The following is a 57,671-nucleotide window of genomic DNA, read 5'->3' as shown; positions in this document are numbered from 1 at the left end:
GGCCAGCAAGCTGCGTATCGTCTGGGACGTGCTGATCCCCGAAGCGCTGCCGGGCATTCTGGCCGGTTTTGTGGTGACGCTGGTGGCGCTGATTGGCGCGTCGGCAATGGCGGGCGCAATTGGTGCCGGCGGGCTGGGTGACCTGGCAATTCGCTACGGCTATCAGCGCTTCGACACCGCGGTGATGGTGGCGGTGATTGCGGTGCTGATCGTGCTGGTGTGTGGCATTCAGTGGCTGGGCGACCGGCTGGTGGCGCGTATCGATAAACGGCACTAGCGCGCTTGTGCTTTTTCCCGCAATGGATAGCACTATTTCTTTTTAAACATCAGCGCGCTACCGGCATAAAGTACCGGCAAATCCCTGTTTAACCTCTCAAGGAGTGCGCTATGCATCTCGCCCGTTTTCCCCGTCTTTCGCTGGGCCATTTTCCCACGCCGCTGGAGCCGCTGCACAATCTGACGACGCTGCTGGGCGGCCCGCAGCTCTGGATCAAGCGTGACGACAGCACCGGTCTCGCCACGGGTGGCAACAAAACGCGCAAGCTGGAGTTTCTGCTGGCGCAGGCGCTGGCAGAAAAGGCGGACATCGTGATTACCCAGGGGGCGACCCAGTCTAACCACGTGCGCCAGACCATCGCCGGCGCGGCGCGTCTCGGTCTGAAAGCCCACGTCTTTCTCGAACAGCGCGTCAGCGACTACGGCGAAGCCTACCAGCGCTCCGGCAACGTCCTGCTCGACAAGCTGCTGGGCGGCGAGATCATTGCCCATCTGCCCAACGGCGCAGATATGCAGCAGGCGATGGAGCAGCACGCCGCGCAGCTGCGCGAACAGGGGCATCGCCCCTTTGTGATCCCCGGCGGCGGCTCGAACCCGGTCGGCGCGCTGGGCTACGTCGCCTGCGCGCAGGAGCTGCTGTGGCAGTCGGCGGAGCAGCGTCTGCGCATCGATCATGTGGTGCACGCCACCGGCAGCAGCGGCACCCAGGCGGGCCTGGTGGCGGGCCTGTTCGCCAGCAACAGCGGCATTCCGGTGCTGGGCATCAGCGTGCGCGCACCGAAGGAGAAGCAGGAGCAGAACGTCTGGAACCTGGCGTCGCAAACGCTTGAGCTGCTGGGCGTGACGCAGCCGCTGCCGCGCGAAGCGGTGGTCGCCAACAGCGACTACGTCGGCGACGGCTACGGCCTTCCTGCGGCAGGCACGCTGGAGGCGCTGACGCTGCTGGCGCAGCATGAAGGCATCCTGCTCGATCCGGTTTACTCCGCCAAAGGCTTCGCCGGACTAATCGATCTGATCCGTCAGGGCCGCTTCCAAAAGAATGAGAACCTGGTGTTTATTCACACCGGCGGCGCGGCGGGACTGTTTGGCTATCAGCAGCCGCTTGAGGCGAGTTTCGCTCATGGCTGAGCCGTTTCTGCTCGGCGTGCTCGGCGGCATGGGGCCGCTCGCCGCCGTCGATTTTCAGCATCAGCTGCTGCGCGCGGTGAACAGTGCCAGCGACCAGCAGCAGATACCGATGGTGGTCTGGAACGTGCCGCAGATCCCCGATCGGCAAAAGGCGCTGGCGGGCCAGGGGCCATCGCCGCTGCCGCAGCTAATTGACGGTATTGCGCGGCTGAACCGCGTCGGCGCCAGCCATATCGTGATTGCCTGTAATACGGCGCACCACTGGTTTGACGCGCTACAGGCCGCCAGCCGTGCGCCGCTGCTGCATATCGCCGACGCGACGGCGGAGGCGGCCGCCGCGCTGGCACCCGCCTCGGTGGGGCTGATTGCGACGCAGGGCACGCTGGATGCGGGCTGGTTTCAGCGGCGCTTTGCGCAGCGCGGCATCGAAACACTGCTGCCCACGGCGGCGGAGACAGCGCACTATTTTGTGCCGGGCTGCTATGCGGTGAAGCGCGGCGATATTGCGGCGGGCGGGGCGCTGCTGGCGCGTCAGGCGCAGACGCTGCTGGATCGCGGCGCGGAGCGGCTGGTGCTGGCCTGTACCGAAGTGCCGCTGGCGCTGCGCGCCATCGGCTGGCAGCCGCCGCGCGCGGCGATCGATCCGGCAGAGGCGATGGCGGCGGTGTGCGCTCGCCTGTGGCAGCAGTAACAACGCGCTATTTAATTACAACATACTTTAATCGGTTACGCGTTCTGCGCGTGCGGCGGCACGCTTTTGCCTGTCGTCAGGACTTCCACAAGGATAATGCTATGAAAAAGCAGTTGGGATTTTTACTCGCTGCCAGCCTGGTCAGCGCTTTCAGCTACGGTGCCACGCCGGATGAAGTGCGTATCGCCTACAGCGGCGGCTCGCAGGTCATCATGCTGGCGAAAGCGGACGGCTCGCTGGATAAAGCCTTCGGCACCAAAGTGAACTGGGTGCAGTTCGCTTCGGGTGCGGATGCGCTGAATTACTTCGCCAGCAACGCTATCGATATCGCCAACTTCGGCTCCAGCCCGGCAACGGCGGGTCTGGTGCGCAAGCTGCCGATTGAGATCGTCGGCGTTTCTGGCGTAATCGCCAGCTACGAGCGGCTAATTGGCAAAGAGGGCATTAAGGATCTGCGCGATCTGGAAGGCAAGCGCGTTGGCTATCCGCCGAACTCCACCTCGCAGTACGCACTGGACGCGGCGATCAAAGTGCATCACCTGGACCGCAGCAAAATTACGCTACTGCCGCTGCGCCCGGCAGAGATGGTCGCCGCGTGGAAGCGCGGCGATATTGACGCGGGCTACGTCTGGGCGCCATTCGCCCAGCAGCTGGAGGCGGCGGGCGGCCATCAGGTGTTCGCCACCAAAGATCTGCAGAAAGATGGCTACCTGATCTACAACAACTATGCGGTGCGTAAAGCCTTCGCCGAGCAGTATCCGCAAATCGTCAGCGCCTTCCTGCGCGTGCATCAGCAAAAGGTGGAGGCGTTCCGTCAACACCCTGAGCAAGCCGCGGCGACGGTAGCGAAAGAGGTTGGCGCGCCGGTGACGACCGCCACCAATACCCTTTCCGGGCTGGAGTATCCGTCGATTCAGGACCAGGCGACGGCGGCCTGGCTGGGCGACGGCAACCATGCGGACGCCAGCGGGATTGGCCAGGCGCTGAGCAAGACCGCCAGCTTCCTCGCTGAAACCGGTGAAGTGCGCAAGCGGGATATTCCGGCGCACTGGGATGCGGCTATCAATCCGCGCTTTCTGCAGCAAGCTGCACACGCCGCGCCATGAAGCTGCGTACAAAAATCAGCATCAGCGTCATCTCGGTGACGCTGTTTTTTCTGCTGTGGCAAACGGCGGCTGAGCGACAGTGGGTCGATCCGCTGCTGCTGCCGTCGCTGACCGATATTGGCCTGACGGCGCAGGAGCTGGTCAGCGACGGCTATCGTCAGGTGCCACTGTGGCAGAACATCGTCGTCAGCCTGGCGCGTTCGCTCGGCGCGTTCGCCTGCGCGATTGTTATCGGCGTGCCGCTGGGTTTGCTGATGGGCATGTCGGAGCCGCTGGCGGCAGCGCTTAACCCCTTTGTGCAGTTCCTGCGTCCGCTGCCGAAAATCGCCCTAATCCCGCTGGCAGTGGTATGGCTCGGCATCGGCGAGGCCTCTAAATTCTTTCTGATCTTTATCGCTACCTTTCTCAGCGTGGTGGTTGGCGCACAGGCGGCGGTAGAGCGGCTGGCGCGCGCGCGCATACGCGTGGCGCAGACGCTGGGCGCATCCCCGCGCCAGATCTTTCTGCGCGTGGTATTGCCGGATACGCTGCCCGATCTTTTCACTACCGTCCGGCTGTCGGTGGGCATTGGCTGGACCTCGCTGATAGCCGCCGAAATGGTGGCGGCCAACTCCGGCCTCGGCTGGATGGTGATGAATGCCAGCGCTTATCTACGCACCGATATCGTAATGCTTGGCATATTGCTGCTCGGCGGCATCGGCTATCTGCTCGACCTGCTGCTGCTGGGCCTGCAGCGCTGGCTGGTGCCCTGGGCCGGGAGAGACGCATGAGCGACCCTGTTTCACTGCAGCAGGTCACGCTGCGCTTCGGCGCGCTGACGGTGCTGGAAGATATCGATCTCAGCCTGAAAAAAGGGGAATTTGTGGTGCTGCTCGGCCCCTCTGGCTGCGGCAAGTCCACGATTCTCAACCTGCTGGCGGGCTTTGCCCGGCCGCAGCAGGGGCGCGTGCTGTGCGGCGGCGAGCCGGTGCGGCAGCCGCATCCGTCACGCGGCATGATCTTTCAGCAGCCGAATCTCTTTCCCTGGCTTAGCGTGCTGGAGAACGTCACCTTTGGGCCGCGCCTGCGCAAGCACAACCGGGCAGAAGTCGAGGCGCGCGCGCGCGAATGGCTGAAGCGCGTCGGGCTGGCGGGCTTTGAGGATCATGCGCCCTGGCAGCTTTCCGGCGGCATGAAGCAGCGCGTGGCGCTGGCGCGCGCCTGGCTGCCTGGTCCTGAGGTGCTGTTGCTGGACGAGCCGTTTGGCGCGCTCGACGCGCAGACCCGCCTGATGATGCAGGAGCTGCTGCGCGAGTCCTGGCTCGCTACCCAGACTACGCTGCTGTTTGTCACCCACGACGTCGAGGAGGCGCTGTTTCTCGCCGACCGCATTCTGGTGATGTCGGCGCGGCCGGGCCGCATCGTTGAAGAAATTAGGTTGCCGTTCGGCCGCCAGCGCAATATCGAGACCCTGGCGAGCGAGCCGCACTACGGCGACATCAAACACCATGTATTACAGCGCGTGCGTCAGGAGGCGAAACGCCATCTGACGCCCTTCACTAAGGAGGAAAAATGACCCTGAACAGGCTCCAACAGCGGCTGGAAAACAGCCTTGAACAGTATGGTGCGCGCTATGTCGAGGTGTCGAAAGCGATCTTCAGCCAGCCAGAAACCGGCAACAATGAATACTTTGCCAGCCAGCAGCTCACGCAGCTGCTGGAGGCGCAGGGCTTTAGGGTGACGCGCAACGTGGCCGGACACGAGACCGCCTTCTACGCCGTGAAAGATAGCGATAAACCCGGCGCGACGGTGGCCTTTATCGCCGAGTATGACGCGCTGATCGGCATCGGTCACGCCTGCGGCCATAACCTGATCGGCGTGACCAGCGTCGCGGCGGCGATTGCGCTGGGCGAGACGCTGCCGCAGACCGGTGGTCGCGTGGTGGTGCTGGGCACCCCTGCGGAAGAGGGCGGCCTCGCCGGGCCGGGCGGCCCCAGAGGCAACGTCAAAAAACGTTTTGTCGAGGCGGGACTGCTTGACGGCGTCGATGCGGCGCTGATGGCGCATCCAGCGGGAAAAACGCGCCTTACCGAAGCGACGCTGGCGAATAATCACCTCTATTTTCACTTTTACGGCAGGCCGTCGCACGCCGCGGGCGCGCCGCACAAAGGCATTAACGCGCTCGACGCGCTGGTGCTGCTCTACAACGGCATCAGCGTGCTGCGCCAGCAGCTGCCGGACGGCGTGCGCGTGCACGGCATTATTACCAACGGTGGTCAGGCGCCGAACGTCATTCCTGAGTATGCCGCGGCGCACTACTATATTCGTGCCGACAGCCGCGAACAGGTTGAAGCACTTGAGCCGCGCCTGCGCGCCATCGCGGAGGGCGTGGCGCTGGCGACCGGCGCGCGAGTCGAGATTGACCACCAGGTCGGCCCGCGCGACTTCAGGCTTAATCCGGCGCTGGATGCGCTGCTGCTGGAGGAGCTAACGGCGGCGGGCGAGCAGGTCGATCGCTCGCCGCAGACCAGCAAAGTCTCGACCGACGCGGGCGACATCAGCCACGCGGTGCCGACAGCGCACCCCTGGCTGAAAATCGGCCCTGACGATCTGATTTTTCACACCGTGCCTTTCCGCGAGGCGGCCAATTCCGAACGGGGCTATCAGGCGCTGATCGTCGGCGCGCGGGTGCTGGCGCGCACCGGGCTGCGTCTGCTGACCGATGCCGACGCGCTTGAGCGCATCAAATCTGATTTTACGACGCAACAGAGGAGAGGATCGTGACGCAACCCTATCGCAGAAAACTTAAAACGCTGGTCGGCGCGGCCAGCGTGATCGCGGCGGGCAACGACAGCGCGCCAGATACCGGCATCAGGCGCGCTATCTCGCTGGCGAAGATAGCCGAACGCGAGAAAATAACCGGCCTGTTCACCGCTGACCTGTTACAGGCCGATCCCGCCGGGCTGGCGGGGACGACCGGCAGTCAGGATCCGCTGATCGCGCTGGCGGCGCTGAGCCAGGCGACGTCGCATATCGGCCTGATCGCTACCGTCAGCACCAGCTGGCTGCATCCCTATCACCTGGCGCGTCAAATCGGCACGCTCGACCACCTCAGCGGCGGACGCGCGGGCTGGAACGCGGTGACCTCGTCCGTGGGCGAAGAGAACTTCGGCGAAGGTGCGCTGCCGCCGCCGGAAGTGCGCTATGCCCGCGCCAGCGAATTCATCGAGGTCATTAATGCGCTGTTCGACGCCAACCAGCCCGATGCGGTGCAGCGTACCGCCAGCGGCGGAATCAGCATCGATCCCGCAAAGCTGCACGCAATTAACTATCGCGGCGACTATTTTCAGGTTGCCGGGCCGCTCAATGTGCCGCCGCCGCCGCAGCGTCGCCCGGTGCAGTTTCAGGCCGGGCAGTCAGAAGCGGGCGTCTCGCTCGGCGCGCGCTTTGCCGAGGTGATTTACACCTCGCAGCCGACCTTCGAGGCGGCGCAGGCGTTTGTTGCCGATGTGCAGCAGCGCGCGCGGCGCGTTGGTCGCGAACAGAACCTGCCGCTGATCATGAACTCCTTCCACGCCATCATCGGCGAAAGCGACGCTGACGTGGCGCGCCGCCTGCGCGAGAAGCACGAGCGTATTAATTATGAACAGGGCAGGCTGCGCGTGGCCGATATGCTCGGCGGCGAGATCGATCTGCGCGATCTGCCACTCGATCGGCCGTTGCCTGCTGCGCTGATCCCGGCGCTGGCGCAGGTGCACCGACGCCAGGGGCGTGCCGCGATCTTCCGCAGCTTTGCGCTGGAAGGTCTGACGCTGCGTGAACTGATTATTAAGGCGGAAGAGACCGGTCACTGGTTTACCGCAGGCATCCCAAAGGTTCTGGCCGATGCGATTGAGCAGCGTTATCGCGCGGGCGTGCTGGATGTGATTTCTCTGCACGGGCTTGGGCAGCCGGATCAACAGGATTTGCTGCTGAACGGGCTGCTGCCGGAGCTGCGCAGACGCAATTTGCTGGACAGTGACTATGTGGGGGATGATTTCCGATCCAGTCTGGAACTGGCACCGCTATCGCAGGGATGAATTTATTGCTGCACATATTCCCGTTGTTCATCTGGACAGCGGGATATTTTCTTTTAACTACCTGATTCTGCGGCACGGATCAAAAAGCCGTGGTGCGTTGCAGCCCCTAAGCCGAAACCTTGCACGCCTTCTCTGCGTTTCCCTTTCAGGCAGGTGACCCTGCCATCACGCCGCTACATACTCCTGTTTATCGCTTTACATCTATATAGGTCTAAGACTATATTATCAGGAGGAAATGTGTGGGCTATAAAAACCACGGACAGATTCGATCGCTGGTTTACACAGCTGTGCGATAGCGACCGGGCCAGCGTACTGGCTGCGATGATCGCCCTTCAGGAGAGAGGCCGGGGTTGCCCAGACCCTATGCTGATACGCTTAAAGGTTCGCGCTACATCAATATGAAAGAGTTGCGCATTCAGTGTCGAGGTCATCCCATTCGGGCATTTTTTGCCTTTGACCCCGACCGTACGGGAGTTTTGCTTTGTGCCGGTCACAAAGCTGGCAATAAAAAACGATTTTACGCTGAAATGATCCCAGCAGCCGACCGGGAGTTTACCGGGTGGCTTAAGGGGTTAAGAGAAAAGGAGTAACGCGATGGGCAGAACGCTTGAACAGCTTATTGCAGATGAAAAACCCGAGGTGGCTGCTGAAGCAGAGCGCTCGGCCGCTGAGATTCTGCTGAATATTCATCTGGCTGAACTGCGCGAAAAGGTGCAGAAAACCCAGGTTGAGATGGCGCAGACGCTGGGCATCAGGCAGCCCACCGTGGCAGGCATGGAAAAACCGGGACGCGATCTGCGCCTCTCTACGCTGAAGCGCTATGTGGAGGCGGCAGGCGGCAAACTGCATCTCGATATTGAGCTGCCGGATGGCACGCACTATGGGTTTCAGGTATAGGCTAGGCGAGGGATGACCGGCGCGCAGTGTGTTATAGCGGCTGCGCACCTCAGCGACCAGGCGGTAAACCGCAGGCTCTGTTTCTCGCCTGACGGCTGGGTCAGCGCGGCACGATTTTTTTTCGTCGGCCGATCTCTTCGATAATAAAAACGAAGCGGGCCTCATTCAGCTTATAAAAGAGACCCATAGTGAGCGCGGCGATAAGGACCAGCGCGCAGGGCCAGAGAAATATCAGCTGGCGTAACCCCAGCAGCGTGGTTTCACTTTGCGCCATATTGGGCATATAGCCAATTTGCGTCAGCATAATACCCGGCAGAAAGCCCGCCAGCGCGGCGGAGATTTTGCGGGAAAAGGTATAGCCGGTATAGACAGAACCTTCGGCGCGGATACCCGTTTTCCATTCTGCGTAATCCACCGTATCCGGCACCAGCGCCCAGTTCAGGCTGTTAACAAAGGCGGTGCCGAAAAACGCCATGCAGGAGAAGGCGACAAATAACAGTGACGAGAGGCCCCAGAAAAAGTTCAGCACATCGCCAGCTGCCCATATTATCAGCCCACCAAGATAGACCTGCTTTTTACCCAAGCGCTTCACCGCGGTCGGTACCAGCAGTACGCCCACCAGAATCGCGCCCATGCTGAAAAAGCCCATCCACGACAGCAGCTGGATATCGTTGAGCACGTACTGAGCGTAATAGACCTGAAGGGCCAGCTTGATGTTAAACGCGGCCAGCGTACACAGGTTGGCCAGGCATAACACCCGCAGCGGAGGGTTATGAAAAAGGGCGCAAAACGACTTCATCATGCTGGGCTGGTGATGATCGGGCGTGATGTCGATATAGCGCTCTTTCACGCCGTGAACGCAGCACCCCATGCAGATAAGCCCGCAAACTGAGAAGATCAGCGCGGGCATAGCATATCCCAGCGAAGGCGAGTCGTTAAAAGCTCTCTGAATCGGCATAAAACCCACGCTACACAGCAGCAGACCGAGGGTGGCTCCGCCCTGGCGCCAGGCGGCAAGCTGGGCGCGCTCAAGGGGGTTTTTGGTAATGGCAGGCACCATTGCCCCATATGCGCAGTTCATCAGGCTGTAAAACAGACCAAACAGCATGAACAGCAGGGTAGCCAGCGCGGTTTTCACCGTTAGCGTAAAATCGGTGGCGAAAAACTGCGCCGTGGCGGTCAGCGCAACAGGAAAGGAGGCGTAGAAAATAAAGGGCTTGAATTTGCCTTTTGCGCCAATATGGCGGCGCGCGTCGAGCAGCACGCCGGTCAGCATATCGGTCAGGGCGGTGAAGAACTTTGCCACCAGAAAGATAATCCCGCCATAGTAGGCCGGCATCGCCAGCTCATCGGTATAGAACTTCAGCAGATAGAGCGTGCCGATGCAGAGCATCAAATTGGAGCCTAAGTCGCCCAAACCCCAGGCGCATTTTTCCCGCAGGCTGAGCTTTAGCGTTAGCGGATCAGGTTCAGACATCATCGCTCCTTTACGCCTCGCCGGGCGCTATTTATTAAGCCGTTTGCTTACGGGTTTCTATCTCTTCAACGATGCGCACATACATCTTCTCGTTGAGGTTGTAGAAGCAGCCCATGGCGACGATGGTGATCACCGCCAGCGCGCAGGGATAGAGAAAGATCAGCTGGCGCAGGCCCTCGACGGTTCCCGCTGACTGCACCACGTTAGGCAGATAACCAATTTGCGTCAGCATCCAGCCGGGGAAGAAACCGGCCAGCGCCTGCGACACTTTGCGGAAAAAGGTAAAGCCGGTATAGACCGTGCCTTCAGAGCGCACGCCGGTGCGCCATTCGCCATATTCCACCGTGTCAGATACCAGCGCCCAGTTCAGGCTGTTAACAAACGCTGAGCCAAAAAAGGCCAGACAGGAGAAGAGCACAAAGCTGACCGAGCCGCCGTCAGAGAAGTAGTTGAGCAGGTCGCCCGCCACCCAAATCATCAGGCCGCTGAGATAGACCGTTTTCTTGCCAAAGCGCCTCACCATGCCGGGCATTAAAAAGACGCCGATAAATATACAGCCCATGCTGAAAAAGCCCATCCAGGAGAGAAGCGCAGGGTCGTTCAGCACGTACTGGGTGTAATAAACCTGAATCGCCAGCTTGATATTGAATGCGCCGAGCGTGCAGAGGTTGGCGATGCAGAGAATAAACAGCGGGCGGTTTCCGGCGATGGCGCGGAAGGATTGCAGCAATCCGGGTTTTTGCCCGCCGTCGAGCGGTTTTACCTCGACATAGCGTTCTTTCACCCCGGCATAGCACCACCACATAAACAGCAGACCGAACAGGGAGAAGAGGGTAGCGGCGAAGATATAACCCAGCGGTGGATTTCCGTCGATCAGGTTCATTACCGGCACAAAACCCACGGTGCAGAGCAGCAATCCCAGCGTCGCTCCGCCCTGGCGCCAGGCGGCAAGCGCCGCGCGCTCGTCCGGGTTTTTGGTCATGGCGGGCACAATCGCGCCGTAAGAGCAGTTCATCATGCTAAAGAACAGCCCGTAAAGCATGAACAGAACCGTGGCCACCACCGTTTTGCCGGCGATCTCAAAGGGAGTGCCGACAAAATTAGCAATCGCCAGCAGGGTAACGGGGAAGGCCGCATAGAGGATAAAGGGGCGAAATTTCCCTTTTGCGCCAGTGTTGCGCCGGGCGTCGAGCATAATCCCGGTGCCCATATCGGTAAAAGCGGTAAAAAACTTGGCGATAAGGAAAATAATCCCGCCATAGGTGCCGGGCAAACCCAGCACGTCGGTGTAGAACTTGAGCAGGTAGAGCGTACCGATGTCCAGCAGAATATTGGAGCCTAAATCGCCCATGCCATAGGCCAGTTTTTCTTTGAACGGCAAGCGCAGGGTTGCCGGATTGGCTGTCTGTTGCATTTTTCTTCTCCCTCAGCCCGGCGATCCTCTCGCCGGGCAAGCCGCATCAGATGTGGCGCAACGTGGCAAACAGTGACGCCCACTCGCTCTCCGCGCGATAAAAGACCGGAGGCTGGCCGAGCGGTGCCTCAAGGGTAATTTCACCGCCCTGATAACGCTCTCCGCTCCAGAGATGGATCCAGCTATCCTGCGGCAGATAGAGCGTCCAGTCGTGCCGACCCTGTTCATGTACCGGGGCAACCAGCAGATCCGCGCCCAGCAGATACTGATATTTCAGGGTGTAGGTTGTTGCGTCATCGTCGTAGTGCAGGAAAAGGGGGCGCATCACCGGTAGCCCGGTCGCAGCGTTCTGCGCCACCGCCTGCTTGAGATAGGGTTTCAGGGTGGTGAAAACGGTAGTCATCCGGGCGAAGTGAGCGATGGTTTCGTCATCGCTATCAAACTGCCAGTTATCGCTGGGGCGGTTGCCTTCATGGGTACGCATCATCGGCGTAAAGGCACTAAAGTCGCACCAGCGGAGCAGCAGCTCTTTGCTGCGCTTCATCTCAAACAGGGTGGTGTAGCCGCCAATATCGCTGTGGTGCAGACCGTGGCCGCTCATCGCCAGCGACAGCGCGGCCGGAACCACGGAGGCGAGCCCGTCATCAAGGCTCCAGTCTACGTTTTGATCGCCCGCCCACATCATGGTGCAGTACCTCTGGCTACCGGTATAGCCCGCCCGCATGAAGAACAGGATCTCGCCGAGCTTGCCGCTCTCCTGCAGCGCCTCGTAGTTACACTTCGCCCACAGCGCGGGCCAGGCGTTATGCATGATTTCGGCGCTGACGCCGTTGTGCAGGCGGGCATCGGTCGGCAGATATTCGCCAAAATCAGCCATCCAGCCGCCGCAGCCCAGCGCGATCATGTTCTGCCGGATCACCCCTTTGAACCAGTCGTACGCCTCGGGGTCGGTGAGATCGATTACGCCGCCGTAAAACTCACCAAACTCAACCAGATAATCCTCGCCCGCCGCGTCTTTTGCCAGGAAGCCACGCGCGGCGGCCTCGGCGCAGAGCGCTTTATCGCTGGCAACGTAGGGATTGATATAGGAGAGGAACTGCACGCCTTGCTCTTTCCACTGCCTGATACGGCTATCGAGCTGTGGGTAGTGGTCGCTGTTCCACTGCCAGTTCCACATTACGCGCTTGCCAAAGGAGGTCATGCGGATCCCCGACCAGTCCTGCGCCCAGATACCGTTTACCTTTACGCCCGCCTCGCGCATCCGATCCAGTTTCTGCTGACAAACCTCGGTTCCGCCCTGAATACCGAGTATCACGCCGTCGTAGATCCAGTCCGGCAGGGCGGGCTGACGGCCCAGCAGGGCGGTGAGTTTTTCCAGCAGGGCGATCCAGCTGGTGGCGCACTCAATACGCAGGGTGGCGTTGCCTTCCCACAGGGCGAGTTCGTGATAGGTCGGTGCGCTGAAGTCAAAGTTCATATAGCAGCTGTTTTCAACGTGGCAGTAATACTTCTGCGTGCTGACAAAGGTTGGCTGCGGAAAAAAGGTCCAGTAATAGTCGCCACCGGCATTTTCCAGGCAGTCCGCCTGCCAGGTGACATAGCTTTTCTTGTTGCGGCCGACGCCCTGTTCACTGCTCCACAGCGGGAACGGCTTACCGCGCAGATCGAAACAGGAGAATTGCTCTCCGCAGCCATAGATATGATCGTCCGGGCTGGCGGCCAGCCGCAGCCAGATACGGTTGTGGCTGGGATCGCCGTTCTGCAGATCCAGCTTCAGTCGCCCCTGTTCATCGATAGCGATATGTAGCGTGGCGGTAAGGGTCGATCCCCGGCTGAAGTGCAGCCGCCAGCCGTCGGCGGTGTTGCTGACCGCAACATCGGGCAGGGCTATTTTCTCGTGTAGCTTATCTTTGATGCTGAAATTACCGCGGAACATAGCAATATCAGCAACGCCAGCCCCCATCCACAGGCAGGGACGATCGCTGCTGTGGCGTAAAATCAGGCGCTGCTGCCAGGTTAAGGTAAAGCCCTCCGGCGAGGTGTCGAGTGCCAGGGCGTCTGACCGCTCTGCTAATTGAGTCATGTTGGTCTCCGTAGAGGTAGGGTAGTCGCGCCATGCTGGCCTGATCCCGTCCGGCCAGGCGTATCGGCTTTTCCACCGTGCGGCATAGCTGCTGTCGCTGAGCCTACTTTGCGTTGATGTCCAGCAGGCCCGCCGCTACCGCCGGTGCCAGTCCTGGCGCCAGCGGCAGGCGCGGAATGACCAGGCAGTGCAGCAGGTGATAGATGTCCTGCTTGCCTTCCCAGACTTTGCTGGTGACCTGGTTATTGCAGTCCAGCTCCTGCCACCATGAACCGCCCTCGTAGTCCATCAGAAAAGTGATGCAGTAATCCCACCACCTCCTGTACCAGGCTTCATACTGGCTGTCGCCGGTAAGGGTGTAGAGGGCATAGGCGGTGCCCATCGCTTCGACGACGGGCCAGCGCACTCTTTCGCGCACCACAGGCTGGCCGTCCCAGTCCACCGAGTAGACAAACCCGTCCGCGCCATCCACCGCCCAGGCGTCGCGGATGGTGGCGTGGAACAGGCCTTTAGCATCCTCCAGTAGCCAGGCGGGAGGCGTCTCAAAGCGGGCCTCCAGCGCCGCGTGCAGATGCAGCATCAGTCGGCCCCACTCAATCCAGTGGCCTGGCGTGCCGCCGTAGGCGCGGAAGCGATGTGCCGGATTATCCCGGTTGTAATTGCGCAGCGGGTTCCACGCTGCATCGAAGTGCTCATTGACGCGATACGCTCCCGGCCGGGCAACATCGTGAATAATCACCGACGCAATGCGCAGCGCGCGGTCAAGCCATTTACGCTCGTGGGTGACGTCATACACGATCAGAAAGGCTTCCACCGCGTGCATGTTGGCGTTACCCCCGCGGTAATCCTCGGTCTGGCTGAAGGCTTCGTCCCAGGATTCCAGGCACATCTGCTCGCTGTCGCTCCAGAAATAGCGTTCGATAACCTGAATCGCTTCCTCCAGCAGCGGGCGCGCCTGCGGATGACCGGTAGTGACGGCGCTGGCCGCGCCAAGCAGCACAAAGAAATGCTGATAGCCCTGCTTGGAGGCGTCCAGCACGCCCTCGCTATTGACGCAGGCGTACCAGCCGCCGTAGCGCCTGTCGCGCAGGGCGCCGTTTAGCGCCTTAATGCCGTGATCAACAAGGCGATACGCGCCCGGACGGCCCATCGCGGCGGCAACGGCATAGACGTGCAGCATCCGCGCGGTGATCCACAGATGGGTTCCCATCTCCGTTCTGACCTGCCCCTCATTTCCCAGCCAGCCAAATCCGGTGGGAACCACCGCCTTCTCGCCAAAGCGAAAGATGCGATCGGTTTCCTGCTCCAGCCAGCGGTTGTGGCTCAGGGTGTTAAACCATTTCATACGTGGCTCCTTGTGTTAGCGGCGACGGGCCATGTTTTCATCAACGATCTCGGCCAGACGCTGCAACTTCGGCGCTGCGATGTCGCGCAGCATCTGCGCGGTATCCGGCAGGCCGATAACCGAAGACCAGACCGCTCGTCCGGCCAGAAAGCCTGATGCGCCAGCCGTCATGGCAATGTTGACGGCGCGAGGGAAAAGCCTTTCATCCACGCCGGAGGAGAGAATGACCCAGGGCACAGAGATATGTTCATTCAGGCGCTGCGAGGCGGTGAGCAGCGCCTGCCGGGAGCCTTTGCCATAGAGGGGCATTTCCACCTTGTAGAGATCGGCACCGCAATCCCCCAGCTCTTTTGCGGCATCAAGAATCGCCTGTTCGCGATCGAATTTGTCGCCGCGACGCGGAGGGCGAACCACCGGTTCGATAATGCTGAGCAGGCCATTGCTGTGACACAGCTGGTTAAATTCGTTCACCTTGTTAAGGCGCTGCTGCGCATCCTCATCGCTGCGCCACAGCACCAGCAGCTTGAGCGCCCTGGCCCCCTCCCGCCTGACGGCCTGCGGATCGATATTTTTGTCGATCTCCACGTTATCCACGGGAATGCCGTTGCCTGGAATGAACTCATCGGCGGCAACGATGGTGGCGCAGCCGTCTGCCACGGCCTGCTGTTCCACCACCTGGCGGTAGCAAAACTGCCGATCCAGCAGAATGGCGGAGGCATAGGGAGAGAGGATCTTTGCGGCATTGACTTTAAAATCTGTGAGCACGCTGTCGGCCACCGGAGATGCCGCGCCCGCAGCCGCAAACATCAGCCGCATGGCTTCACGCTGATCCACCGCCAGCATGGCAAAACCGCCGGAGGCGCGCGTCAGCTCTTTGAGGGTGTGGTTGTCCATATCACTTTCCTTTATCCAGGGGGAGGTTTTTACCTGAGTGGGGCGTCCGGCGCTGGCACGTACCTGCTCCAGCAGGGCGCTCCAGTCTTCCCGCCCGCGACCGGCGGCGCGCGCCTGGCTGTAAACCTCACGGGAAGCGGCGCCGAGCGGCATCGGAACCTGCAGCTGGCTGGCGACATCCAGCGCAATGCCGAGATCTTTGTGAGCTAAATCGATCATAAAGGAGGGGGTGAGATCGCCTTTCAGCACCTTGTTCGACCAGGATGTGGTGAAGTGGCCTTTTCCGGCGGGCGTCCCGCTCATCACCCTGAGCGCCACCTCAAACGGGAGGCCGAGCGCTTCGCACAGCACTGCGGCTTCGGCGGAGAGAGCATTAAGCGCAATGCTCATATAGTTATTGATAAGCTTGACGCGGATACCCATGCCGGGCCCGCCGGCGTTAACCAGCTCATTACCCATCGCCATAAGTATTGGCGTTGCCCGCGCGACCTGTTCCCTGCTTCCGCCCGCCAGCAGCAGCAGCGTGCCTGCTACCGCGTGATCGGAGGTGCGTCCCACCGGCACGTCCATCAGCTCGAAGCCTCTGGCGCGCATGTCGGCAATCAGCCTGTCGGTTTGCAGGGGGTGAATGGTGGACATATCGATAACCAGCGCCTGCGGTGAGAGCGTCTCACACACACCTTGTTCCCCGAACAGCACGCTGCGAACGCTATCGCCGTTTGGCAGCATGGTGATAACAAACTCTGCGCCCTCTGCCGCCTGCGCCGCACTGACGGCAGGCTGTGCGCCTTGCTCTGCAAGACGCTGAACCGCCGCCGGGTTGACATCAAATACGCTGAGCCGATGGCCCTGCCTGAGCAGGTTGCCCGCCATAGGCAACCCCATCTGACCCAGCCCGATAAATGCAATCACTGCCATAGCCTTCTCCTGAACCGTGAATGTCATCTTTGCCATTCGTTAATGTCTGTTTGTGATTTTTTCTGATCTTATTTGTAATCTATGGTCAAAAAATTGACAGTGGTCACTTTTTAAACATTTGCCGCAACTAAAATAAGCGCATCCAGAAATGCCTGAGGAGTGGCCATGATTCGTATTGCTTGTGTAGGGATTAGCGTGATGGATCGCCTCTATTTCGTGGACGCTCTGCCGACGGAAGGCGGTAAGTATGTGGCGCAGCGCTATACGGAAGCGGGCGGCGGGCCAGCGGCGACGGCGGCCGTGGCGGCGGCGAAGCTGGGGGCGCAGGTGGACTTTATTGGCCGCGTGGGTGATGACGACACCGGCACCCGCCTGCTGGCGGAGCTGGCTTTTTTTGGGGTAGATACCCGCTATACCCGACGCTGTAAGGGGGCAAATTCGTCGCAATCGGCGATTATGGTGGACAGCAGAGGCGAACGAATAATCGTAAATTATCCCAGCTCCGATTTACGGCCAGACGCTGAGTGGCTTGAAGAGATCGATTTTTCTCAGTGGGACGTGGTGCTGGCGGACGTTCGCTGGCATCAGGGCGCAATGCAGGCGTTTACCCTGGCGCGTCAGGCGGGGGTGATGACCGTGCTGGATGGCGACGTAACGCCGCAAAGTATCACCGGGCTGGTGGCGCTGAGCGATCATGCGGTCTTCTCCGAGCCGGGCCTGGCGCGGTTAACCGGGCAAAAAAGGGCTGAGGCGGGGTTAAAAGCGGCGCAGCTGCTCACAAAGGGTCAGGTTTACGTGACGCGAGGAGAGAAGGGCTGCGACTGGCTTGAACAGGGAGCGCTGCACCACCAGCCCGGCTTTTCCGTGGCGGTGGTTGATACCACCGGGGCCGGGGATGTTTTTCACGGCGCGCTGGCCTTTGCGCTGGCTGCCGGCGACAGCCCGGCCGAAGCCGTCAGGTTTGCCAGCGGTGTTGCTGCCCTGAAATGCACGCGCGCAGGAGGACGGGCCGGTATCCCGGACGGTGATCAAATCCGCTCTTTTTTGTCACTTTGTGTATAAAATGTCAGCTCAAGGGATTTTCTGAGGAGATATCATGAGCTTTACCGAACTGACCGGTAATCCGCGGCACGATCGGTTGCTGATGCTGATAGGCGAGCGGGGCTATATGAATATCGACGAGCTGGCCACGCTGCTTGATGTCTCAACGCAGACCGTGCGCCGCGATATTCGCAAACTCAGTGAGCAGGGATTGATTACCCGTCACCACGGCGGGGCGGGCAGAGCCTCCAGCGTGGTGAATACGGCCTTTGAGCAGCGTGAAATCTCCTGGACGGAGGAGAAAAAAGCCATTGCGGAAACGGTAGCGGATTATATCCCGGACGGTTCAACACTGTTTATCACCATCGGCACCACCGTTGAGCAGGTTGCCCGTGCGCTGCTCAACCATAACCATTTGCGCATTATCACGAACAGTTTGCGCGTGGCGCAGATTCTCTATACCAATGCGCGCTTTGAAGTCATGGTACCCGGCGGCGTGCTGCGTCCCCACAACAGCGGCATTATTGGCCCGGCCGCAACTGCCTTTGTGGCGGATTTTCGCGCCGATTATCTGATCACCAGCGTCGGGGCAATTGACAGCGACGGAACGCTGCTGGAATTTGATGTTAACGAAGCCAGCGTGGTGAAAACGATGATGGCGCACGCCCGCCATATTCTTCTGGCTGCCGACCACACCAAATACACCGCCTCCGCCGCCGTAACGATCGGTAACATTGCGCAGGTTGCGGCGCTGTTCACCGATGCGCCTCCATCAGGGGAGCTGAAATCCTGGCTTGATGAGCATCAGACAGAGCTGATTGTGGCGCAGGAGGAGGTGTAGCGCTAAAGCGTCTTCACCACCATGCCAAACGCCGCCAGCAGCATGATGACGCCGGCCGAGCGAAAAAGGCGTCGCTGCGCCTTTGCGCTGGTGAGCAGATGGCGAATTTTAAGCGCTGCGAGAATAAAAACCGCGCCAAAGCTCAGCAGCACGAAAATGGTAAGGGGCACCAGCATTCCGCCCCAAATCTGTAATGAGACATTATCCAGCGAGATAACAAGAGGCAGTATCGCCAGATAAAAGGCGATGGTTTTGGGATTGCCGAGCGTGATCGTTAACCCTGAAAGCCAGGCTGATGCCAGCTCCTGCGTTGTCGCTTTCTGGTCAATGCTAATCGCCTTAGGCTGATAGCGCCAGAACTGCCATGCCAGCACGCACAGATAGAGTGAGGCGGCCCAGTTAATCAGCGTGAATACGGATGAGTAACTATGGGCGACCACCGCCAGACCAAATACCGCGGTAGTTAAGTAGATCAAATCACCGAGGATCAGGCCGGCAAGCATCGTAAAGCCGGTTCGGGCACCCCCGCTAACGCTGCGAGCGACCAGGGCGGTCATTCCCGGCCCCGGGATTGCCGCCGCTAAACCGAGCGCAGCGATATAAGAAAGTATTTGAGCCATTCCTGACATAATTGTTCCTGTCAAAATGAGATGCGGAAATTAAAGAGTGAGGTTGCTGGAAAGCGGATATTGCCTCCATCAAAATCACAATGCTGATAACAGACCTCTTTTGCCGGTTCGATTATTCTTTGAAATAACATACATATTCTTATCCTCAGGCAGAGTAAATCGTCCTGCATGCAGCAAAATAACCAGCACTATATTGCTGTTGATAAAATCGTTACCGGCGGGAGATTATTTATAGAGCGGGAGGTTTCCGGTCAGCCGGGTTATTTTCTTTTTAGGGCCAATGATACCAATGGCGACCAGCGCAATATCTTCACTTTTAACCGAGGAGATTTTGTCGCCATATTCGTCATAGGTTTTGCACGACTGTGCCAGGGCGCTAAAGGGCATCACGTAAATCTCACTATCCCTTTCCGCGCTCACCTGTATTTCACGCAGAGAGTGGCCTGACGCCAGCAAAACCGGAAGCGGCGCGTAAATCACGCCGGGATAATTAACAGCATCCAGGCTTTCCATATCGGGGCCGACAAGATTTTCAACGGTACGGCCAAAACTAATGCCTGTGACGCTTGCAGCATTCATAGCAAGGCCTGCGGGGAGATCTTTATCAATAATAATCGTACAGCGGTGCTGGCTTGGGTCAAATTTCATTTTTGTTCCTCAGGGCCATATGACAAGTTGCATGAACACAGGGTTGGTGCTGCTGTTATCACTCATCAGAAAAGTAAACATATTATGCAGTAGCAAAAGAGGAAATTGTTGCCTGTATCATTTACTCAACGCCTGTTGTCAGGTAAAAATCCCCCTTTATTGCTTTTAATGAGAAAGGAATTTCCCTCTATGGCACTCAGCCTGACAGATATGAAGATCCTGAAAATTTTACAGGACGATGCGCGCGTCACGAATCAGGAACTGGCGGAGAAGATAAACCTTTCAGCGTCTCCCTGCTGGCGTAAAGTGCGCAAGCTAGAGGAAGATGAGGTGATTCAGGGCTACCGCGCCGTTCTTGACCGTAAAAAAATCGGGCTGGGCGTGATGGTTTTCGTTCGGGTTGCTATCGACAGCCATAGCGAAGCGGAGGCGAGAAAGTTTGAAGAAGAGGTCACCGCGCTGGAGGATGTTGTGGCCTGCTATAGCATCGGGGGGGACGCCGACTTCCTGCTGCAGGTTGTGGCATCGGATCTCGACTCCTATGCCGATTTCGCCATGTCAGTGGTACGCAGACTGCCGGGAATCAAAGAGATGCAGAGTATGTTTGTGCTTAAAGAGATCAAGCCTCTCGTGACGTATCCCATAAAGAAGACAGCGGAATAGGCGGTAAGCTGCCGGGGTAAGGCAGGGACGTAACGCATATCAGGCATGCCAGACGAACAAAAGCCCGCTCAGGTTTCCCTGAGCGGGCTTTTTGAATTTGGCTCCTCTGACTGGACTCGAACCAGTGACATACGGATTAACAGTCCGCCGTTCTACCGACTGAACTACAGAGGAATCGTTGGAACGGGGCGAATATTAGCGACGCCGTTCTGGCTTGTCAAAGCACGATTTCACTTTTTCTAACTGAACGCTCGTTAAAGCAGCGGTTTGCCGCTTTTTCAGCAGATCCGGCGAGATTTCAAACTGCCGACAGGATCTCACTTTAAACGCATTTCCCCGCAGATGTTAGATGCGTGTCAAAGTTTTGTTATTTGCCGATGTTAAAACAACTGTTTCAGTGCTTTTATGATAAAAATTTCAAAAAAGAAATTAATGGAACAAATAAACTGCTTATTATCACCCGCGTAATCAGTCCGTAAAACTGGAACGAGATTTTAAAAATATCTGCTGTAGAAACAAGTGATTGTAAAAAGGAGGGGTTGGTCACAAAAAAGCGCGAAGGCCCAGCACTCACCTCTGTAATCAGACCTGGAACCGCCAGCAACGTTGAGTGAATGTAAAAGATATTTTTCATTCGCGGTCTCAGCGGCGTCGGCAAGTTAACGACAATAAGGGTTACTCATGAACATCAAAAAAACACTCGCTGTCACACTGTTAGCCTGCATGTTGCCCGCCGCCGCAATGGCGAAAGATCTCTCCGTCGGCGTCTCGATGGCGCTGTTTGATGACAACTTCCTCACCATCCTGCGCACCGCGATGCAAAAAGAGATGCAGAAAGAAGGGGTCAAAGGGCAGATGGAAGATGCCAAAGGCGACGTGTCGCAGCAGCTGCAGCAGGTTCAGAACTTTATCGGGCAGGGCGTTGACGCCATTATCGTTAACCCGGTAGATACCAACGCCGTTAAACCCATCATGGATCAGGCCACCAAAGCGGGCATTCCACTCATCTTCGTCAACCGCCGTCCTCAGGCGGAGCTGACCGACAAAATGGCCTATGTAGGATCGGACTCGGAGCTGGCGGGTCGGCTGCAAATGGAAGCGCTGGCAAAAGCGATGAACGGCAAAGGTAACGTTGCCATTCTGATGGGCGATCTCGCGAACGAATCGACGCGCGACCGCACCAAAGGGGTTGAGGCCGTCGTGGCCAAATATCCCGGCATCAAAGTGGTACAGAAGCAGACCGCGAAATTTACGCGTAACGACGCGGTCGATGTGGTGAGCAACTGGCTGACCGCCGGCGACGATATCCAGGCCATCGCCTCTAATAACGATGAAATGGCGATCGGCGCGCTGCAGGCGCTGGGCAAAAACCCCAACCATATCCTTATCGCCGGCGTGGACGGCACCCCGGACGCCTTGCAGATGCTGAAAAACGGCAAGATGGTCGCCACGGTATTCCAGGACGCTCGTGGCCAGGGCGAAGGGGCGGTTCAGGCGGCCGTTAAGCTGACGAAGGGCGAAAAAGTGCAGAAAATCATCGATATCCCTTATCAGCTGATCACCAAAGACAATATGCAGCAGTTCGTTAACCGTAACCAGAAATAACCGATCCCGACTCAGCCGTACGGAGGTGATGTATGACCGCTTTTGCGCTTGAAGCCGAAGGCATCAGCAAGTTCTTTCCCGGTGTGAAGGCACTCGATAACGTGTCGCTGCGCGTGCGTCCGGGATCGGTTCATGCCTTGATGGGCGAAAATGGCGCGGGCAAATCCACTTTAATGAAGTGCCTGATCGGGATGTACCGTCCCGATCGGGGCACCATCCGCATTAAAGGGGAGCCGGTGCAGTTTCAGGACACCATGGACGCCTTGCGTTCCGGCATTTCCATGATCCACCAGGAGCTGAATCTGGTGCCCTACATGACTGTCGCTGAGAACATCTGGCTGGGACGCGAGCCGATAAAGTACGGCTTTGTCGATCACGGCAAGCTCAACCAGCAGACGCAGGTGCTGCTTGACCAGCTTAATATCCGCCTCAAGGCAGACCGGCTGGTAGGCGAGTTAAGCATCGCCGCGCAGCAGATGGTGGAGATCGCCAAAGCGGTCTCCTGGAACGCCGATATCGTGATTATGGATGAGCCGACTTCCGCGCTGACCGAAAGCGAAGTGGCGCATCTTTTCACCATCATTCGTGACCTGCGCGCGCAGGGCAAAGCCATCATCTATATCAGTCATAAAATGGACGAGATTTTCGCCATTACCGATGAGATCAGTATCTTCCGTGACGGCAGCTGGGTCGGCAGCAACCACACCGCGCAGTTTACCCGTCAGTCGCTGATCACCCAGATGGTCGGGCGCGAACTGACCCAGCTCTTTCCCAAGTTTAATAACGCCATTGGCGAAGAGGTGCTGACGGTGCGCGGCCTCACCAGCAAAGATCGTTTTCATGACGTCAGCTTCAGCGTGCGGCGCGGCGAAATCCTTGGCGTTGCCGGCCTGGTCGGCGCGGGACGCAGCGAAGTGATGGAGAGCCTATTTGGCATGGAGAGCGTCGACAGCGGCGAGGTGCTGATCGACGGCGTGCCGGTCGCTATCGATTCGCCTTCGACGGCGATTGAGAAGGGCATGGCGTTTTTAACCGAGGATCGCAAAAAGTCGGGGCTGTTTCTCGTGCTGTCGGTGATGGAGAACATGAGCATCGTCAATATGCCCGAGTACAGCGGCAAGAGCGGCTTCGTCAGCCACGTCAAAATGGCGCAGGACTGCATGGAGCAGATCCGGCGGCTGAATATCAAAACGCCGACCATGGATCAGATCATCAACAACCTGAGCGGCGGCAACCAGCAGAAGGTGCTGATTGCCCGCTGGCTGCTGGCGCAGCCCAAAATCCTTATCCTCGACGAGCCGACGCGCGGTATCGACGTCGGTGCGAAAGCGGAAATCTACCGTTTGATCTCTGAGCTGGCCAACCGCGGCGTGGCCATCATTATGGTGTCGTCGGAACTGCCGGAAATTCTCGGCATGAGCGACCGCGTGATGGTGATGCATCAGGGACGCATTACCGGCATCCTCGATAAAGAAGAGGCCGACCAGGAAACCATTTTGTCGCTGGCATCCGAGTGAGGCGCGAGACACCTATGAGCAATATCAAAGCAACAGCTACTCCAGCAGCTGAACATTCGTCGTTCTTCGGCAATCTGCGGCATAAGCTGCCTAAAGATACCGGGATCTTTATCGTGATGGTTGGCATTGCGCTGATCTTCGAAATAGCCGGCTGGTATGTGCGCGATCAGTCGTTTCTGATGAACACCAACCGGCTGATCCTGATCCTGCTGCAGGTGGCGATTATCGGCGTGATCGCGGTCGGGGTGACGCAGGTGATCATCACCACCGGCATCGACCTCTCATCAGGGTCGGTGATCGCGCTGACCGCCGTGGTGGCGGCCAGCCTGGCGCAAACCTCCGACAGCCTGTCGCCGATGTTTCCGGCGCTGGTGGATATGCCCGCCGTGGTGCCCATTGGCGCGGGGATCGGCGTCGGCCTGCTCTGTGGCCTGGTCAACGGCGTGCTGATTACCCGCACCGGCATTCCGCCTTTTATCGCCACGCTGGGCATGATGGTGTCGGCCCGCGGTCTGGCGCAGTACTACACGCAGGGCAATCCGATTAGCTTTCTCTCCGACGGCTTTACCGCTATCGGCCAGGGCGCGATGCCGGTCATTATCTTCCTGGTGGTGGCGCTGGTGTTTCATATCGCTCTGAAGCACACCCGCTACGGCAAATACGTTTACGCCATCGGCGGCAATATGACGTCGGCCAAAGTCTCCGGCATCAACGTTAATAAATATCTGGTGATTGTCTATACCATCGCCGGCGCGCTCTCCGGCCTGGCGGGCGTGGTGCTGGCGGCGCGCGTCAGCAGCGGCCAGTCGAGCATGGGGATGTCCTATGAGCTGGACGCCATCGCCGCGGCGGTTATCGGCGGCAGCAGCCTGATGGGCGGCGTCGGGCGCATTACCGGCACCCTGATTGGTGCAGTGATTCTGGGCCTGATCAAAAGCGGCTTTACCTTTGTCGGCGTCGACGCCTACGTCCAGGACATTATCAAGGGGATTATTATTGTGGCCGCGGTCGCTATTGATATGCATCGCAACCGTAAAAAACGCTGATCTTTCCATTGCCTGGCCTGCCCGCGCCCGAACAGCCGGGCAGGCCTGTTTCTCGCGCTGAATAAGTTTTCCTGCTGGATACCCCGCTTTTTCCTGCTTCCCGACGCGTTATCGCCCCTGTTCCGCGTCAGGTCATCACTTTTATGCACGTCTGGCTCGCACGGGCTGCACCAGCAGAGTGCAGTCGCGGTCACGCGCTGCGCTGACGCGCCATTCCCGCTTCTTATTAACTCTTAATGGGTAATCAGAAAGGCTTATTTTTCGGGTTGTTAGGATTTTTCTGCAGCGCAGAGCGCGGGCCTTCAGGAAAAGTGGCCTGCTAATTGCAATTTGTTTATTACCAGGCCAGCAGGCCACAAGAACAGATGTTATTGGCATTCGGGGAATGTGACGGAGGCAAGATGAACTTAAGACGACTGAAGTACTTTGTGAAAATCGTCGATATTGGCAGTTTGACGCAGGCGGCTGAAGTGCTGCACATCGCGCAACCTGCGCTCAGTCAACAGGTCGCCACGCTGGAGAACGAGCTGGATCAGCAGCTGCTGATTCGCACCAAGCGCGGCGTGACGCCGACCGAAGCCGGTAAGATACTCTATGCGCATGCGCGTACGATTTTGCGGCAGTGCGAACAGGCGCAGACGGCGGTGGTTAACGCCGGACAGGCGCTGAGCGGTCAGGTTTCCATCGGGATGGCGCCGGGTACGGCGGCCTCATCGCTGACCATGCCGCTGCTGCAAACGGTGCGCGAGCAGCACCCGGAGATTCTGGTTTATCTGCATGAAAACAGCGGCAGTTCGCTGAATGAAAAGGTGATGAGCGGCCAGCTGGATATGGCGGTGCTTTACGATCGCGCGCCGACGGCGGGCATCACCAGCCTGCCGCTGATGAAAGAGGAGCTTTATCTGGTCGGCGCCACCGACTGTCCCGGCGGATCGGTAGATTTAGCCGAGGTGGCGCAGATGAGCCTGTTCCTGCCGCGCGACTACAGCGCCGTGCGCAAGCGGGTCGACGAAGCCTTTTCGCTGCGTCGTCTGAGCGCGCGCATTATCGGCGAGATTGAATCGCTGTCGATGCTGACCGCCGCCGTTGCCAGCGGTATGGGCGTCACGGTGCTACCGGAGTCCGCTGCGCGCGCGCTGGTGGGATCGACCCAGGCCTGGATGGCGCGCATCAACAGTCCGGCGCTGAATCTGCCGCTGTCCCTGAACGTGTCGGCGCGTCTGCCGCTCTCGCCGTCCGCGCAGGCGGTAAAGGATATTTTGCTGTCGCTGCTGAATAAGCCGATGGCGGAAGAGCGGGCGCTGCTGCTGGTGAGCTAAGTCGGGTTAGCGGTCCTGCGGGGCCGCTTTTGGCTGCTGCGCCGTCGGGCAGGTTAACGGATAGTGAGTGACCCGGTTATAGCGCAGCCAACCGCCTTAATAAGCTGCTCGCTCATTCCATGCGTCGGTGAAGACAATATTTCCGTCGCAATGCTTCCAGGTAATTTTCTCATAGCGTAAGAGAACCGTTTCGAGATGCGTGCCGGTCTGCGCGCCGGGATAGAGATCGGGCGTTATGGAGGTCAGCTTTACGCCCTGAAGAATAATATTAAAATATTCCTGCTCTCTACCCGCCTCGTTAATCTGATACATTTTAATCGTCGCGGAGTGGAGCGTTTTACCCGTGCTTAACGCGCGAAAGAGCAGGGGGGTAACGCGATCGAATTCCTTCTGAAACATAATCGGCATATGAACGCGCGTTCCCGTTAATCTTCCGGTGTTGCCATTGACAGGAATGTTGACGTTGTGGGTAAAGGATTTTAGCTCAATCGCCCCTTCACGGCCTGACACAAGCGACGGCCCAACTATTGGCGATCCATTTTCATCGGTTAACCACAGGTAAGCTGGATTAGACATAAAATTCCCTTTTTAAGTGATTATTTATCGTATTTATCAAACCGGCCAAAAAAAACGGGATGGATGACAATAAGTATAATGACCGATATTACCGTAAGTATGAGCCAGTAATCTGGGAGGAAATAGATAAAAAGAGAGGCCCATGCAAAAATCCATACGGGAAAGAGGATTTCTGTAAATAATATCGATAACAAGCTCTTAAACATGAAATGCTTCCTTTACATAGCTGTAAAATCCATCGAAGTCATTCTGAAATTGTATTTGATATTTTTTGATTAATTCTGAAAGCACCGGCTCAATAAAGTAATACAACATTTCAACTTCTGCCTGATAGAGTATCCTGTAATATTCGGCATCAAGTGCCTTTAGCTGACGGGCCGCAAGGGCGCATTTTTGATCGGTACCGATAAGCTGGAACGTAATGACAATGGCGGGTATTCGGCGCGCCAGGCGCTCAACGACAGTTTGCGATACTAAATCAGACGCAGCCAGCGCTTTGGCAAGCGCCAGGGCTAATGCAAGACGCGTCGCTCTGCCTGTCGGGATATAGTTAGCAACTTCCGTTATTTTTGACGTTACGTTCCGGATGCGACCTGATTTGTTGCCAGCGTTGCTGTCGTTAATAAGCATTTCAAAATAGAGCCGAAACATGTGAGCAATCACGTTACGATGGCGGAAAACAGAAAGAATCGAAAGGTGCATTCTTTTTTCTTCTGAAATCAATTCGCGACAAACCTCATGATAGTCAGGAACAAGGCATGACGAATACCAACTCACCCTTTCAACCCCTGCATAAATATCTGACCCAATACCCTTCATCGCCTTCCATGTAGAGGTCACGCCCTGTTGCGCATAAAGCGCCAGCAGCCTCTCGCTCTGCAACTTCATCTTTAAAACATCGGAAGCCTGCATAGAATATCCCTGCTTTTAGTAATGTTATAAGGGTATTCGCTGACGCGTGCTGCCTTCAAGGCGTTCTGGCCGTGGGGCTTTCATTTTGTGAACCCGCTAGCGCTAAACAACAATACCGCTGCCCCATAACGCGCGTACCTGTCGCTATATATTCCCTGTGCGCATAAGGACAAAGTTTTTATTATTTGTTGATATCAATAAACCTTCTTACCATCGAAGTTAACAATTTCGTAAAGGGAGGTAAATATCGTGAATTTCCAGCAACTTAAAATCATCCGTGAGGCTGCGCGCTGCGAGTTCAATCTGACGGAAGTGGCAAACACGCTATTTACCTCGCAGTCAGGCGTGAGCCGCCATATCCGCGATCTGGAAGATGAGCTGGGCGTTGAGATTTTTATCCGCCGCGGCAAGCGCCTGCTGGGCATGACGGAACCGGGTAAAGCGCTGCTGACCATTGCCGAACGCATCCTCGACGAGGCGGGAAAAGTACGCCGCCTGGCGGATGTCTTTACCAACGAAACCAGCGGCATTCTCACTATCGCCACCACCCACACTCAGGCGCGCTACAGCCTGCCGCGGGTCATCAAAGCGTTTCGTCAGCTCTATCCTAACGTGCGTCTGGAGCTTAACCAGGGATCGCCGCAGGAGATCGTTGCCATGCTGCTGGCAGGCGAAGCGGACGTTGGTATCGCCAGCGAACTGCTGGTGAACAATCCCAGCCTGGCGGCCTTTCCCTGGTTCAGCTGGCACCATGCGCTGCTGGTACCCAGCGATCACGAACTGGTGCAGCAGCAGCCGGTTTCGCTCGGCACGCTGAGCCGCTATCCGCTGATAACCTATCGCCAGGGCATTACTGGGCGCTCGCGCGTCGATCGTGCCTTTCAGGCCGCTGGCCTCAAGCCGGATATCGTGCTGAGCGCGCAGGATTCAGACGTGGTGAAAACCTATGTCGAACTGGGCCTCGGCGTCGGCATCCTTGCCGATCAGGCGTGCGACATTCAGCCGGAAGAGTCGCTGGTGCGCATCGACGCGCGCCATCTGTTTGACGCCAATACCGTCTGGCTTGGCCTGAAGCGCGGCCAGCTGCAGCGCAACTATGTGTGGCAGTTCATGGAGCTGTGCAACGCCAACCTGTCGCTGGAGGAGATCAAACGTCAGGCGCTCTCTTATCAAAGCGTAGAAGAGCCGGCGATCGACTTTCAGATCTAATCCGGCAGCGACTCGACGATGGCCAGCTGCAGGCCATCCCAGCCTTTGCTGCCGACGGTTTGCAGCGCGGTAGCCGTCAGGTGCGGACTCTCGCCGACGTCGCGCAGGTACTGCCGTAGCCCCTGTACGTTTTCATCTGCGGACTGTGAATCGACGATCCGTCCGCTGCGCACCACGTTATCGCCAATAATCACGCTGCCGACGCGCGCCAGCTGCAGCGCCCAGCGCAGGTAGTGTGGATTATTGCGCTTGTCCGCATCGATAAAGATCATATCGAACGGCCCCTGCAGCTGCGGCAGGCTCTCCAGCGCCGGCCCCACCAGAAGCTCAACTTTATCGGTTACGCCCGCCTCGGCGAAATTCTCGCGCGCCACCTGCGCATGCTGCGGCGAAAACTCCAGCGTCACGATTTTGCCGTTCTTCGGCAGGGCGCGCGCCAGCCACAGCGTGCTGTAGCCGCCCAGAGTGCCGATCTCCAGAATGCGTGAGGCGTTCATCATGCGCGCCAGCAGGTAGAGCAGCTTGCCCTGGTTGGCCGCTACGTCGATCGGCGGCAGACCGGCGGCGGCGTTACGTGCCAGCACCGACGCCAGCGTCGCATCGGGTTTGACCAGCGTCTGGGTAAAGTAATCATCCACCGCTCGCCACATATGATCGCTCATGGTTATCTCCTTGTTTAAAAACTGAGCATAGCAGCCGTGCGGCATAAAATTTTCTTTCCGCGCGCAAAACTCGCTGTTTAAGGTTTCTGCCCGGTAAGAAAAACATCCTGCGCTGAGACGACGCGATAGAGTGGAATCAAACCGAGCAAAAAGGGGAGTGAGATGTCGCGTCTTCAACTAAAAGATTCCAGTCTGCTGCGCCAGCAGGCGCTGTTTGACGGCCGCTGGCAGGATGCACGCAACGGCGAAACCCTGCCGGTGGTCGATCCCGCCACGCGTGAAACGCTGGCGACCATTCCGGCGCTGGGCCGTGCAGAGACGGAAGCGGCCATCGCCTGCGCCGACGCGGTGCGCATCGCCTGGGGCAAAACCCCCAACGCCAGCCGCGCCGCGCTGCTGGAGAAGTGGCACCAGCTGATCCTCGATAACGCCGAGGATCTGGCGACCATTATGACCGCCGAGCAGGGCAAGCCGCTGGCGGAGGCGAAAGGCGAGGTGCTGTACGGCGCCAGCTTTGTGAAATGGTTCGCCGAGGAGGCGCGCCGCATCTACGGCGATACCATCCCGGCGCCGAGTGAGGATCGCCGTATCCTGGTGCTGAAACAGCCGGTCGGCGTGGCGGCGGCCATCACGCCGTGGAACTTCCCCATCGCCATGATCACCCGTAAAGTCGCTCCCGCGCTGGCGGCAGGCTGCCCGATTATCGTGAAGCCGTCGGAGCTGACGCCGCTGTCGGCGCTGGCGCTGGCGGTGCTGGCGGAGCGCGCCGGCTTCCCGGCTGGCGTACTGCAGGTGGTGACCGGCCTGCCAGCAGAGATCGGCGCGGCGCTCACCGGCAGCCCCCTGGTACGCAAGATCTCGTTTACCGGCTCGACGCGCATTGGTCAGTTGCTGATGCAGCAGAGCGCAGACAGCGTAAAGCGGCTGAGCCTGGAGCTGGGCGGCAATGCCCCTTTTATTGTTTTCGACGATGCCGATATCGATATCGCAGTGGCGGGCGTGATGGTCAGCAAATTCCGTAACGCCGGACAGACCTGCGTCTGCGCCAACCGTATTCTGGTGCAGCGCGGCATCTATCCGCGCTTCGCGGCGAAGCTGCTTGAAGCGGTTGCCACGCTGAAGGTGGGCGACGGCTTTACGGTCGGCAGCACGATCGGTCCGCTGATCAACGACCGGGCGGTAGAGAAAGTTAACGGCCATATTGAGGATGCGCTGCGCCAGGGCGCGGAGCTGCTGACCGGCGGCGCCAGCCACGGCAACGGCACCTGGGTGCAGCCAACGGTGCTTGGCAAGGTCACGACGCAGATGCGTATCGCCCATGAAGAGACCTTTGGGCCGGTCGCGCCGCTGTTTATCTTTGATAAGGAAGAAGAGGCGATTGCGATGGCCAACGATACGCCCTTTGGCCTGGGAGCCTATTTTTTCACCGAAAATATTCGTCGCGCCTGGCGCGTGGCGGAATCGCTGGAATTTGGCATGGTCGGCTTTAATACCGGCGCAATCTCATTAGAAGTGGCGCCGTTCGGCGGCGTAAAATTATCAGGAATAGGCCGGGAAGGGTCGCGCTACGGCATCGAAGAATATCTGGAACAGAAAGCGTTTCATATTGGCAGCCTGAATTAATTCTTCTCTGTTTATCATTCTCTATTGCAAGCGTTTGTCGCATCTGCGGCAAACGCTTTTTTTATTTTGTGCGCCGCGTCGGCTTTTTCTCGCCGTTTGCCATTTTAGTGCAAGTTTCATGCGCGATGCACCACGGCAATGCATGAATTTTGTGAGCCAAATCATCTGTTTATTGGTTCGGCAATTACGCAAAATTTCCGCTTTCAATACGGCAGAAAATTTTTTTGCGCTGTTTTAAACGCATTTTTATTTTTTAGGTGACTGGCATACTTTCTGCATTACCAGTTTGCATGAGCTTATTCTCGCTGAATATAAGCGCTGCCAGTGCGCTAATTCCCTGACGGTTGACGGGTGCAACAAATAAGGATTTATCCATGTTAAGTTTCGACCCTGAAAAAGTTCCGCTTCCTGTCGGCCACTATATTGACGGCCATCACATTCAGACCCAGGGGGCGGCGTTTGCGGTGAAACGTCCCTCGGACGGCAGAGTCTACGCCACGCTGCATGAGGCTGACGCCGCCGACGTTGACCGTGCGGTGCAGGCGGCGCACCAGGCGCTAAAAACCAGCGGCTGGTCAGGCTGCGCACCGCGCGAGCGGGGCCGGGTGCTGCGCCGCTGGGCCGATCTGATCGAGCAGGACAGCCTGCTGGCGCAGCTGGAGGCGCTGGGATCCACGCGCCCCGTCAGCGATGTGGTGCAGCATGAAATTCCTTTTACCGCTGAGGCGATCCGCTTCTACGCCGAGTGCGCCGACAAGTACAGCGGCGATCTCTTTCCGACGCGCGACAGCAGCCTTGGCATGCTGATCGCCGAGCCGTATGGCGTCGTGGGCGCCATTACGCCGTGGAATTTTCCGCTGTCGATGGCCTCGTGGAAATGCGGGCCGGCGCTGGCGGCAGGCAACGCGGTGGTGCTGAAACCCTCTGAACTGACGCCGTTCTCGACGGTGCGCATGGCGGAACTGGCGGTGCAGGCCGGCCTGCCGGCCGGGGTGCTCAATATTGTGCAGGGCAGTGGGGCGGTAACCGGCCATGCGCTGGTGACGCATTCGCTGGTGCGCAAGGTCTCCTTTACCGGCTCGACCCTGACCGGCGCGCGCATTATGAGCGACGTGGCGCAGCACGGCATGAAGCCGGTGACGCTGGAGCTGGGCGGCAAAAGCCCGCAGCTGGTGTTTGACGACGCGGGCGAAATCGAGGTGCTGGCGCAGCGCATCCTGCGCGGCTTTACCGCTAACGGCGGTCAGGCGTGCGTCGCGGGCACTCGCCTGATTGTGCAGCGCGCCATCGCCGCGCCGCTGCTCGATCGCCTCGCAACCCTGTGCAGCAGCGTGCGCCCCGGCGTCACCTGGCGCGACGACAGCCGCTACGCGCCGCTGATCGACGAACGCCAGGGGAATAAAGTCGCCTCGGTGATCACCGCCGCGAAAGCGCAGGGCGCGGAGGTGCTGGTCGGCGGTGAGCGTTTCGCCGACACCGACGAGGGCTGGTTCTGGCAGCCGACGCTGCTGTGCGGCGTCGCTCAGGACAACCCGGCGGTGCAGCAGGAGATCTTCGGTCCGGTGCTGACGGTGCAGACCTTCGACGATGAGGAAGAGGGGCTGCAGCTGGCAGCGCACGAGATTTACGGCCTGTGCGCGGGGGTGCATACCCTGAGCCTGCCGCGCGCCATGCGCGCCATACGCGCCATCGAGGCGGGCACGGTCTGGGTAAACCGCTATGGCCGCTCTGGCGATTTCATCATTCCCACCGGCGGCTTTCTCGGCTCCGGCATCGGCAAAGATCTGGGGCGGCAGGCATTTCAGGCCTGCCAGCGACAGAAAAGCGTACTGATCGATTTTTAACTTTTTATGATAGAGATGAGGTCGCGTCATGGCTCTGTTTAAACCGAAATACATCACCTTTGACTGTTACGGCACGCTGATTAACTTCGATATGGCGGGCGCGGCGGCGCGCTGCTTTGATGACCGCGTGGCGGCCGATAAGATGGCGGCCTTCACCACCGATTTCTCCCGCTACCGCCTGGATGAAGTGCTGGGCGCCTGGAAGCCTTACTACGACGTGGTGAGCAACGCGATACAGCGCACCTGCAAAAAGTGGGGCGTAGCGTGGGACAAGGCGGACAGCGACTTTATCTACACCGACTGCGCCACCTGGGGGCCGCACCCCGACGTGCCGGCCGGGCTGGCGAAGCTGGCGACCGAGTTCCCGCTGGTGCTGCTCAGCAACTCGATGAAAGATCTGCTGCCGCACCATATTCCGCGGCTGGGCGCGCCGATACACCTGGCGATTACCGCCGAAGAGGTGGGCGCCTACAAACCGCAGATGAAAGGCTTCGAGTATATGCTGCAGAAGCTCAACTGCCGGCCTGACGAGATCCTGCACGTCTCCTCCAGCTTCCGCTACGACCTGATGACGGCGCACGATCTCGGCATCACCCATAAAGCCTGGGTTAATCGCGGCCATGAGCCGGCAAACCCCTACTACGGCTATAGCGAAATCCCTGACATCGGCGGCCTGCCTGCCCTGGTCGGACTCTGAGGATCGCGCGATGAAACTCGAATCGTTCTGGCAGGCGACCGCGCCCTCGTTTCACGGCGCGGCGGAAAGGGCACTGCCGTCGCACGCCGACGTGGTGGTGATCGGCGGCGGCTTTACCGGCGTCTCGGCGGCGCTGAGCCTGGCGCGCAGCGGCCTTGACGTGGTGCTGCTGGAGGGCGGCGACATGATGAGCCAGGCCTCGGCGCGCAACGGCGGCCACTGCAATACCGGGGTGGCACAGAACTTCGCCTCGCTGGTAGCGAGCCAGGGCATCGAGAAAGCCACGCGCTTCTACCGCGCCTACGACGACGCGGTAAGCTACGTCGAACAGCTGGTGCGCGACGAGCGGATCGACTGCGATTTCCGCCTGTGCGGCAAGCTCAAGCTCGCCAGCAAGGCGTCCCATTTCGCCGGGCTGCGCGAGGCCTGGGCGCTGATGCGTCGCACCGTCGATCCGGAGATTGAGCTGCTCGACCAGACGGCGATCCGCCGCGAAGTGAACAGCGACGCCTTTCACGGCGGGCTGCTGCAAAAGCGCGGCGGCCAGATGCATATGGGCAAGTTCGGCATTGGGCTGGCGGAAGCGGCGGCGCGCAGCGGGGCGAAGATTTTCCCGCACCACGCCGTGACCGGCCTGACCCGCCTTGACGGCTATCGCCACCGCGTGCAGACCGCCAGAGGAGAGATCCTCGCCGACAAGGTGCTGATGGCGACCGGCTGCTCCAACGTCGGCCCTTTTCGCTGGTTCCAGCGGCGCATCGTGCCGGTGGGCAGCTTTATCGTGGTGACGGAGCCGCTGGGCGACGCGTTAATCCGCCAGGTGCTGCCGCAGGATCGCACCTACGTCACCTCACTCAACCTCGGCAACTACTTTCGCACCACCGCCGACCGTCGGCTGGTGTTCGGCGGCCGCGCGCGCTTCGCGGTCAGCAATCCCACCTCTGATTCACGCAGCGGTGAAATTCTACAGGCCACGCTGGCCAGCCTCTTTCCGCCGCTGGCGCAGGCGCGCATCGACTACTGCTGGGGCGGCATGGTGGATATGTCCGCCGATCGGCTGCCGCATGCGGGCGAGCATGACGGCCTGTTCTACTCCATGGGCTACAGCGGTCACGGCACACAGATGTCGGTGTGGATGGGGGCGGTAATGGCCGATCTCATCGCGGAAAAAAGCAACCGCAATCCCTGGCAGCGCGACGCCTGGCCCGCACTGCCGGGCTATCACGGCAAGCCGTGGTTTTTGCCGCTGGCCGGACTCTATTACAAAGCCAAAGATCGTTTCTCTTGATGCTTGCATTCCAGGGGCTGAACCTTAACGCTTATTGAGGGTACGCAGATGAGTAAAAATGATAATAACGCGCTGACGCGCATGCTGACCGAAGGCACGCTGTCACGCCGCGGCCTGATGAAAATGCTCTCCGCCGGGGCGGTGATGAGCAGCGGCATTATCGGTTTTCCGCAGCTGGGCTTCGCCGCGGAAACGCCGGTAAAAGGCGGCAAAATCCGCGCCGCGATGTCTAACGCCTCCGCCACCGATACCCTTGACCCCGCCAAAGCCAACAACAGCGGCGATTACACCCGTCAGTACATGTTCTACAACGGCCTGACCGAGCTGGATAAGGATCTGAAAGCGCTGCCCGCGCTGGCCGCCTCCCTTGACTCCAGCGACGGCGTCACCTGGCAGATTAAGCTGCGCAGCGGCGTCACCTTCCACGACGGCAAGCCGCTGACCGCGAAAGATGTGGTCTATTCGCTCAGCCGCCATAAAGACGCGGCGGTCGCCTCAAACGCCTTTAAAATTGCCGAGCAGTTTAAAACCCTTAGCGCCGTCAATGATAACGAAGTACAGCTGGTGCTGAGCCAGGCAAACTTCGATCTGCCCTATATCCTCGCCGCGCCGCCGTTTTTGATCGTGCAGGACGGCACCAAAGCGTTCAACAAAGGCATCGGCACCGGGCCTTACGTCTGCAAGGAGTTTACCCCGGGCGTGCGCACGGTCGGCAGCAAAAATCCCAACTACTTTAAGCCGGGCCTGCCGCACCTCGACGAGGTGGAACTGCTGGGCGTCACCGACCAGGCGGCGCGCGTCAACGCGCTGATGTCGGGCGATCTGCATATCGTCTCGACCCTGAGCGCCAGCGACTGCAAGCGCATCAAGGCGACCAGCGATTTCGGAGTGCTGGAGAGCAAATCGGGCATGTATACCAACCTGATCGTGCGCACCGATATCAAGCCCGGCAGCAACGAAGATTTCGTGCTGGCGATGAAATACCTGCAGCCGCGCGAGATGCTGGTGAAAACCGTGCTGCAGGGCTACGGCGACGTCAGCAACGATACGCCGGTGCCGCCGTGGCATCCGCTCTACAACGCCGAACTGAAGCCACGCCCGCTCGACGTCGAAAAGGCGAAATTTCACATCGAAAAGGCGGGCATGAAGGGGGCGACGGTGGAGATCGTCACCACGCCCAATATCGAAGGCGCGGTCGAGGGGGGCCAGCTGATCCAGCAGGTGGCGCGCAATGCCGGCATCACTATCAAGGTGCGCCGCGTGCCCTATGACGGCTACTGGTCAACGCACTGGACCAAAGATCCGGTGGGCTACGGCTCCATCAACCCGCGCCCGACGCTCGATATGCTCTTTTCGCAGTTCTACCTTTCCGGCGCGCCCAATAACGAGTCGGGCTGGAAAAACGCCCAGTTCGATCAGCTGGTGGTGGCGGCGCGCGGCGAGCGCGAGCAGGCGAAGCGCAAGCAGATGTACGGGGATATGCAGAAGCTAATCTACGACCACTGCGGCACCATTATCCCGACCTTTATCAGCTCCACCGACGGCTACAGCAAAAAGGTGAAGGGCGTTGAAGCCTGGCCCTCCGGCATGATGATGGGCTACCGCTTCCACGAATTTGCCTGGCTGTCCGCTTAACCCTTTCGACGCTGGAGATCGCCGATGAACCGATACATGATGTTCCTGATCGCCCGACGCACCGGCGCCGGCATCCTGACCTTGCTTATCGTCTCGGCGGTGGTGTTCTTTATCACCAGCCTGCTGCCGGGCGACGCGGCGCAGATGATCCTGGGGCAAAACGCCACGCCGGAGACGGTGGCGGCGCTGCGCGCACAGCTCGGGCTGGATCAGCCGCTGCTGCTGCGCTACTTCAGCTGGCTGGGCGGCATGCTGCAGGGCGACTTCGGCACCTCGTTCGCCAGCCACCTGCCGGTGATGCAGCTGGTGGCGCAGCGCATTCCCGCCACCTTTGAGCTGGCGGCGATCACCACGCTAATCTGCGTGCCGCTGGCGCTGCTGACTGGCATTACGGCGGCCATGACGCGCGGTTCGCTGCTGGATCGCCTGCTGGTGGTTACCACCATGGCGACGGTGGCGGTGCCGGAGTTCCTGGTGGCGACGGTGGCGGTGCTGATCTTTGCCGTGAAGCTGCACTGGGTGTCGGCCATGTCCTTCGGCTCGCCAAATATGGATCTGGTCAGCTATCTGAAGGCCTACGCGCTGCCGGTGCTGACGCTCTGCTGCGTGCTGGTGGCGCAGATGGCGCGTATGTCGCGCGCCGCCATTATTGACCAGCTCGACAGCCCCTACCTGGAGATGGCGCTGCTGAAGGGGGTCTCACCGCTGCGCGCCGTGCTGCGCCACGCTCTGCCTAACGCGGTCGGCCCGATTGCCAACGCCATCTCGCTCAGCCTCGCCTACCTGTTCGGCGGCGTGATTATTATCGAAACCATCTTTAGCTACCCCGGCCTCGCCAGCCAGCTGGTGGATGCGGTCAGCAACCGCGATCTGCCGGTGGTGCAGTTCTGCGTGATGCTGTTTGCGGGCTGCTATCTGGTGCTGCTGCTGCTGGCTGACGTGCTGACTATCGCCTTCAACCCGAAATGGAGAAGCGCATGAATACCTTACTTCCGGTTCGTTTCTTTCAGTCGCTCTCTGTCTCAGGACGGCTGGGGTTGACGCTGTCGATTTTCTGGCTGCTGATGGCTATTTTTGGCAGCCAGCTGGCGCCGCACAACGTCGAAGATATCGGCGGCGGCCCGCTGTTCGGCGGATTTACCGCCGACAACTGGCTCGGTACCGACGCGCTTGGGCGCGATATCCTTAGCCGCATTCTCTACGGCGCGAAGTTCTCTATCGGCCTGGCGCTGGGCGCAGCGATCGGGGCCAGCCTGGTCGGCACGCTGCTGGCGCTGCTGGCGGCGGTGACCGGCCGCTGGCTGGAGGAGCTGCTGGGCCGCATCAACGACGCCATGCTGGTGCTGCCGGGCAAGGTGCTGTCGCTGATGATCGTGGCGGTGTTTGGCTCCTCGCTGCCGATGCTGCTGGTGACGGCGATCTTTACCTTCTGGCCGGGGGCGTTCCGCATCGCGTTTGCGATGGCGGGCAGCCTGCGCAATATGGATTACGTGCGCGCCTCGCGGCTGCGCGGCGAAAGCCGCTGGTATATCGCTATTCACGACATCCTGCCCAATATGGTTCATCCGATGCTGGCGGACTTCGGCCTGCGCTTCGTCTATATCGTGCTGCTGCTGAGCGGCCTGAGCTTTCTCGGCCTCGGCGTGCAGCCGCCCTATGCCGACTGGGGTACGCTGGTGCGCGAAAATATGCAGGGGCTGTTTGACGGCTCGCCAGCGGTGCTGATGCCGGCGCTGGCCATCGCCAGCCTGACTATCGGCGCCAACCTGTTTATCGACAGCCTGCAACAGATGCGCCCGCTGATGCTGGCGAAGGAGGGCGTATGAACGTTATGCCGCATACCGCAATGCCGGTGATCTCGGTAGAAAATCTGCGCGTCACGGCGCAAAGCGACAAGGGCGACGCCGTCGATCTGGTGTCAGATATCCGCTTTACCGTGCAGAAAGGGGAAGTGCTCGCCCTGATTGGCGAGTCGGGCTCGGGAAAAACCACCATTGCGATGGCGCTGATGGGCTATGCGCGCCACGGCTGCCGCATCGCCGAGGGTAATATTCACGTGGCGGGCGTTGACGTCAACAGCCTCAGCCCGCAGCAGCTGCGCGAATTTCGCGGCAACAAAGTCGCCTATATCGCCCAGAGCGCGGCGGCGTCGTTCAACCCCGGCATGAAAATTATCGATCAGGTGATCGAGCCGGTGGTGATCCACGGCATCATGTCGCGCAAGGCGGCGAAAGCCAAGGCGGTGGCGCTGTTCCGCGAGCTGGCGCTGCCCAGTCCCGACACCATCGGCGACCGCTGGCCGCATCAGGTCTCTGGCGGGCAGCTGCAGCGTCTGATGACCGCGATGGCGCTGATTGGCGATCCCGACGTGGTGATCCTCGACGAGCCAACCACGGCGCTCGACGTCACCACCCAGGTGGAAGTGCTGAAGGCCTTTCGTCGCGTCGTGGCGCAGCGCGGTGTCACCGCCATCTACGTCAGTCACGATCTGGCGGTGGTGGCGCAGATGGCGGACCGCATTCTGGTGCTGCTGCGCGGTCAGATCGCCGAGTACGGCACTACCGAACGGCTGATTGGCGCGCCGCAGGCGGACTACACCCGCCTGCTGATGGATGCGGCGCGGCAGCAGGAGCGTCCCAGCCCGTGGCGCGGGGAGAGCGGCGAGCGGCAGCCGCTGCTGGAGGTGCGCGACCTCAGCGCCGGCTACGGCCCGCGCGGCCGTGACGGCCAGCCGAAGATCCCCATTCTGCAGGATATCAACCTCAGACTGTGGAAAGGGCAGGCGATCGGCATTATCGGCGAGTCGGGATCGGGTAAAACAACCCTGGCGCACGCCATCGCCGGACTTAACGCCCCCAGCCACGGCCATATGCTGTTTAACGGCCACTATATCGCGGGGGATATGCACAAGCGGCCTGACAACGAGCTGCGCCGCATTCAGTATGTGTTTCAGATGGCGGACACCGCGCTTAATCCGGCGCACAGCGTTGAGCGCATCCTGTCGCGGCCGCTGGCGCTGTTCCACGGCCTGCGCGGCCAGGCGCTGACCCAGCGGCTGCACCAGCTGCTCGATCTGGTGAAGCTGCCGCGCAGCGTGCTGTGGCGGCGCCCCTGGGCGCTCTCGGGCGGGCAGAAGCAGCGCGTCAACCTGGCGCGCGCACTGGCGGCAGAGCCCGATCTGATCCTGTGCGATGAAGTGACCTCGGCGCTCGACACGGTGGTTGCCGCGGCGGTGCTCGATCTTATCAGCGAGCTGCGGCGCGAGCTGGGGCTGTCGGTGCTGTTTATCAGCCACGATATGCACGCGGTGCGGGCGGTGTGCGACAACATCGTGGTGATGAAGTCGGGGCGCATCGTCACCCAGCTGGCGCGTGAAGATTACGACAAGCCGACCAGCGAACTCTATTTCGAGCGCCTGAAGCGCGCGGTGCCGGAGCTGCGGCAGGGGTGGCTGGATGAGCACGAAGAGATTTTAAAGGCGGAATAGGGCTATCTTGCTGGCCATATTGTCCCCGGGCAGTGCGCTGGCCGTGAACAATCTGGCTGCGCAGATAACGCTCTGAAAGGTTGGCTTTTCACTGCAAAAAAAGAGGTATCAACGCTATGCCCGCTCCACTCCGCTATGTACAGGACAGCGCCGATTTTCCCGACGCCGTCGATGTGGTGATTATTGGCGCCGGTATTGCTGGCGCCGCTGCCGCCTGGGAGCTGACCAAAAAAGGGCTGAAGGTGGCGCTGCTGGAGAAGGGACTGGTCGGCGCTGAACAGTCGAGCCGCAACTGGGGCTGGTGCCGCCAGCAGAACCGCGACGAGCGCGAGCTGCCGCTGATCATCCACGCGCTGCAGCGCTGGGGCGAACTGGGTGAGGAGACCGGCGAAGAGCTGGGCTTCCGCCGCAGCGGGCTGATCTACGCGACGCGCAGCGAGGCGGACATCGCCGCGTGGGAGCGCTGGAACCGCATGGCGAAGCATTATGGGGTGCAGAGCGAGATCCTGACGGCGCATCGGGCGAAGGCGATGACGCCCGGCAGCACCACGCGCTGGCTCGGGGGCGTTTCGTCGCCTGACGACGGCCATGCCGAGCCGCGCCTGGCCGCGCCGGGTCTGGCGATCGCCGCCCAGCGCCTTGGCGCGCGGCTGTTTCAGCAGTGCGCGGTGCGCGGACTGGATATTGCCGCCGGTCGCGTCAGCGGCGTCTGGACTGAGCGCGGCTTAATCAAAACCAGCCGGGTGATCTGCGCGGCGGGGGCGTGGACCTCGATGTTCTGCCGCCGCCACGGCATCGATCTGCCGATCGGCAACGTTATCGGCACCGCGTTTCGCACCCGGCCCATTGCGCAGGCGATTGCGGTGCCGCTCTATACCCCAGGCTTTGCCTGCCGCCCGCAGCTCGACGGCAGCTATACCGTCTCCGTCTCCGGACGCGGCCGACTGGAGCCGGGTGCGCAGGGCATCCGCTACGCGCGTCAGTTTTATCCCACCTTCAAAAGCCGCCGTAAAAATCTGCGCCTGAACCTCGGCATGAAACCTTTTTTCCACGGCCCGGAAGCGCTCGGCGGCTGGGCCTTTGACCGTGAATCGCCTTTTGAGCGCGCGCGCATTCTCGATCCCGCTGCCGACGCGGCGACCGTGCAGGCCGGGCTGGATGCGATGCGCAACGAATACCCGGCGCTGGCGGGCCTTAAGCTGGCGCAGGCCTGGGGCGGCATGATCGACAGCACCCCCGATGCGATCCCGGTTATCTCCACCGTGGCGCAGCTGCCGGGCCTGGTGCTGTCGGCAGGCTACAGCGCGCACGGCTTCGGCATCGGGCCGGGCGCGGGGCGGCTGGCGGCCGATCTCGCCGCCGACGACGCGCCGATCGTCGACCCGACACCTTATCGCTATAGCCGTCTGGTTGACGGCAGCGCACTTGAAACGCCTGGCATGATGTAAGGAGCAACGCATGACCCCCATTTTTCGCGCCATGAAGGCGCACGATATTGAATCCTGCTACGTCATGACGCAGCAGCTGAACTGGCCGCACCGCCGCGAAGACTGGCAGCAGGCGCTGGCGCTGGGCGAAGGCGTAGTGATTGAGGAGCAGGGCAAACTGCTCGGCAGCGCTGTTCTCTGGCGCTGGGGCGAACGCGCCGCCACCATCGGGCTGGTGATTGTCAATAACCAGCAGCAGGGGCGCGGCCTGGGCAAACAGCTGATGCTGACCCTGCTGGAGAAAGTGCCCGACTATAACGTGCGGCTGCACGCCACCGAGATGGGCAAGGGGCTGTATGAAAAGCTCGGCTTTGTCACCACCGGCGAGATTTTGCAGCACCAGACGCGGGCGCTGGCGGCGGTGCCGCCGGTAGTGATGCCGGCGGGCGTAACGCTGCGCCGGGCGCAGGCGCAGGATGTGGCGACCCTGACCGCGCTCGACCAGCAGGCGCACGGCATGCTGCGGTCGCCGCTGATTGCGCATCTCGTCAGCGAGCATCAGACCGTGCTGCTGGAGGATACCCGCGGCACGCTTCACGGCTTCGCCAGCCTGCGCCGCTTCGGCCACGGCTGGGCGATCGGCCCGGTCATCGCGCAGGATTTCCCGGCCGCACAGGCGCTGGTCGCCTCGCTGATGCAGGGGCTGCGCGGCGAATTTGTGCGTATCGACACCGACGCCGCGCTGCCGCTGGCCGGCTGGCTCGCCACGCTGGGGCTGGCGCAGGTGGATAACCCGACCACCATGGTGCGCGGCACGCCCTGGACGGTGCCAGCGGGCGGCATGCAGGCATTTGGCCTGATGACGCAGGCGATGGCCTGATGCAGATCCTCTATAAATCGGACCCCCAACGCGGCGCGCTGTGGCAGCAGTGGCTGGCGCAGCACGCGCCCGATATCCAGCTGCATCTCTGGCCGGAGACCGGCGATCCGCAGGCGATTGAGATAGCGATCGTCTGGCAGCCGCCGGAAAAGCTGACAGAGACCTTTCCCAACCTGAAGGCGCTGCTGTCGGTGGGGGCGGGGGCGGATCAGTTCGATCTTGCCGCCTTGCCGCCCGATCTGCCGGTGGTGCGCATGATTGAGCCGGGCCTGACGCAGGGCATGGTGGAGTACGTTACCTTTGCGGTGCTCGGCATTCATCGCGATATGCCGCGCTACCTGCAACAGCAGCGCGCCGCGCAGTGGCAGGCGCACAGCGTCAGGCCCGCCGCGACGCGCCGCGTCGGCGTAATGGGGCTGGGCGAGCTGGGGCAGGCGGCGCTGCGCCAGCTGGTCTCGCTCGGCTTTGACTGCGCAGGCTGGAGCCGCACGCCGCGCCAGCTCGACGGCGTGCAGTGCTTTCACGGCGCAGCGCAGATGGGCGCCTTTCTGGCGCGCAGCGACATTCTGGTCTGTCTGCTGCCGCTGACCGCAGAGACGCGCGGCCTGCTTAACCGCGACCTGTTTGCGCAGCTGCCGCCGCGAGCGGCGCTGGTGCAGGCGGGACGCGGCGCGCAGCTTAACTCACAGGATCTGCTGGCGGCGCTTGACGGCGGCCAGCTCGCGGCGGCGGTGATCGACGTGACCGATCCTGAACCGCTGCCGCCGTCCCATCCTTTCTGGCGTCATCCAGCTATCTGGCTGACGCCGCATATCGCCAGCCAGACGCAAAACGAAAGCGCCGTCGCCGCGCTGCTGGAAAACCTGCGTCGCTACCAGCGCGGCGAGCCGATGGTCGGCCTTATCGACCGCGCGCGAGGCTACTGATGCGCCTCGGCTTGCGGGCCTCTGGGGCGTGGCGTGCGCTGCGTTAAGAAATTTCCCTGCTGAAAGGGCACTGATTTTAACAGGATATGCCGCCGCACACCCTACAACGGCAGCATGCGAAACCCGCCGGTTGCGATACTTGAGCCAACCGAACGTTACGTGGATGAGGTATAAAAATGCAGAATGTCATGGCCGAACAACAGACCTATTCCGACAACAGTTTGCTGCTGGACGCGCGCGAGCAGAATGTGCCGCGCGGCGTGGTGACCGCCCATCCGCTGGTGATTGAGCGCGCCAGAGGCAGCGAAGTCTGGGACGTCGAGGGGAACCGCTATCTCGACTTCGTCGGCGGCATCGGCGTGCTCAACGTCGGGCACAACCATCCGGCGGTGGTGAATGCGGTGACGCGCCAGCTGGGCCTGGTGTCGCACGCCTGTTTTCAGGTGGTGGCCTATCCGGGCTATATCGAGCTGGCGCAGCGTCTTAACCGGCTGGTGGGCGGCGGCGAAGCGTACAAAAGCGTCTTCTTTACCAGCGGCGCGGAAGCGGTAGAGAACGCCATTAAAATTGCCCGCTCGCATACCAGCCGCTCTGGCGTTATCGCCTTTGACGGCGCCTTTCACGGCCGTACGCTGCTGGGCGTGACGCTGACCGGCATGAGCCAGCCCTATAAGCAGAATTTTGGTCCTTTCCCGGCGGATATCTACCGCCTGCCGTTCCCCAATCCGCTGCATGGCGTCACCGAAGTGGACTGCCTGAAGGCGCTGGATCAGCTCTTTGCGGTGCAGATCGCGCCGGAGCGCGTGGCGGCGATCATTATCGAGCCGGTGCAGGGCGACGGCGGCTTCCTGCCGGCCGGCCCGGCGTTTATGCAGGCGCTGCGCCGCATTACCGAGCAGCACGGCATCGTGCTGATCTGCGATGAGGTGCAGAGCGGCTTTGGCCGTACCGGCAAGATGTTCGCCTTCCAGCACTTCAACATCAAACCCGATCTGGTCACGGTGGCGAAAAGCCTGGGCGGCGGTTTGCCTATTTCTGGCGTGGTGGGCAAGGCGGCGATAATGGACGCGCCGACGCCCGGCGGGCTGGGCGGCACCTACGGCGGCAACGCGCTGGGCTGCGCGGCGGCGCTGGCGGTGCTCGATTTGCTGGAGCACGACAACCTGCTGGCGCGCGCTAACCAGCTTGGCGAGCAGCTGCTGGCGCGGCTGCAGCTGCTGGCGGAGAAATATGCCTGCATCGGCGACGTGCGCGGCCTCGGCTTTATGCTGGCGGTGGAGATCCTCGATTTTGAAACCGGCAGGCCGGACGCCGCGCTGACGCAGAAGATCCTCGACAGCGCCTGCCAGGAGGGACTGCTGCTGATCAAGTGCGGCGTTCAGCGCAATGTGGTGCGCTTCCTGGCGCCGCTGGTAACGACCGATTCACAGCTGGAGGAGGCGCTGCACATTTTCGATATTGCGCTGGCGCGCGCCACAGGCCGGCTGGGCTGAAACCCGCTTCCTCATTGATATTGCTGGAATAATTATAATTTTTCCTGATGGATAACGCGCACGTTAACGCTGGCGCTGGCGGCGCAAAGCGTGTTATACCATCAGCACGTCCTGCACAATTGGTTAACAATGAGGGGTGGTATGAACGGCTTAATGAAACTTGACCGCATCGATATCAACATCCTGGTGCAACTGCAAAAAGATGGCCGTATCAGCAACGTTAATCTCGCCGATGCCGTGGGACTTTCGCCCAGCCCCTGCCTGCAGCGCGTCAAGCGCCTTGAGCAGGCTGGCTTTATCACCGGCTATGAAGCCCATATCAATCTCACCAAAATAACCGATTCGGTCACGGTCTTTACCGAAGTGACGCTCTCCGGCCATCGCCGCGAAGATTTTATGAAGTTCGAGAGCGCGCTGCGCGATGTCGACGAGCTGATGGAGTGCCACCTGATTACCGGCGGCTACGACTATCTGCTGCGCTTTATCACCCGCAGCATTGAGCACTACCAGGAAGTCATTGAGAAGATGCTGGATGCGCAGATCGGCATCGATAAATACTTCAGCTATATCGTGATTAAGTCGCCGGTAATGAAGAGCAGCGTGCCGCTGCGCTCGCTGATTACCCGGCAGAATGACGTGCTGGGCGCGCTCTAGTTTCTGCCGCACTGAGCCTTTTACAGTCTGCTTTATCAACGCGGGCGAGCAAGGGAAGGGCGTGAAAACAGCGCAGGATAAAAACGTTCTGTTCCACCCGTCAGGCAGTTAACCGGTCATTGGGAAGAGCAGACATTTCATCGCGGCGCGAAGAGACGGGCACGCTTACCACGCGGATATCGCGGCTTATGGACGAGCGATTGCCTCTGCCTGCGGCTTTAAAAGATCATCCGCCTGTTCCGCCCCGCTATGGGGCTTTTTTATGGCCGCAGCCAGCCCCTTTCACACAGCATAACATTTCTTTTCCGCCCTTTTTTCAACGCATTTAACGGGTTCGCCGCGCCTCTTCAGCCGCGTCGGCTGAAGAGGCGCGCTTACTATAAATCGATGCCGCCACAAGGAGTTATTTATGACCGCACTGATTATCGCCGACCATCTCTGGCAGCGCGACGACTTTACCCTTTCTACCAAACGGACGCGGCTGGATATGGACTGGGTCCACTTCCAGCTGGCCGAGCGATCCTACTGGGCGAAAGGGCAGGCGCGCGCCACCACCGAGCGGGCCGTGGCGGCCTCGCTGCCGTTTGGGCTCTATCACATTGATGCGCAGATCGGCTTTGCGCGGCTGATTACCGACTACACCCGCTTCGGCTGGCTGTGCGACGTCATTATCGACGAGGCGTGGCGCGGGCATGGCCTGGGCAGCTGGCTGGCAGGCTGCGTGCGCGAGCATCCGGAGCTTGCCACGGTGCGGCGCTGGATGCTTTCAACAAACGATGCTCATCAGCTCTATCAGCGGCTTGGCTGGCGCGTGGTGCAGGAGCCGCACAAGCTGATGGAATTCCCTCTTTCCTGACCCCGGAGTGACACAGATGCGTTACCGCGTTGGCGTGGACATTGGCGGATCCTTTACCGATTTCGCCGTGCTGGATCGGCAAACCAACCAGATCCATACCCTGAAAGTGCTGTCGCGGCCCGATGCGCCCGGCAGTGAAATCCTGACCGGGCTGGCGCAGCTCGCCGCGCGCGACGGCGTCGATCCCGCTCAGATCGGCTACTTTACCCACGGCACCACGGTCGGCATCAACGCGGTGATCCAGCGGCGCGGCGTGCGGCTGGCGCTGTTTGCCACCGAAGGCTTCTGCGACGTGCTGGAGCTGGCGCGGCTGAAAATTCCCCATATTCACGATCTCTTTTCCCGTCGGCCCACGCCGCTGATTAGCCGCGACCGCGTCTTCGCCATCCGCGAGCGCACCGACCGCGACGGCAAGGTGCTGCAGTCGGTGGATCGCCAGAGCGTGCTGGCGGCTATCGCGGGCGCACGCGCGGCGCGCTGTGAGGGCATCGTGGTGGCGCTGCTGCACAGCTACCGCAACCGGCACAATGAGGCGGCGGTAAAGGCGATCGTTGAGGAGGTCGCGCCCGAGCTGCTGACCTCCTGCTCGGCCGACATCTGGCCCGTTATCCGCGAATATGAGCGCACCATTACTGCCACTATCAACGCCTACGTGCAGCCAATGGTCATCAACTATCTGGAAAAGTTTGAAGGCGCGCTGCGTGATAAAGGCGTCACCACGCCGCCGCGCATGACCAAGTCCAACGGCGGCGTAATGGGCGTTGAGCAGGCGAAGCGCGAATGCGTGCAGATGGTGCTCTCCGGCACCGCCTCCGGGGTAATCGGCGCCAGCTATCTCGCCAGCGCCTGCGGCTTCGACCGCATCCTCAGCCTGGATATCGGCGGCACCAGCGCCGACGTGGCGGTGATTATTAACGGTGAGGTGGCGCAGGGCAACGGCGAGATCATCGGCGACTTTCCCGTTTATATCCCCTCGGTGGCGGTGACCTCCGTCGGGCAGGGGGGCGGGTCGCTGGCGTGGATCGACGAGCAGGGGGTGATGCAGATGGGGCCGGACAGCGCCGGCTCGCTGCCCGGCCCTGTCTGTTTCCAGCGCGGCGGCACTCAGCCGACCGCCACCGACGCCTTTGCCGCCTGCGGCATGATCGGCCACGGCGATCTCGGCTACCACGCCGTGCAGGTGGATGTTGCCGCCGCCCGCGCCGCCTGGCAGCCGCTGGCCGATCGCCTTGGCGTGTCGCCAGAGCAGACCGCTGAAGCCGCTATTGAACTGGCGATCTCCAGCATGTACGGCGATACCAGCGGCCTGCTGTCGCGCTTCGGCCTCGATCCGCGCGAGTTCTGGTTTCTCGCCTTCGGCGGTGCCGGTCCGATGATGGGCTGTTTTCTGGCGCGCGAACTCAATATGAAAGGCGTAATCGTGCCGCCGACGCCGGGCGTGCTCTCGGCGCTGGGCGGGCTGGTGGCGGATATCCGCAACGACTTTATCCGCACGCTTTATGGCGATCTTAACGCACAGCTGGCGGACCGGCTGGCCTCTGAAGCGGAGAGCCTGAGCCAGCGGGCGCAGGCCTGGCTGACGGCGGAGCACGGCGCGGCGATGCCGTTCAGGCTGCAGTTCAGCGCCGATATGCGCTATCGCGGCCAGTCATTTGAAGTTGACGTGCCGCTGGAGGCGGCGTGGCTGATGAGCGCCGACGTGGCGGCGCTGCATGCGGCCTTCGATCGCCAGCATCACCAGCTCTTTGGCCACAGCGACGCTGACGCGCCGGTGCAGCTTATCAATCTGCGGCTGGTCATTACCTCGCCCACGCCGAAACCGGTGCTGAATCGCCTCGCGCCCGCCACCGCGCCCGTGGCGGTGGTGAAACAGGTTCAGGCGTGGATAGAGGGCGCTTTTCATCAGGTCGATCTGGTGCTGCGCGCGACGCTGCGCCCCGGCCATCGGCTGCGCGGCCCGGTCATCGTGGCGCAGGATGACTGCACCACCTGCGTACCGCCGCGCATGCAGGTTGAGGTGGACAGCTTCGGCAATCTGTTAATTACCCCGCTGAACGAGGAGAAGTGATCGTGGCTATTGACGGACGTAACCTGCAAATTCTCGCCAACTACTGCGCGGCGGCGGCTGACGCGATGGCCTTTACCCTGATGCGCACCGCGCACTCCACCTTCGTCAAAGAGACCGAGGATTTCTCCTGCCAGATCGTCAGCCGCGAGGGGCTGGCGTTCGCCTCGCCGCGCAGCTTCGGCGCCCCCTGGTACAGCGGCATCGACTATGCGCCGGTGCTGGCGCTGATCGATCGCTATGACGAAGGGGACATCTGCATCACCAATGACGCCTACGCTGGCAACGTCGCCACCCATTCGCCGGATATCCATATCTGGAAGCCGGTGTTTCACGCCGGTGAAATCCTCTGCTTTGTGGTCGGCCATATTCATAACACCGATATTGGCGGCGCGGTGCCCGCCTCGCTGTCGCGATCCCTGACCGATATCGTGCAGGAGGGTATTCGCATCCCGCCGCTGAAGATCATGCGCAACGGCGAGCTCAACGAGGATGTGGCGCGCATTCTGCGGCTGAACGTGCGGGTGCCGGAGCAGAACTGGGGCGACTTTAAGGCGCAAATCGCCTCGGTGAATATCGGCGAGCGCAAAATCCATGAGATTGTCGCCCGCTTCGGCGCGGCCGATTTCCTGCAGGGCATCGAGGGGATACTCGACTACGCCGAACAGCAGGCGCGCGCCGCGATCCGCACCATTCCCGACGGCGACTACTTCTACGCCGACTACGCCGATGAAGATGGCGAAGGGGGCTATCCCTGTCGCATCGCCATTACGCTGCGGGTGCGCGGCGATACGCTGGAGCTTGACTATACCGGCAGCGATCCGCAGCTCGCCTCGTCGCTCAATATGCCGACCGGCGGCCGCGAGCGCCATCCGCTGGCGCTGGTTGGCGTCACTTACGTGCTCTCGACGCTCGATCGCAATCTGCTGCTCAATGCCGGAACGCTGCGCCCGACGCGCGCGATCCTGCCGCCGGGCACGGTAATGAACTGCGAAGCGCCCGCCGCCGTCGGCATGCGTTCCCTTACCTGCGCGCTGTCGCAAATCGCTACCGTCGGCGTCTTCTCTCTGGCGCTGCCGACGCGCCTGCCGGCTAACTCGCCGGGCGGCAACTCGATTATGAATATCCGCACGCTGGACGCGCGCAACCGCAGCGTGGTGGCCTCGCTCGGGCCGGTTGGCGGTGGCGCGGGCGGTACGCCGCGCCACGACGGACCGGACGGTTCGGGCGGATTGTCAGCCTTTCTGAAAAACACCCCGATTGAGATCAACGAGGCGGAAGTGCCGATTCGCTTCCTGCGCTACGGTCTCGCCGCCAACAGCGCCGGTGCCGGGCGCTATCGCGGCGGGCTGGCGACCGAAATGGCGTTTGAAATTTTTACCCCGGAGACCACCGTCACCGCGCGCAACCGCAACCGATCGGTGTTCGCCTCGGCAGGGGCGGCGGGCGGCTGCGCGGGTGCGCTCTCTTACTTTCGCACCCTGCGCGACGGCAAGGTGCTGGAGCACGGCAACCGCGACGTGATCCACTGCCAGCCGGGGGATGTGGTCGAGGTGCGCGGGCCGGGCGCGGGCGGCTACGGCCTGCCGTCGCAGCGCGACGTTAATGCGGTGCTCCAGGATGTGCGCTGCGGCTTTCTCAGCGCGGCGGCGGCGCGCGCGCAGTACGGGGTGGCGATAGCCAACGGCGAGGTGGATGAGGCGGCAACGGCGCGGCTGCGCGCCGCAATGCCGCAGCAGGTCGGGGCGCATTTTCATCACGGCACGGCGCGCCAGGCGTTTGAGGCGATCTGGACGCCGGAACGCTACCGGTTGCTCACCGCCTTTCTCGCCGACGCGCCGGTAAGCTGGCGCCATTTTCTGAAAACCCAGGTGTTTCGCGCCGTCGAGCAGGCAGGTGAAGCGGCGGATATGGCGCAAATATTCAGCGCCTTACGGCTGCGCTTTCCCGCATTAGCAGGCGAATAAGCCAGATTGTCGTCTACCCTTACTCTCTGACACGGATTTTCAAGGAGGCGACAACGATGAGCATGAAAACCAGCGATTTCTTTGTGCAGCGGCTGAAGGCCTGGGGCGTCACGCGGATTTACGGCTACCCCGGCGACGGCATCAACGGCGTGCTCGGCGCCATCCAGCGCGCCAATGAAAAGGGCGACGGCATTGAGTTTATTCAGGTGCGGCACGAAGAGATGGCCGCCTTTATGGCGGCTGGTCACGCCAAGTTCACCGGCGAGCTGGGGGTCTGCCTCTCCACCGGCGGCCCGGGCGCGACCCATCTGCTGACCGGCCTCTACGACGCCAAAATGGATCACGCGCCGGTGCTGGCGATTGCCGGTCAGGCGGAAGTGACGGCGCGCGGCGCCAGCTACCAGCAGGAGATGAACCTCGATCGCGTGTTTGCCGATGTGGCTAACTTCGTGCAGGAGGCGGCCGCGCCGGCGCAGGTGCGCCATCTGATTGACCGCGGCGTGCGCATCGCCAAAGCGCAAAATGGCGTGGCGGTAGTGATTGTGCCGAAAGATATTCAGGACGAACCCTGGGAAGCGCCAAAGCATCTGCACGGCTTTACCCACTCCGGCCCCGGCTATCAGCGTCCTAAAGTGGTGCCTTACGAGGCGGATTTGCAGCGCGCCGCTGAGGTGCTGAACGCCGGTAAAAAGGTCGCTATTCTGATCGGCGCAGGCGCGCGCGGCGCGGCGGTGGAAGTGGTGCAGACCGCCAACGTGCTGGCGGCGGGCGTCGCCAAAGCGCTGCTGGGTAAAGATGTGCTGCCGGACGACGCGCCGTTCGTTACCGGCTCTATCGGCCTGCTCGGCACCAAACCCTCGTGGGAGCTGATGCAGAACTGCGACACGCTGCTGATGATCGGCAGCGGCTTCCCCTGGACCGAGTTCCTGCCGAAAGAGGGCAAGGCGCGCGCGGTGCAGATCGATATCGACCCGGCGATGCTCGGCCTGCGTTACCCCTGTGAAGTGAACCTGCACGGCGACGCGGCGGAAACCCTGCGCGCGCTGCTGCCGCTGCTGGAGCACAAAGAGGACCGCAGCTGGCAGGAGGAGATCGCCGTGCAGGTGCGCGACTGGTGGAAGGTCATGGAAGATCGCGCCCATGCGCCCGCCAACCCGGTTAACCCGCAGCGCGTAGTGTGGGAGATGTCGCCGCAGCTGCCCGACAACGCCATCGTCACCTCTGACTCCGGCTCCTGCGCCAACTGGTTCGCGCGCGACTACCGCGTCAAGCAGGGGCAGCGCGCCACGCTGTCGGGCGGGCTCGCCTGCATGGGCGCGGCGGTGCCGTACGCTATCGCCGCCAAGTTCGCCCATCCCGACAGGCCGGTGGTGGCGCTGGTCGGCGACGGCGCGATGCAGATGAATAATATGGCCGAGCTGATCACCATTCAGAAATACTGGCAGCAGTGGAGCGATCCGCGCCTTATCGTCTGCGTCTTCAACAACCAGGATCTTAACCAGGTTACCTGGGAGCAGCGCGTCATGGAAGGCAATGCACGCTTTGAGGCGACGCAGCAGCTGCCGGACGTGCGCTACGCCCAGTTTGCCGAGTCGCTTGGCCTGCAGGGCATCTTTGTTGACAACCCGGATGAGCTGGAGGAGGCCTGGCGACGCGCGCTGAGCGCCGATCGTCCGGTGGTGCTGGAGGTGAAAACCGACCCGGAAGTGGCGCCGCTGCCGCCGCATATCACCTTTAAACAGGCAAAAGCCTTTATGAGCTCAATGGCGAAGGGCGATCGCGGCGCGGCGCAGATTATCAGCGACACCGCCAGCCAGCTGCTGCACAAAAAGTAACAGGCACGAAGGGTTAAGCGGCCCGGCTGCGGGCCGCTACTCTTATCCTCTCTCTTTCCCCAGGCCGTTCGCGTCGGGGTTCAGGCGATTCGCCATCACTCTCGTTCAGGAGTCACCCATGGCAACAGAAAACACTCCGGTGTGGTTTATTTCAGGATGTTCGACAGGTTTTGGTCGTGAGCTGGCGCAGCAGACCATCGCGCGCGGCTTTAATGTGGTGGTGACGGCGCGCGACACCGGGAAAGTGGCCGATCTGGTTGCGGGCCACAGCAACGCGCTGGCGGTGACGCTCGACGTCACCCGCATGGAGAGCATCGACAGCGCGGTCAGGGCAGCGCTGGAAAAATTCGGCACCATCGACGTGCTGGTGAATAACGCCGGCTACGGCTACCAGAGCTCGGTGGAAGAGGGCGAGGATCGGGCGATTCGCGACCAGTTTGACGCCAACGTCTTCGGCCTGTTTGCCCTGACGCGCGCGGTATTGCCGACCCTGCGCCAGCAGCGCCGCGGCCATATTATTAACATCACCTCGGTGGCGGGCTTTATCGGCTTTGCCAGCTCCGGCTACTACTCCGCCAGCAAGCACGCGGTCGAGGGCTGGTCCGACTCGCTGGCGCTGGAAACCGCGCCGCTCGGCATTCACGTTACCTGCGTCGAGCCGGGCCCGTTCCGCACCGACTGGGCTGGCCGCTCGCTGCATCAGACGCCCAGCAAACTGCCAGACTATGCGGAAACCGCGGCGGCGCGCATGAAGGCGACCGCTGAGAACAGCGGCACGCAGAAAGGCGATCCGGCGCGCGCGGCCCAGGCGATGATCGCCATAACCGAGCACGATAATCCGCCGCGCCATCTGGTTATGGGCGCGTGGGGCTATGATGCGGTCACGGCGAAGCTGAAAGAGCGTCTGGCGCAGATTGAAGCCTGGAAGCAGACCTCGGTGGAAACCGACTTTCCGGAATAAGTGAGGCTGCGCGCTGGCTGCCAGCGCGCACGCCGCTTTAGCGCATCCAGTCGCCCAGCCGTTCCAGCGGAACCGCCTTGCTGAAGAGATAGCCCTGCAGCTGATTGCAGCCCGCATCGGCCAGGGCGTTCATCTGTCCCGGCGTTTCCACCCCTTCCGCCGTCACCGTCAGCCCCATCGCATGTCCCAGCTTGACCACCGACTCAATAATCGCCACGGAATTCTCCGCCACGCCCAGCGACTGGGTAAAAGAGCGGTCGATCTTGATTTTGTCCACCGGGAAGGTGCTGAGGTAGTTAAGGCTGGAGTAGCCGGTGCCGAAGTCGTCCAGCGCGATGCGGAAGCCAGCCTCGCGCAGGGCGATAATAATGGCGCGCGCCTCATGCTCATCCTCAATCAGCACCCCTTCGGTGATCTCCAGCTCGATACGCTGCGGATCGCCGCCGCTTTCCCGCACGATCTCCACCATCCGCGCGACGAAGCCACTGGCGCGGAACTGCACCGGCGAGACGTTTACCGCCACCGTTAAATCGGCAAAGCGCTGCTGGGTCTGGCAGGCCTCGCGCAGCACCCACTCCCCCAGCGGAATAATCAGCCCGGTCTCTTCGGCGATAGCGATAAAATCGCCGGGCGGGATGGCGCCGCGCGTCGGATGATCCCAGCGCAGCAGCGCCTCGACGGCCACCATATTTTTGCCGTTGATATCCATCAGCGGCTGGTACCAGACCGCCAGACCCTTGAAGTTTTGCAGCGCAACGCGCAGGTCGGCGGCGATGCTCTGTCGCGTGCGGATCGACTCGTCCATCACCCGTTCAAACTGGCGATATTTGCCGCGCCCGCTGCTTTTCGCTTCATAGAGCGCGATGTCCGCTTTGCGCACCAGTTCCTGACGATCCACCCCATCTTTCGGCGCCAGCACCAGTCCAATGCTGGCGCCGCTCCACACCTCGCCGCCAAACAGCGGAAAGGGCTGGCTGAGCGCCTCGAGAATACGCTGCGCCAGCGCCTCGACCTGTCCGATATTGTCGACCTCCGGCATCACCACCAGAAATTCGTCACCGCCGATGCGCCCCACGGTATCGCAAGGGCGCATCAGGCTGGCGAGACGATGGGCGACGGCGATAATCAGCTCGTCGCCGGCGTGATGGCCGTAGGTGTCGTTGATATTTTTAAAGCGGTCGAGATCGATCAGCAGCAGCGCCACGCGCTGTTCGTGCCGCGTCGCCAGCGCCAGCGCCTGGGTCAGCCGATCCTCTACCAGCGCGCGGTTCGGCAGGCCGGTCAGCACGTCGTGAAAGGCCAGATGCAGCGCCTGCGCTTCGCTGGCGCCGAGCTTCAGCATCGACTGCGACAGCTTCAGGGAAGAGGTCCAGAGCCGCCACACCATATAGAGGCAGAGCAGCATCACCACCAGCACGGCGAGGCCGGTTGAGGGGCCGATGGTGCGCAGCATCTCCGCGCCGGGCCGCGCCGGGCTCCAGTTGATATAGCCGACGTCGCCGGCCGCTGGCGACTTCAGCATAAAGCGCGCCGGGGCGACGGGCGGCGCGCCGGGATCGGAGTAGTGCAGCCCCTTGAGCTGGCTGCGCTCCGCCAGGGCGGCAAGATAGCCGTCGTCGAGATACTTCAGGCTGACCAGCATAAAGCGCGGCGCGCTCTGCGCAGCATGGTGAATGGTGCCGATGGCCAGCGCCGCCACGCGGCCGTCGACGCGGGCGAGATCCACCGCCTCCTGCGGCGCGGCGCGCAGCAGCGCGCTGGTTAAAATCGTCTGCACGCCAGCATCGCGCGCCGGTTCGGGCAGCAGCGCGCCGTTGCGCCACGCCTGCACCGGCCGACGCCCCTCGTCCAGAACCATAATCAGCTGATGGCCGAACATCTCATAGAGCCAGCGGCCTACGTTGTCATCCAGCCAGTGCTGGTCGGGCTGAGCTGCGTCGAGATGCGTTTGCAGCGGTGTCCAGCGCGACAGGCTGTTTAGCTGGCGCTGATGTTCCGCCAGGCTCTGTGAAAAAGAGGCTTCAATCATTCGCTGCTGCTGCGCCAGCGCTTTCTGGTTGCTGATTGCGGTACTGAGAAACAGACCGGTTCCGGCCCCTGCCAGCGTCAGGAGCAGAATCGCCGCCAGCGGCAACAACACTTCACGAATAAAACTGCCGCGAAAGCCCGCGGAAAGTTTGGCGCTGTTAATCATTTTACCTGTTCACGTCGTCATCCTGTGTCAGTTAATAGCCTGGCAGAAATCCCTCAGCCTGCACGTCACAGGAGATGCAAGATTGTGACTGATTACGCACTAAAAAATACAGATGTGGATACGCAGGTCAAACCGTTCAGCAGCGTTAATTAATCGCCCCGCATTTCGCTGCCCCGTTGAGCGCCGCCGGGTGGAATTCATCGTCGCGTCACTGCACGGTCACCATCCTGTCATCTCTGCAGGTCAAGGTAGTGGCCAACACGCAGCCGGGCTGACCGCTGCGCTCCCCACTCAGTCAAGGTTGAGGATCTGTTCAAGATGGAGATATCCAGACATCCGACCACTGTTTACCAGGCCGTCGCCGCGCAGCTGGAGCAGGCGCTGCGCGAGAACTACCGCAGCGGCGACTATCTGCCTTCCGAACAACAGCTGGCCGAGCGCTATGAGGTCAACCGCCACACGCTGCGGCGCGCGGTAGACGAACTGGTCAACAAAGGTCTGCTGCAGCGCCGTCACGGCGTTGGCATCCTGGTGCTGATGCGCCCTTACGACTATCCGCTGCATGCGCAGGCGCGCTTTAGCCAGAACCTGATGGAGCAGGGCAGCCACCCCACCAGCGAGCGGCTGCTGGCGGTGCTGCGGCCGGCCAGCGCCGACGTCGCCAGCGCGCTGGGGGTGGCCGAGGGCGACAGCGTGATCCATCTGCGTACGCTGCGCCGGGTGAACGGCATGCCGGTCTGCGTGATTAACCACTTTCTGCCCGATCTGAACTGGTGGCCGGCGCTGCAGCGCTTCAGCAGCGGCTCGCTGCACGACTTTCTGCAGCAGCACGGCGGCCACCAGTTGACCCGCAGCCAGACCCGCATCAGCACGCGCCGCGCGCAGGCCAAAGAGTGCCGCCTGCTGGAGATCGCGCTGCACGCGCCGCTGCTCTGCGTGCGCACCCTGAACCGCACCCGCGACGGCGCGCTGGCGGAGTACTCCGTCAGCCTGACGCGCGGCGATATGATCGAACTGACCCTGGAGCACTGATGGAAAGCATAACCCAACGACAGCAGTGGCTGTCGGTACTGGCGCACAGCAGCGCGTCGGCGCTGGCGCAGCACTGGCAGGCGCTGCGCCTCTCGCCGCGCTTCTCGCTGATCCGTCCGGCGGAAATCGGCCTGACGCGGCTGATGGCGCGCATGGGCGCCAGCGGCAAGCGCTTTGTTATGGGCGACGCCACCGTGACGCGCGCCGTGGTGCAGCTGGAGGACGGCACGCTTGGCTACAGCTACGTGCTGGGCCGCGACAAGGGGCACGCCGAGCGCTGCGCCCTGATAGACGCGCTGCTGCAGCAGCCGCAGACCCACGCGCTGCTGACCGAAAAAGTGATAACGCCGCTGGCGGCCCTGCGCGAGGAGCAGCGCCAGCTGCGGGCGCGCGAGATCGCCAGCTCGAAAGTAGATTTCTTTACGCTGGTTCGCGGAGATAACTGATGACTTTACTGGCTAGTTTTAACCATCCGGTGGCCGATGCGCAGCGCGCCTTCCGCCGCATCCTGAAAGCGATGAGCGAGCCGGGCGTGATGGTCTCGCTGCCGCTGGCGCAGGGCTGGGGCGCGCTGTCACCCGCCGCGACCGCGGTGCTGCTGACGCTGGTGGATCAGGAGAGTCCGCTGTGGATCGATCCGCAGGTCGATAACGCCATCCTGCGCAGCAACCTGCGCTTCCATACCGGTGCGCCGCTGAGCGAGAGTCGCGACGCCCCGTTTGCGCTGAGCCATGCCGCCAGCAGCCCCCGCCCGGCGGCGTTCGCCGCAGGGGACAACCTGGCGCCGGAAAAGAGCACCACGCTGATTATTGAGGTGCCGTCGCTTAACGGCGGGCTGACGCTGCGCCTCTCCGGGCCGGGCCTGCGCGAGACGCGCGCTATCGCGCCACAGCTGCCGGAGAGCGTGCTGGACTATCTGCGCAACCGTCCGCATCCCTTTCCGCAGGGGGTCGATCTCATCTTCACCTGCGGCGAAGCGATGATGGCGCTGCCGCGCACCACCCGCGTGGAGGTGTGCTGATGTACGTAGCCGTTAAAGGAGGCGAGAAGGCGATTGCCAATGCCCATCAGCTGCAGGCGGACCTGCGGCGCGGCGCGCGCGAGGTGGCGGAGCTGGGCTGCGACCAGGTGGCGCAGCAGCTTGGCCTGGCGGTCGACCGCGTGATGACCGAGGGCGGCATCTACGATCCCGAGCTAGCGGCGCTGGCGATCAAGCAGGCGAGCGGCGACCTGGTGGAGGCGATTTTCCTGCTGCGCGCCTACCGCACCACGCTGCCGCGCCTCGCCGACAGCGCACCGCTGGCGACCGGCGACATGCGCCTCGAGCGCCGCATCTCCGCCGTCTATAAAGATCTGCCTGGCGGCCAGGTGCTGGGCCCGACCTGTGACTACAGCCACCGCCTGCTCGACTTTACGCTGCTGGCCAACGGCGACGCCCCGGCCGCGCCGCGCGCCGACGAGGCGCTGGCCGCGCGCTGTCCCCATATGTTCACCATGATGAGCGATGAAGGGCTGGCGGCGCGGGAAACTGACGACGGCAGCGAGCCGGTGGATATCACCCGCGAACCGATGGGCTTCCCGGCGTCGCGCGCGGCGCGCCTGCAGCAGCTGGTGCGCGGCGATGAAGGCTTTCTGCTGGCGCTTGGCTACTCGACCCAGCGCGGCTACGGCCGCACCCATCCCTTCGCCGGGGAGATCCGCACCGGCTACCTCAGCGTCAGCATCTGTCCGGAAGAGCTCGATTTCGAGCTGGAGATCGGCGAAGTGCTGCTGACCGAATGTGAAATGGTCAACGGCTTCACCACCCAGGGCAGAGAGGCGCCGCACTTTACCCGCGGCTACGGGCTGGTAT

The 57,671-nt window shown here is 61.1% G+C and carries 50 protein-coding genes, 1 tRNA gene and 2 pseudogenes (2 of these 53 only partly in view); 40 read left to right on the top strand and 13 right to left on the bottom strand.

Annotated features, from left to right (window positions below):
• The 10 genes and pseudogenes from MHZ97_RS06680 to MHZ97_RS06635 all read left to right on the top strand — a co-directional run.
• Positions 1-277, top strand: partial view of a methionine ABC transporter permease gene (locus MHZ97_RS06680; protein ID WP_103796826.1) — the end only. It extends 380 nt beyond the left edge of the window; only the last 277 of its 657 coding nucleotides appear in the window; its start codon lies off the left edge, out of view; its stop codon occupies positions 275-277.
• A gap of 110 nt (positions 278-387) precedes the next feature.
• The gene (locus MHZ97_RS06675) at positions 388-1,404 is read left to right on the top strand and encodes a D-cysteine desulfhydrase (protein WP_103796827.1); all 1,017 of its coding nucleotides are present in this window, start codon (positions 388-390) and stop codon (positions 1,402-1,404) included.
• A complete protein-coding gene (locus MHZ97_RS06670; protein WP_103796828.1) occupies positions 1,397-2,095 on the top strand; it encodes an aspartate/glutamate racemase family protein in 699 nt (232 codons plus the stop codon). The genes MHZ97_RS06675 and MHZ97_RS06670 overlap by 8 nt, the downstream gene beginning before the upstream one ends.
• Positions 2,096-2,196: 101 nt before the next feature.
• Positions 2,197-3,201, top strand: coding sequence for an ABC transporter substrate-binding protein (locus MHZ97_RS06665; RefSeq protein WP_103796829.1), 1,005 nt, complete (start codon positions 2,197-2,199; stop codon positions 3,199-3,201).
• On the top strand, positions 3,198-3,971 hold the full coding sequence (locus MHZ97_RS06660; RefSeq protein ID WP_103796830.1) for an ABC transporter permease: 774 nt from the start codon (positions 3,198-3,200) through the stop codon (positions 3,969-3,971). The genes MHZ97_RS06665 and MHZ97_RS06660 overlap by 4 nt, the downstream gene beginning before the upstream one ends.
• Complete coding sequence (locus tag MHZ97_RS06655; protein WP_239314015.1) at positions 3,968-4,756, top strand: ABC transporter ATP-binding protein; 789 nt, start codon at positions 3,968-3,970, stop codon at positions 4,754-4,756. The genes MHZ97_RS06660 and MHZ97_RS06655 overlap by 4 nt, the downstream gene beginning before the upstream one ends.
• A complete protein-coding gene (locus MHZ97_RS06650; RefSeq protein ID WP_224481706.1) occupies positions 4,753-5,964 on the top strand; it encodes a M20 family metallopeptidase in 1,212 nt (403 codons plus the stop codon). Before MHZ97_RS06655 ends, MHZ97_RS06650 begins: the two co-directional genes overlap by 4 nt.
• Complete coding sequence (locus tag MHZ97_RS06645; RefSeq protein ID WP_239314025.1) at positions 5,961-7,259, top strand: NtaA/DmoA family FMN-dependent monooxygenase; 1,299 nt, start codon at positions 5,961-5,963, stop codon at positions 7,257-7,259. Before MHZ97_RS06650 ends, MHZ97_RS06645 begins: the two co-directional genes overlap by 4 nt.
• Positions 7,260-7,496: 237 nt before the next feature.
• Positions 7,497-7,849 (top strand): annotated as a pseudogene (locus tag MHZ97_RS06640) (type II toxin-antitoxin system RelE/ParE family toxin).
• Between the two features lie 4 nt (positions 7,850-7,853).
• A complete protein-coding gene (locus MHZ97_RS06635; protein WP_103796835.1) occupies positions 7,854-8,156 on the top strand; it encodes a helix-turn-helix domain-containing protein in 303 nt (100 codons plus the stop codon).
• Between the two features lie 100 nt (positions 8,157-8,256).
• Here MHZ97_RS06635 and MHZ97_RS06630 read toward each other — a convergent pair whose 3' ends face one another.
• The 6 genes and pseudogenes from MHZ97_RS06630 to yihU form a co-directional block, all read right to left on the bottom strand.
• Positions 8,257-9,633: an MFS transporter gene (locus MHZ97_RS06630; RefSeq protein ID WP_239314027.1), complete on the bottom strand. Its 1,377-nt coding sequence runs from the start codon at positions 9,631-9,633 to the stop codon at positions 8,257-8,259.
• Between the two features lie 34 nt (positions 9,634-9,667).
• Positions 9,668-11,047 (bottom strand): MFS transporter, encoded by a 1,380-nt coding sequence (locus tag MHZ97_RS06625; protein ID WP_239314029.1) that lies wholly within the window; start codon positions 11,045-11,047, stop codon positions 9,668-9,670.
• Positions 11,048-11,093: 46 nt separating this feature from the next.
• Positions 11,094-13,130 (bottom strand): alpha-glucosidase, encoded by a 2,037-nt coding sequence (locus tag MHZ97_RS06620; protein WP_239314031.1) that lies wholly within the window; start codon positions 13,128-13,130, stop codon positions 11,094-11,096.
• A gap of 103 nt (positions 13,131-13,233) precedes the next feature.
• Positions 13,234-14,475 carry a sulfoquinovose isomerase gene (gene yihS / locus MHZ97_RS06615; protein WP_239314033.1) on the bottom strand — a complete coding sequence of 414 codons (1,242 nt, stop codon included), beginning with the start codon at positions 14,473-14,475 and terminating at the stop codon, positions 13,234-13,236.
• 15 nt (positions 14,476-14,490) lie between these two features.
• Positions 14,491-15,369, bottom strand: coding sequence for a sulfofructosephosphate aldolase (gene yihT / locus MHZ97_RS06610; protein ID WP_239314192.1), 879 nt, complete (start codon positions 15,367-15,369; stop codon positions 14,491-14,493).
• A 27-nt stretch (positions 15,370-15,396) separates the two neighbouring features.
• A pseudogene (gene yihU, locus MHZ97_RS06605) lies at positions 15,397-16,287 on the bottom strand (sulfolactaldehyde 3-reductase); the annotation flags it as partial.
• A gap of 165 nt (positions 16,288-16,452) precedes the next feature.
• On the opposite strand from yihU, the gene MHZ97_RS06600 reads away from it, so the two are divergent.
• Together MHZ97_RS06600 and MHZ97_RS06595 are read left to right on the top strand one after the other, a co-directional pair.
• Positions 16,453-17,349, top strand: coding sequence for a sugar kinase (locus MHZ97_RS06600; protein ID WP_239314035.1), 897 nt, complete (start codon positions 16,453-16,455; stop codon positions 17,347-17,349).
• A 34-nt stretch (positions 17,350-17,383) separates the two neighbouring features.
• The gene (locus MHZ97_RS06595) at positions 17,384-18,169 is read left to right on the top strand and encodes a DeoR/GlpR family DNA-binding transcription regulator (protein ID WP_103796843.1); all 786 of its coding nucleotides are present in this window, start codon (positions 17,384-17,386) and stop codon (positions 18,167-18,169) included.
• Positions 18,170-18,171: 2 nt separating this feature from the next.
• On the opposite strand, the gene MHZ97_RS06590 is transcribed toward MHZ97_RS06595, so the two are convergent.
• Positions 18,172-18,798 (bottom strand): LysE family translocator, encoded by a 627-nt coding sequence (locus tag MHZ97_RS06590; RefSeq protein ID WP_239314037.1) that lies wholly within the window; start codon positions 18,796-18,798, stop codon positions 18,172-18,174.
• A 225-nt stretch (positions 18,799-19,023) separates the two neighbouring features.
• Positions 19,024-19,446 (bottom strand): DUF2000 domain-containing protein, encoded by a 423-nt coding sequence (locus tag MHZ97_RS06585; RefSeq protein WP_103796845.1) that lies wholly within the window; start codon positions 19,444-19,446, stop codon positions 19,024-19,026.
• Positions 19,447-19,635: 189 nt separating this feature from the next.
• Here MHZ97_RS06585 and MHZ97_RS06580 point away from each other — a divergent pair, with 189 nt between their 5' ends.
• On the top strand, positions 19,636-20,109 hold the full coding sequence (locus tag MHZ97_RS06580; protein ID WP_103796846.1) for an Lrp/AsnC family transcriptional regulator: 474 nt from the start codon (positions 19,636-19,638) through the stop codon (positions 20,107-20,109).
• 98 nt (positions 20,110-20,207) lie between these two features.
• Here the strand turns inward: MHZ97_RS06580 and MHZ97_RS06575 are convergent.
• A tRNA-Asn gene (locus MHZ97_RS06575) sits at positions 20,208-20,283 on the bottom strand.
• 507 nt (positions 20,284-20,790) lie between these two features.
• On the opposite strand from MHZ97_RS06575, the gene MHZ97_RS06570 reads away from it, so the two are divergent.
• The 4 genes from MHZ97_RS06570 (at position 20,791) to nac (ending at position 25,596) form a co-directional block, all read left to right on the top strand.
• Positions 20,791-21,714, top strand: a complete 924-nt coding sequence (locus MHZ97_RS06570; protein ID WP_103796847.1) for a sugar ABC transporter substrate-binding protein — start codon at positions 20,791-20,793, stop codon at positions 21,712-21,714.
• Between the two features lie 32 nt (positions 21,715-21,746).
• The gene (locus tag MHZ97_RS06565; protein ID WP_103796848.1) at positions 21,747-23,231 is read left to right on the top strand and encodes a sugar ABC transporter ATP-binding protein; all 1,485 of its coding nucleotides are present in this window, start codon (positions 21,747-21,749) and stop codon (positions 23,229-23,231) included.
• A gap of 23 nt (positions 23,232-23,254) precedes the next feature.
• Positions 23,255-24,277 carry an ABC transporter permease gene (locus tag MHZ97_RS06560; protein WP_199187352.1) on the top strand — a complete coding sequence of 341 codons (1,023 nt, stop codon included), beginning with the start codon at positions 23,255-23,257 and terminating at the stop codon, positions 24,275-24,277.
• Between the two features lie 401 nt (positions 24,278-24,678).
• Complete coding sequence (gene nac, locus MHZ97_RS06555) at positions 24,679-25,596, top strand: nitrogen assimilation transcriptional regulator NAC (RefSeq protein WP_103796850.1); 918 nt, start codon at positions 24,679-24,681, stop codon at positions 25,594-25,596.
• A gap of 96 nt (positions 25,597-25,692) precedes the next feature.
• Here nac and MHZ97_RS06550 read toward each other — a convergent pair whose 3' ends face one another.
• Together MHZ97_RS06550 and MHZ97_RS06545 are read right to left on the bottom strand one after the other, a co-directional pair.
• Positions 25,693-26,172 (bottom strand): type VI secretion system tube protein TssD, encoded by a 480-nt coding sequence (locus tag MHZ97_RS06550; RefSeq protein WP_239314055.1) that lies wholly within the window; start codon positions 26,170-26,172, stop codon positions 25,693-25,695.
• A 198-nt stretch (positions 26,173-26,370) separates the two neighbouring features.
• Positions 26,371-27,084: a hypothetical protein gene (locus MHZ97_RS06545; RefSeq protein WP_239314056.1), complete on the bottom strand. Its 714-nt coding sequence runs from the start codon at positions 27,082-27,084 to the stop codon at positions 26,371-26,373.
• Positions 27,085-27,333: 249 nt separating this feature from the next.
• Here MHZ97_RS06545 and cbl point away from each other — a divergent pair, with 249 nt between their 5' ends.
• Positions 27,334-28,293, top strand: a complete 960-nt coding sequence (gene cbl / locus MHZ97_RS06540; protein WP_103796853.1) for an HTH-type transcriptional regulator Cbl — start codon at positions 27,334-27,336, stop codon at positions 28,291-28,293.
• Here cbl and MHZ97_RS06535 read toward each other — a convergent pair.
• The gene (locus MHZ97_RS06535; RefSeq protein ID WP_239314058.1) at positions 28,290-28,955 is read right to left on the bottom strand and encodes an O-methyltransferase; all 666 of its coding nucleotides are present in this window, start codon (positions 28,953-28,955) and stop codon (positions 28,290-28,292) included. The genes cbl and MHZ97_RS06535 overlap by 4 nt on opposite strands.
• A 162-nt stretch (positions 28,956-29,117) precedes the next feature.
• Between MHZ97_RS06535 and MHZ97_RS06530 the strand changes: the two genes are divergently transcribed.
• From MHZ97_RS06530 to MHZ97_RS06445, 18 genes are all read left to right on the top strand, one after another.
• Positions 29,118-30,578 (top strand): NAD-dependent succinate-semialdehyde dehydrogenase, encoded by a 1,461-nt coding sequence (locus MHZ97_RS06530; RefSeq protein WP_239314060.1) that lies wholly within the window; start codon positions 29,118-29,120, stop codon positions 30,576-30,578.
• A gap of 374 nt (positions 30,579-30,952) precedes the next feature.
• Positions 30,953-32,422, top strand: coding sequence for an aldehyde dehydrogenase (locus MHZ97_RS06525; protein WP_239314062.1), 1,470 nt, complete (start codon positions 30,953-30,955; stop codon positions 32,420-32,422).
• 28 nt (positions 32,423-32,450) lie between these two features.
• On the top strand, positions 32,451-33,119 hold the full coding sequence (locus MHZ97_RS06520; RefSeq protein WP_103796856.1) for a haloacid dehalogenase type II: 669 nt from the start codon (positions 32,451-32,453) through the stop codon (positions 33,117-33,119).
• Between the two features lie 10 nt (positions 33,120-33,129).
• On the top strand, positions 33,130-34,407 hold the full coding sequence (locus MHZ97_RS06515; RefSeq protein WP_239314063.1) for an FAD-binding oxidoreductase: 1,278 nt from the start codon (positions 33,130-33,132) through the stop codon (positions 34,405-34,407).
• 48 nt (positions 34,408-34,455) lie between these two features.
• Positions 34,456-36,042, top strand: coding sequence for an ABC transporter substrate-binding protein (locus MHZ97_RS06510; RefSeq protein WP_103796858.1), 1,587 nt, complete (start codon positions 34,456-34,458; stop codon positions 36,040-36,042).
• 24 nt (positions 36,043-36,066) lie between these two features.
• Positions 36,067-37,023, top strand: a complete 957-nt coding sequence (locus tag MHZ97_RS06505; protein WP_103796859.1) for an ABC transporter permease — start codon at positions 36,067-36,069, stop codon at positions 37,021-37,023.
• Positions 37,020-37,868 carry an ABC transporter permease gene (locus MHZ97_RS06500; RefSeq protein ID WP_103796860.1) on the top strand — a complete coding sequence of 283 codons (849 nt, stop codon included), beginning with the start codon at positions 37,020-37,022 and terminating at the stop codon, positions 37,866-37,868. The genes MHZ97_RS06505 and MHZ97_RS06500 overlap by 4 nt, the downstream gene beginning before the upstream one ends.
• Entirely contained in the window at positions 37,865-39,529 is a 1,665-nt protein-coding gene (locus MHZ97_RS06495; RefSeq protein WP_239314065.1) for an ABC transporter ATP-binding protein, read from the top strand. The genes MHZ97_RS06500 and MHZ97_RS06495 overlap by 4 nt, the downstream gene beginning before the upstream one ends.
• Positions 39,530-39,645: 116 nt before the next feature.
• A complete protein-coding gene (locus tag MHZ97_RS06490; protein ID WP_103796862.1) occupies positions 39,646-40,977 on the top strand; it encodes an FAD-binding oxidoreductase in 1,332 nt (443 codons plus the stop codon).
• A gap of 10 nt (positions 40,978-40,987) precedes the next feature.
• Positions 40,988-41,836, top strand: a complete 849-nt coding sequence (locus tag MHZ97_RS06485; protein ID WP_239314067.1) for a GNAT family N-acetyltransferase — start codon at positions 40,988-40,990, stop codon at positions 41,834-41,836.
• On the top strand, positions 41,836-42,762 hold the full coding sequence (locus MHZ97_RS06480) for a glyoxylate/hydroxypyruvate reductase A (RefSeq protein ID WP_239314069.1): 927 nt from the start codon (positions 41,836-41,838) through the stop codon (positions 42,760-42,762). Before MHZ97_RS06485 ends, MHZ97_RS06480 begins: the two co-directional genes overlap by 1 nt.
• 176 nt (positions 42,763-42,938) lie before the next feature.
• Positions 42,939-44,255: a 4-aminobutyrate--2-oxoglutarate transaminase gene (gabT, locus tag MHZ97_RS06475; RefSeq protein WP_103796865.1), complete on the top strand. Its 1,317-nt coding sequence runs from the start codon at positions 42,939-42,941 to the stop codon at positions 44,253-44,255.
• Positions 44,256-44,396: 141 nt separating this feature from the next.
• A complete protein-coding gene (locus MHZ97_RS06470) occupies positions 44,397-44,909 on the top strand; it encodes an Lrp/AsnC family transcriptional regulator (RefSeq protein ID WP_033749932.1) in 513 nt (170 codons plus the stop codon).
• Between the two features lie 409 nt (positions 44,910-45,318).
• A complete protein-coding gene (locus tag MHZ97_RS06465) occupies positions 45,319-45,765 on the top strand; it encodes a GNAT family N-acetyltransferase (protein WP_103796866.1) in 447 nt (148 codons plus the stop codon).
• Between the two features lie 16 nt (positions 45,766-45,781).
• Positions 45,782-47,833: a hydantoinase/oxoprolinase family protein gene (locus MHZ97_RS06460; protein ID WP_239314071.1), complete on the top strand. Its 2,052-nt coding sequence runs from the start codon at positions 45,782-45,784 to the stop codon at positions 47,831-47,833.
• A gap of 2 nt (positions 47,834-47,835) precedes the next feature.
• The gene (locus MHZ97_RS06455) at positions 47,836-49,797 is read left to right on the top strand and encodes a hydantoinase B/oxoprolinase family protein (protein WP_239314072.1); all 1,962 of its coding nucleotides are present in this window, start codon (positions 47,836-47,838) and stop codon (positions 49,795-49,797) included.
• A 56-nt stretch (positions 49,798-49,853) separates the two neighbouring features.
• Positions 49,854-51,632, top strand: coding sequence for a thiamine pyrophosphate-requiring protein (locus MHZ97_RS06450; protein WP_239314074.1), 1,779 nt, complete (start codon positions 49,854-49,856; stop codon positions 51,630-51,632).
• Between the two features lie 118 nt (positions 51,633-51,750).
• Positions 51,751-52,593 carry an oxidoreductase gene (locus tag MHZ97_RS06445; RefSeq protein ID WP_103796869.1) on the top strand — a complete coding sequence of 281 codons (843 nt, stop codon included), beginning with the start codon at positions 51,751-51,753 and terminating at the stop codon, positions 52,591-52,593.
• 37 nt (positions 52,594-52,630) lie between these two features.
• Here the strand turns inward: MHZ97_RS06445 and MHZ97_RS06440 are convergent, their stop codons facing one another.
• Complete coding sequence (locus MHZ97_RS06440; RefSeq protein WP_239314083.1) at positions 52,631-54,787, bottom strand: bifunctional diguanylate cyclase/phosphodiesterase; 2,157 nt, start codon at positions 54,785-54,787, stop codon at positions 52,631-52,633.
• Between the two features lie 318 nt (positions 54,788-55,105).
• On the opposite strand from MHZ97_RS06440, the gene phnF reads away from it, so the two are divergent.
• The 4 genes in view from phnF to MHZ97_RS06420 are tightly spaced (each overlapping or abutting the next) and all read left to right on the top strand, a layout consistent with a single transcriptional unit that may run on beyond the window.
• Positions 55,106-55,819, top strand: a complete 714-nt coding sequence (phnF, locus tag MHZ97_RS06435; RefSeq protein ID WP_239314085.1) for a phosphonate metabolism transcriptional regulator PhnF — start codon at positions 55,106-55,108, stop codon at positions 55,817-55,819.
• Positions 55,819-56,265, top strand: coding sequence for a phosphonate C-P lyase system protein PhnG (phnG, locus tag MHZ97_RS06430; protein ID WP_239314095.1), 447 nt, complete (start codon positions 55,819-55,821; stop codon positions 56,263-56,265). The genes phnF and phnG overlap by 1 nt, the downstream gene beginning before the upstream one ends.
• Complete coding sequence (phnH, locus tag MHZ97_RS06425) at positions 56,265-56,840, top strand: phosphonate C-P lyase system protein PhnH (RefSeq protein ID WP_239314100.1); 576 nt, start codon at positions 56,265-56,267, stop codon at positions 56,838-56,840. The genes phnG and phnH overlap by 1 nt, the downstream gene beginning before the upstream one ends.
• On the top strand, positions 56,840-57,671 hold the 5' portion of the coding sequence (locus tag MHZ97_RS06420) for a carbon-phosphorus lyase complex subunit PhnI (RefSeq protein WP_239314101.1). 245 nt of this gene lie beyond the right edge of the window; only the first 832 of its 1,077 coding nucleotides appear in the window; the start codon lies at positions 56,840-56,842; its stop codon lies beyond the right edge, outside the window. The genes phnH and MHZ97_RS06420 overlap by 1 nt, the downstream gene beginning before the upstream one ends.

Origin of the sequence: Pantoea sp. ACRSC, from assembly GCF_022346785.1 — a bacterium.
Classification (GTDB): domain Bacteria; phylum Pseudomonadota; class Gammaproteobacteria; order Enterobacterales; family Enterobacteriaceae; genus Pantoea; species Pantoea alvi.
Note: the sequence above shows the minus strand (reverse complement) of the source record. Positions and strands in the feature narration are given on the sequence as shown.

Coding starts and splice junctions, on each gene's coding strand:
- gabT (WP_103796865.1), top strand. CDS start 42,939: ATGCAGAATGTCATGGCCGAACAACAGACCTATTCCGACAACAGTTTG.
- MHZ97_RS06620 (WP_239314031.1), bottom strand. CDS start 13,130: ATGACTCAATTAGCAGAGCGGTCAGACGCCCTGGCACTCGACACCTCG.
- MHZ97_RS06500 (WP_103796860.1), top strand. CDS start 37,020: ATGAATACCTTACTTCCGGTTCGTTTCTTTCAGTCGCTCTCTGTCTCA.
- nac (WP_103796850.1), top strand. CDS start 24,679: ATGAACTTAAGACGACTGAAGTACTTTGTGAAAATCGTCGATATTGGC.
- MHZ97_RS06595 (WP_103796843.1), top strand. CDS start 17,384: ATGAGCTTTACCGAACTGACCGGTAATCCGCGGCACGATCGGTTGCTG.
- MHZ97_RS06505 (WP_103796859.1), top strand. CDS start 36,067: ATGAACCGATACATGATGTTCCTGATCGCCCGACGCACCGGCGCCGGC.
- MHZ97_RS06460 (WP_239314071.1), top strand. CDS start 45,782: ATGCGTTACCGCGTTGGCGTGGACATTGGCGGATCCTTTACCGATTTC.
- MHZ97_RS06530 (WP_239314060.1), top strand. CDS start 29,118: ATGTCGCGTCTTCAACTAAAAGATTCCAGTCTGCTGCGCCAGCAGGCG.
- MHZ97_RS06465 (WP_103796866.1), top strand. CDS start 45,319: ATGACCGCACTGATTATCGCCGACCATCTCTGGCAGCGCGACGACTTT.
- MHZ97_RS06445 (WP_103796869.1), top strand. CDS start 51,751: ATGGCAACAGAAAACACTCCGGTGTGGTTTATTTCAGGATGTTCGACA.
- MHZ97_RS06510 (WP_103796858.1), top strand. CDS start 34,456: ATGAGTAAAAATGATAATAACGCGCTGACGCGCATGCTGACCGAAGGC.
- phnF (WP_239314085.1), top strand. CDS start 55,106: ATGGAGATATCCAGACATCCGACCACTGTTTACCAGGCCGTCGCCGCG.
- MHZ97_RS06490 (WP_103796862.1), top strand. CDS start 39,646: ATGCCCGCTCCACTCCGCTATGTACAGGACAGCGCCGATTTTCCCGAC.
- MHZ97_RS06650 (WP_224481706.1), top strand. CDS start 4,753: ATGACCCTGAACAGGCTCCAACAGCGGCTGGAAAACAGCCTTGAACAG.
- MHZ97_RS06590 (WP_239314037.1), bottom strand. CDS start 18,798: ATGTCAGGAATGGCTCAAATACTTTCTTATATCGCTGCGCTCGGTTTA.
- MHZ97_RS06665 (WP_103796829.1), top strand. CDS start 2,197: ATGAAAAAGCAGTTGGGATTTTTACTCGCTGCCAGCCTGGTCAGCGCT.
- MHZ97_RS06660 (WP_103796830.1), top strand. CDS start 3,198: ATGAAGCTGCGTACAAAAATCAGCATCAGCGTCATCTCGGTGACGCTG.
- MHZ97_RS06545 (WP_239314056.1), bottom strand. CDS start 27,084: ATGCAGGCTTCCGATGTTTTAAAGATGAAGTTGCAGAGCGAGAGGCTG.
- MHZ97_RS06625 (WP_239314029.1), bottom strand. CDS start 11,047: ATGCAACAGACAGCCAATCCGGCAACCCTGCGCTTGCCGTTCAAAGAA.
- MHZ97_RS06440 (WP_239314083.1), bottom strand. CDS start 54,787: ATGATTAACAGCGCCAAACTTTCCGCGGGCTTTCGCGGCAGTTTTATT.
- MHZ97_RS06550 (WP_239314055.1), bottom strand. CDS start 26,172: ATGTCTAATCCAGCTTACCTGTGGTTAACCGATGAAAATGGATCGCCA.
- MHZ97_RS06655 (WP_239314015.1), top strand. CDS start 3,968: ATGAGCGACCCTGTTTCACTGCAGCAGGTCACGCTGCGCTTCGGCGCG.
- MHZ97_RS06675 (WP_103796827.1), top strand. CDS start 388: ATGCATCTCGCCCGTTTTCCCCGTCTTTCGCTGGGCCATTTTCCCACG.
- MHZ97_RS06585 (WP_103796845.1), bottom strand. CDS start 19,446: ATGAAATTTGACCCAAGCCAGCACCGCTGTACGATTATTATTGATAAA.
- MHZ97_RS06485 (WP_239314067.1), top strand. CDS start 40,988: ATGACCCCCATTTTTCGCGCCATGAAGGCGCACGATATTGAATCCTGC.
- MHZ97_RS06580 (WP_103796846.1), top strand. CDS start 19,636: ATGGCACTCAGCCTGACAGATATGAAGATCCTGAAAATTTTACAGGAC.
- yihT (WP_239314192.1), bottom strand. CDS start 15,369: ATGGACAACCACACCCTCAAAGAGCTGACGCGCGCCTCCGGCGGTTTT.
- yihS (WP_239314033.1), bottom strand. CDS start 14,475: ATGAAATGGTTTAACACCCTGAGCCACAACCGCTGGCTGGAGCAGGAA.
- MHZ97_RS06630 (WP_239314027.1), bottom strand. CDS start 9,633: ATGTCTGAACCTGATCCGCTAACGCTAAAGCTCAGCCTGCGGGAAAAA.
- MHZ97_RS06570 (WP_103796847.1), top strand. CDS start 20,791: ATGAACATCAAAAAAACACTCGCTGTCACACTGTTAGCCTGCATGTTG.
- MHZ97_RS06520 (WP_103796856.1), top strand. CDS start 32,451: ATGGCTCTGTTTAAACCGAAATACATCACCTTTGACTGTTACGGCACG.
- MHZ97_RS06495 (WP_239314065.1), top strand. CDS start 37,865: ATGAACGTTATGCCGCATACCGCAATGCCGGTGATCTCGGTAGAAAAT.
- MHZ97_RS06600 (WP_239314035.1), top strand. CDS start 16,453: ATGATTCGTATTGCTTGTGTAGGGATTAGCGTGATGGATCGCCTCTAT.
- MHZ97_RS06515 (WP_239314063.1), top strand. CDS start 33,130: ATGAAACTCGAATCGTTCTGGCAGGCGACCGCGCCCTCGTTTCACGGC.
- MHZ97_RS06525 (WP_239314062.1), top strand. CDS start 30,953: ATGTTAAGTTTCGACCCTGAAAAAGTTCCGCTTCCTGTCGGCCACTAT.
- MHZ97_RS06480 (WP_239314069.1), top strand. CDS start 41,836: ATGCAGATCCTCTATAAATCGGACCCCCAACGCGGCGCGCTGTGGCAG.
- MHZ97_RS06670 (WP_103796828.1), top strand. CDS start 1,397: ATGGCTGAGCCGTTTCTGCTCGGCGTGCTCGGCGGCATGGGGCCGCTC.
- phnH (WP_239314100.1), top strand. CDS start 56,265: ATGACTTTACTGGCTAGTTTTAACCATCCGGTGGCCGATGCGCAGCGC.
- MHZ97_RS06470 (WP_033749932.1), top strand. CDS start 44,397: ATGAACGGCTTAATGAAACTTGACCGCATCGATATCAACATCCTGGTG.
- MHZ97_RS06565 (WP_103796848.1), top strand. CDS start 21,747: ATGACCGCTTTTGCGCTTGAAGCCGAAGGCATCAGCAAGTTCTTTCCC.
- MHZ97_RS06635 (WP_103796835.1), top strand. CDS start 7,854: ATGGGCAGAACGCTTGAACAGCTTATTGCAGATGAAAAACCCGAGGTG.
- MHZ97_RS06535 (WP_239314058.1), bottom strand. CDS start 28,955: ATGAGCGATCATATGTGGCGAGCGGTGGATGATTACTTTACCCAGACG.
- phnG (WP_239314095.1), top strand. CDS start 55,819: ATGGAAAGCATAACCCAACGACAGCAGTGGCTGTCGGTACTGGCGCAC.
- MHZ97_RS06450 (WP_239314074.1), top strand. CDS start 49,854: ATGAGCATGAAAACCAGCGATTTCTTTGTGCAGCGGCTGAAGGCCTGG.